This window comes from Caldibacillus sp. 210928-DFI.2.18 (assembly GCF_020554505.1).
Taxonomy (GTDB): domain Bacteria; phylum Bacillota; class Bacilli; order Bacillales; family Caldibacillaceae; genus Caldifermentibacillus; species Caldifermentibacillus hisashii.
The window spans coordinates 1-49,485 of the sequence record NZ_JAJCHL010000015.1 but is presented as its reverse complement, the minus strand read 5'-3'; the positions used below and the strand labels follow the sequence as shown (position 1 = coordinate 49,485).

Below are 49,485 nucleotides of genomic sequence, written 5' to 3'. Positions count from 1 at the left end.
TTGCGGGGCGCTCCAGTTTGTACGTCGCTAAGCGGGCGCTCTGCGCTTTTCTTAACTTTCAGATACGATATTATCTGGTTGTTCTTGGTTCAGCGGAACGTTCTACTTCTCCATTTGACATGAACAAGAGACCAAGATTAATTAACCCGGCAATACCAACAAGGCTGTAAACAATACGAGAAATTAACGAAGATTGTCCGCCAAAGATTGCGGCCACCAAGTCAAATTGAAATAAACCGATTAGCCCCCAGTTGATTGCTCCGATAATGGTTAACAATAGTGCGATTCGCTGTAAACCGCTCATAATTATCCCTCCAATAGTAAAAAATCATTTCATTAATAGAATGGTGAAAAAATAGAAAATCTATGCATGTGAAGTAAAAAAAACTTAATATAACTTGGTAAAACTTTATATTATAATGGAAAATAAGGAGGCGATTGATATGAGAAATTTTACATATTATAATCCGACAAAGTTAATATTCGGTCGGGGAACAGTAGAAAAACTACGAGATGAAGTCCCGAAATATGGAAAAAAAGTGCTGCTTGTATACGGCGGCGGCAGCATTAAGAAAAATGGTCTTTATGATCAAGTTGTCGGCATACTGAATGATATCAACGCGGAAATTTATGAAGTGAGCGGTGTTGAACCGAATCCAAGAATCTCAACGGTTCGAAGAGGAGTCGATATTTGTAAAAAAGAAGGGATTGAATTTCTTTTAGCCGTTGGTGGTGGCAGTGTCATCGATTGTACAAAAGCGATTGCGGCAGGCAGCAAATATAACGGTGATGCGTGGGACCTTGTTATTAAAAAAGCGCCTGTATCAGATGCCCTACCTTTTGGAACAATACTAACATTAGCGGCAACAGGATCAGAAATGAATTCCGGATCCGTAATCACAAATTGGGAGACAAAAGAAAAGTACGGCTGGGGTTCGCCACTTGTCTTTCCAAAATTTTCAATCCTAGATCCGGTTAATACATTCACTGTTCCGAAAAATCAAACCATTTACGGTGTTGTGGATATGATGGCCCACACATTTGAACATTATTTCCACCTAGATGAAAATACGCCATTGCAAGACCGGATGTGTGAGTCACTTTTACAAACAGTGATGGAAACAGCACCAAAATTGCTCAAAGATTTGGAAAACTACGAGTACAGGGAAACGATTTTGTACTGTGGAACGATGGCGTTAAACGGGATGCTGCAAATGGGCTTCCGCGGTGACTGGGCAACGCATAATCTCGAACATGCCGTATCAGCTGTCTATGATATTCCACATGGTGGGGGATTAGCGATTCTTTTCCCGAACTGGATGAAGCATAATTTACACGTAAAACCGGAACGCTTCAAACAACTGGCCGTACGCGTATTTGGGGTCGATCCAACCGGAAAATCCGATGAACAAGTCGGACTTGAAGGGATTGAAAAATTACGAGAATTTTGGAATAGCATCGGTGCTCCAAGCCGCCTGTCCGACTATGGCATTGACGACAGCAAAATTGACCTGCTTGTGAACCGGGCTATGAAAAACGGGGAATATGGCAATTTCACGAGATTAAATGCAGAAGATACAGAAGCAATTTATCGGGCAAGCTTATAAATTTGACAATTCTTTAACAATACATACCGTTTTTCTTCCAAAGCTTGCCAATTCCATCTTCATTCGCTAGAGTAAAATAGAATAAGAAGTTACAGGAGGTTAGTTCTGACATGACACATATTCAATTTGATTATTCAAAAGCGTTATCGTTTTTTAAACCACATGAATTAACGCAAATGAAAGATTTAGTAAAAGTTTCACACCATGCCTTACATGAAGGAACCGGTGCCGGCAACGATTTTCGCGGCTGGATTGATCTGCCGGTTAACTATGATAAAGAAGAATTTGCCCGGATATTAAAAGCAGCAGAAAAAATTAAAAACGACTCCGATGTATTGATCGTTATCGGAATAGGCGGTTCTTATCTCGGCGCCCGTGCAGCCATTGAAATGTTGAATCATAGTTTTTACAATGCTATGCCAAAAGAAAAACGCGGTGGTACTCCGCAAGTAATTTTTGCCGGAAACAATATCAGTTCCAGTTATTTAACGGATGTGATTGATTTACTTGAGGGGAAAGACTGGTCCATCAATGTGATTTCAAAATCCGGTACAACGACGGAACCGGCTATTGCTTTCCGGATCTTTCGTAAACTTTTACAAGAAAAATACGGAGTGGATGAAGCACGAAAAAGGATCTATGCAACAACAGACCGGGCTCGTGGCGCTTTGAAAACTTTAGCTACGGAAGAAGGCTATGAAACCTTTGTTGTACCGGATGATATTGGTGGGAGATACTCAGTATTGACTGCGGTCGGACTTCTGCCTATCGCCGTAAGTGGCGTCAATATTGAAGAGATGATGAAGGGAGCAGCCAAAGCACGTGAAGATTTTGCCAGCTCGGAATTGGAAGAAAACCTGGCTTATCAATACGCTGCCGTCCGTAATATTTTATATAATAAAGGCAAAACCATTGAAATGCTCATTAATTATGAACCGGGTTTACAATATTTCGCTGAATGGTGGAAACAACTATTTGGTGAAAGTGAAGGAAAAGACCAAAAAGGAATTTATCCTTCTTCGGCAAACTTTTCAACGGACTTGCACTCTTTAGGTCAATATGTGCAAGAAGGCCGTCGCGACATATTTGAAACAGTCATTAAAGTGGACAAACCTCGCCATGAATTGGTGATTGAAGCTGAAGACAACGATTTGGACGGTTTAAACTACTTGGCCGGAAAAACAGTTGATTTTGTCAACACCAAAGCTTTTGAAGGAACGATTTTGGCCCACACAGACGGAAATGTACCAAACTTAGTTGTGACAATTCCGCAAATGGATGCCTACACATTCGGTTACTTAGTCTACTTCTTTGAAAAGGCTTGTGCTATAAGTGGTTACTTACTTGGTGTCAACCCATTCGACCAACCGGGTGTTGAAGCATACAAAGTCAACATGTTCGCTTTACTTGGCAAACCGGGCTTTGAAGAAAAGAAAGCTGAATTGGAAAAACGTTTGCAGTCGTAATATATAGACTGGTAAGATGGTTGCCTAATTATCTGTGTCAACATGTCGATATTATTGGGAAAACCGGATGCGATAAATCAATGTATTCGGTTTTCATTTTTTTAGGTAAAATATTGGCGTGGCTCCTTAAAAAATACAAGAATTTTGGGTACGGATACAATTATGTTATGATAAAATAATAAGTACGTGTTCACAATAAGGAGAAAGCGCATCCTTGGAATATCGGATGCAAGCTTACGAAGTTTCTTTAAACTTTTTGAACATTCTCTAAACAATAAAAACACTTGTGATTTAAAGGAAGGATTTCTATGTTTAAAAAATTTTTCAGCAAGAATACAACCATACCGAAAACGATAGAGTTAAAAGCATATGCTTCAGGTACTATCGTGAAATTAGAAGATGTACCTGACCCCGTTTTTTCAGAAAAAATGATGGGGGATGGAATTGCGATTGAACCAATAGAAGGAAAAATCGTATCGCCTGTGGATGGAAAAATAATTCAAGTTTTCCCGACAAAACATGCAATAGGCATTAAAACCAATAATGGTGTTGAAATTTTAATTCACATCGGCTTGGAAACAGTTGCTATGAATGGTGAAGGATTTAATGCCCATGTTAGCCAGGGAGAAAAAGTAAAAGTTGGCGATGTTCTTGTAACATTTGACCTGGAGTTGGTTAAGGAAAAGGCAAAAAGTACAATCATTCCAATTATCATAACAAATACGGATAAAATGGAGAAAATTGAAAAACCGATTTTATCCGGAAAAGTGCAAGCAGCGGATCAAGTTATCCTAACGGCATCCGTATTAAATTCTTAACTGAAAAATCGATTTTTCTTTAAACAAAAGGGCTTTCTTGATACAGAAGGCCCTATTTTAATCTTTTAAAATCCCCGTAAGCTAAGCCCCCAAGTTTAAGGGTTTAAGATAGATTGGGGGTGCCCCATGTGTCGGGGATAACGACTTCCCCTTACCAATGTTGGACGTGTCAATTCCGAAAAAATTATTGCTGACGAACAATTACCAACAATTGATCGCTCGGTAACAATACTGTTTCTTTTGCAGGAGCGATTTCTGTTTTTTCTCCCCTTTTAAAACCAAGAAGAATTTTTCGTTCCTCTAGGCAAATGTTAACTGCAGATTCAAACGTATGTCCACTTAAACTTTTATCTTCAATAAAAGTTAGTTCTACCCCGTGGTACGTGTCGAGTAAATTTAAAATAGCATCCGATATGCCGTGAGAAAGCATGGTATGATTCATAACTGCACTTACTATTTTATTTGATTGGATGATTTCATCGGCACCGGCTCTTTTTGCATTAATCACTTGTTCATCGGTCAAAATTTCTGCAATGCAATAAATTTGCGGGACCAACCCTTTAATGGCCACAATAGATAATATCGTATTCATATCCGAACTGTATTCCGACATTGTTGGGTTGGCTGTGATTAAGATAAGACTCGCTTCTTTCACATTCGCTTGGTGCAAGATCGTATCAGACGTTGCGCTTCCTTTTATAAAAAGGACATTTGTTCCCTTTGCAAACGGACTTTCTTTTAAGGTGGAATCAATCAAAACGATCGATTGATTCGGATGATTTTTTTTATAGGATTGAATAATTTCCCGTGACCTCTCATTCCAACCAACAATAATAAAATGATGTTTCCAATGGACTTGAGCTGTTCCCTTTATTACGGCATTTTCTTTTTTAACAGTGGTTGAAGCAATGGCAGCAAAGTAAGAAGCAACGAGTCCGGCACCGGAAAAAATTAGTAGCATGGCAATGATTCGACCTTTCACTGTTCCGGGTACAAAATCACCATATCCAACAGTCGAAGTTGTAACGATTGCCCACCAAATCCCGTCAAAAATGGAGGGGAAATTATCCGGCTCAATAAAATGAATGATCGTACCAAAGGCAATTAATATAAAAATCACGATAAATAATAACCGAACAACATACGGAAAACGTAAAAACCAATGGAAAATGTGCAAATTCATATACGTCTCCTCTTGTTGAAATATATAATATCCATTATCGCCCTTGTCAAAAAAGTTTATTCTATATGTTGGTTTTAAAAAATTTTTGTTGACGATAAGCCTAATTTAGGAATATGATTTATCAAAAAAAATGTAAAAGAAAGGGTGTCTCATCTGGCATGTTCAAAAAGAAGGTTAAAAGTTTGCGGTTACTAACCTCTGAGTACCGGAGCATTTCTTTTTCATAAGCAAGACAAAAACTATTTTTCCTGACTTTTTGAATCTGCTCGAAAGAAAACCTACTTAATCAACTTTAAGGAAAGCATGGAGGGTTAATTAATGGAAGTCATTGATCTTCATTGTGATGCATTAATGAAATTATCAGAAGCAAAAGGAACATTATCCTTTCGAAATAGTAGTGAATTGGATACAAATTTAACTAGACTACAAAAAGGGAAGATAAAAATTCAAGCTTTTGCGATTTTTATTGAGCCGAATTTGGAGTCTGATCAAAAATTCCAGGAAGCATTAGATCAGATTGATTACTTCTATGAAGAGGTACTTAGAAAAAATTCGGAAATGAAACATTTAAAATCTTGGTCTGACTTTAATCATTTACAGGATGGGGAAATCGGTGCTTTTTTAACGTTGGAAGGGGTTGATGCAATCGGTAATGACTTGAAAAAGCTGCGAACTTTATTCCAATTAGGTGTTATGTCGGTTGGTTTAACATGGAATAATGCCAATTTAGCTGCAGATGGTGCCGGGGAACCGCGGGGCAGGGGTTTGACATTGTTTGGAAAAGAAATTGTTCATCTTAATAATGAAAGGAAAGTATTTACCGATGTGTCTCATTTATCAGAGCGAGGGTTTTGGGATGTAATGGAGTTGGCAGATTACCCGATTGCCAGCCATTCCAATGCAAAAGCACTATGCGACCACCCGCGGAACTTGTCAGATGAACAGGCAAGAGCGATGTTTGAAAAAGGCGGTCTTATCCATGTCGTTTACAACCCGCCATTTATTACAGAAAATGGCAAAGCGAGTATTGATGATTTGATAAAACATATTGATCATTTTTGTTCATTAGGCGGGGTCAAACATATTGGTCTCGGATCCGACTTTGACGGAATTTTTCATAAAGTAAAAGGTTTGGAAAATACGGGGATGACACAGAACCTGATTTTAAAGCTGCTCAAGTACTATAAAGAAGAGGAAGTCCGTGGCTTTGCCTATCAAAACTTTTTGGATCATCTTCCTATTGTTTAACCCTAAGAAATTTATAGACGATAGATGATTATCTGCCGGAGAAATTAATCCTGATCCGAGAAGAATTGCCTGATTTTGTTGGGGAGACAAATTCTCTTTGACGATTTTGCGGATATTAAGGAGGCCACTGAAAAAGTGCTAAATAATAATAGGATTACTTGCTTAACACCATATTTGAACGTATTTTTGTGATCTATCCTACTATATATGAGCAAGTGAACTTATTCGAAATGTTTTTCAGTGGCCTCGTTACAAAGGGGTCTATTGGTAAAGAGGTTTTCTACTCTGTCACTTTTGCGTTCTCGAATGCTTATTTTGTTGAGGTAAACGTTTTTATACTTAAGTGTTTATAGAGGCGCCTCTTCTTCAGAAATATTTCGTTTTCAAACACTTATTTTGTTGAAGAGACGTCTCTTACTGCCACTTTTTCAGATTCAAATACTGTCTCTTGTTTGGATTCAAATGCTTATTTTGGACATGAGACGATTTTTTTGACATATAAATTCATATTTTCAGACTATTCTTTGTCCATAAAAATAGCCAATGGCTTCATTGGGTTTGACCTTGATTTTTTATTGATATAACTGATCACTCTCTCCTGCTGTCGGGTTCTCATGTTGACTCATGTATTGCTGGAATTGCGGGATATCTTCCGGTACAACTTGATACATAGCGCCTATCTTAAGCGTCATCGTTGAATCTGCCGGTTCCAATGGGTAGTAACCTTTCTTTGCCATGTACTGCCAAACATCATAGGCATGGGAGCAACTCATCATAAAAGCAGTTTGGCAAAACGACCGAATTTCCGGATTCGCCATTTCCATTGCCGACCAAGCATATTCTCGTCCGGCTCGTTTTAAGGTTAACAGGTAGGCAGTTACCATTTCCCGGTCATTAAAATTCTCCACGACCGTTCTCGGCTGAACCGGTGGATACATGCTTAAATTTGAACTCGTTAAGTCTTCAAGTGTTGTGTTTTCTTTAAGTAACGGCAACTCCTTATGGGCACCCGTCGCTTGATTTAGAAACTCCACCTTCATATTATAATCCCTGATATGTAGCGGAAAATGACGTTCCAATATGGCTTTCAATTCGGGATCTTGGACATGTTGAAGCATGTAAGCCATATTGGTTATCGAATTCACACAGCTCATCGTTAGTTCATTCAAATCGTGTAATTCATGTGCAGCCAGTTTCACAAAATTTCCTCCTCGAAAAGATTTTTACATCCCTATCTTGAGTCAACAAAAAATTTCTGCACAAATTAATTTTCTAATTGAAGTGGGAAATCTTGGAATCAGCTAAATTTGGCTTCAATATGATGTGGAATAACCACTGTGCGACATCTAACCGCTATAGCCGCTTGTCTCAATTAGGCTCCAATACGATCCAATGCGATGGGGCATAACCGAAAAATATAAAGGTAAGTATGTGTACTGTCCGGAAACAATCAAGGGCGGAATATTAGGTTTAATGTAAAAACATACTGAAGATGATTTTAAGGAACACTATACTTGGAGGTGATCATGTGTCCAAAAGAAAAGCAGATCCATCAACAATTGGTTTAAATTCACCGGAAACGGAAGGGCAAGGAACAACGTCGAGGGAAACAGGAAGGAAAAAGGCGGACTCCTCAAGAAAAAAAGCAAAGCGGTATTAGTACAGCTATAAAAGAAGATGGCAAATTGGCGCTCATGTCATCTTCTTTTAAAGTATATATAAACAAAAATAGGTTTTCCGAGAACAGTCACAATCAACTCTATTTCGTAAACTTATACTACAAAGTTAAGCTCATACAATGGATTAAGTAATCCGTTTTTTAAAACAACTTGGATTTTCAATAATTAGTTATTTCTATAATAACATTGCAAAAAAGTTATGTAATATTGCAAATATCTCTGTGTATATAAGTAGGTTTTTTTGATAGGAAATAATGACTAAAATTTTTACTTAGAAAAATTTGATATTAATAAGTAAATTGGGAAGTGCTTATAATTTAAACAATTCTCGTAGAGTCATGTCAGGACCAAGGTATCGATTGAACAAAAAAGAAAAATTTAAATATATCTTTAGGATATTAAAAAAGTCCTAGAAAAAAAACAATACTTTGGTAATATTAAAATAATTATAAAATTATGGTATTATTCATATAGTTAGTAAGATTAACTAACTTAAAAAATATTTTCTCACTTTGATTAGTAAATGCTACAAGGGAGGGATTAATGATTGCTTTTATAAAAAATGAAAGGGGTTATTTGAATGAGAAGAGTCTTCAAACAAATTTTGGCTGTGGTTATTATTCTAGCTACAGTATCACCAATTTATGTTAATGGGATGGCTGAGACCAATGAAAAACATGATTTAGAGCTTTGGAATGCATTAAAACCGCTAAGCACAACAGTGATCTTCCTAAACACCGGAGCACATCCGGATGACGAAAGAAGTGATTTTCTTGCATATCTTTCTAGGGGGCTTGGTGTAAAAACAGCAAGCCTAATCGCCAATCGAGGTGAGGGCGGACAGAATGAAATTGGAAGTGAACTTGGGAATGCACTGGGAATTATTCGTTCCAATGAGATGATTGAGGCAGCAAAAATTACTGGAGTAAAAGCCTATCATCTCAGTAAGGAACCGTCTGATGCAATCTATGATTTTGGTTTTTCAAAGTCACCGGATGAAACACTAGAAAAATGGGGAGAAGAAATAACTTACGAACGTTTGATTCGTTTTATCCGTACATATAAGCCGGATATCGTCATGCCATCGTTCCGTAATGTTGACAGCCAGCACGGTCATCATCGAGCAATCTCTATTCTTTCTCAAAAGGCATTTAGCGATGCAGCAGATCCAAACGTATTTCCAGAGCATTTCATTGAAGGATTGACACCTTGGCAAATTAAGAAAGTATATTTACCAGCTGATTCTTTTTCAGATGTAACAAAAACAGAATCAATTGAAATTGGTATGATTAATCCAATTTATGGGATGACTTATCCACAACTTGGCGAACAATCAAGATTTATGCATAAAAGTCAAGGGATGGGGAGTGAAATACCAGCTGAACCACGGCAATTTAAAATCGAGTTAGTCAATGCAATCGAATCGGCAAATAATCCGGACTTATTTAAAGGTATCCCGTATAATTTTACTGAATGGGCTATCATCGTACCAAAGGGTAATTTACAAGTTCAATTAAAAAACTTCCAAAAACGGCTGGATAGGATGGTTGAACTGTATCCGAATCGTGAAAAAATTTTTCCTGAAGCACAAAAAGCTTTAAAAGACGTGGAAAGATTAATTAATAAAACAGAAAAATCCAAATTTGATAATGGTTTAAAAACGGATTTACTTTATAAACTTGAAACTAAACAAGAACAATTAGAAGAACTAAGCTTTATTAGTTCCAATTTAGAAGTGAAGACTGAAATTTCTTCCAATGTATTAACCCGTGGTGAAACAGCGAAGGTTAAGATAACTTTGACTAACCATGGAAGAGAGATACTTAATCATGTGGAAGCCTTATTATTGGTACCCACGGATTGGAAAAATGTTAAAAAGCAAAGTTTTACAAAATTAAAACCGAACGAGACAAAAATCTTCACATATGAAATACAAGTTCCTAAAGATGAAGAGTATTTCAATCCCTATGCTGAATCAATCATCCAAAGTAAAGTAATCTACAAGCAAAATGGTTTTCAAACAGAAAAAGTTTTTGGATTGGATGAAACGATTGCAGTAGTGCCAGATTTGAGCATTGCTGTCAACCCGCAAAATATTGTTGTTAACACAGCGGATGTACAAGAGTCCATTCCAGTTACTGTAAAAGTAAAAAGTTACTTTGAAGGTGAGAAAAATGCAACTGTGAAACTAAATCTTCCGCAAGGGTGGAAAACTAATCCTGTCCAGAAAGAGGTAACTTTGCAGGAGAGAAACGATGAAAAAGAAGTAACATTCAATTTAAAGCCCCCAGCTGATCTCAAAGAAGGTAATTTCACCATTGAAGCAATAGCTGTGGCTGACGGTAAAACTTTTACTACAACAGTACAAGAAATTTCTTATGATCATATAAAGCATTCTTATTATTTGTATCCGACAAGGATTGATGGCGTTGCTTTTGAATTATTAAAACCTGAAAATCTGAAAATAGGTTACGTTGAAAGTGGCTTTGATAAAGTTGCTGACTATTTAACAAATGCAGGCTTTGATGTGTCAAAACTGTCAGAGAAAGATTTGACAACAGGAGATCTGTCTCAATATGATACGATCATAACAGGAATTCGAGCTTATTTATCACGAGATGACCTATTAGAGAATAATGAAAAGTTATTCGAGTATGTAAAAAATGGCGGTCACCTAGTTGTTCAATATCATAAACCGGAAGACAAATGGAATAGTGAGAAGAGTGCACCATATCCACTTGAAATTGGAACTCCTTCCATTCGTTATCGAGTAACTGATGAAAATGCAACTGTTACTGTAAAAAAACCGGATCATAAATTATTTAACTATCCGAACAAAATTACTGAAGGCGATTGGGAAAATTGGGTTCAAGAACGCGGTCTGTATTTCCCAATGAAGTGGGATGAAAAATATGAAACATTTATCAGCATGGCGGATCCAAATGAAAAACCGTTTGAAAGTGGTATTTTAATGGCCAAATACGGTAATGGAACCTATTTATATACGAATTTAGTATTTTACCGGCAAATGGAAAACCAAGTACCTGGTGCTTACCGTATCTTTACAAATTTAATTAGCTACGGGGTGGAGTAATTAAATATGAGTAACCCGAAAGTATTATGTTAGTTACTTTCGGGTACTCATCCTTGTAACACCTTTCACCTACATTAAGTATACTTTTAAAAAAATGGGACAATTATAAAAATGTTTTTTAAAAGAGATTGACTAATTCCAGTATTTAAAATATAATTCTATATAGTTAGTTAAAATTACTAACAAACATTAACTAAGAAGGAAAAATTTTAAATATAAATATATAATTTTTTATATTTGTTCAGAATATTACATAATTTTAATTTATTTGGAGGATTTTTCGTGAATAAACCGAGAAAAGCCAGTCGCCAGTTAGTAAAATCCTTAAACAGGGAGTTAGTCATTAATGAATTGAAGGAATTCCCGAAACAGTCCAGAGCTGATCTTTCCAAGCGGACGAAATTAAGTAAACCGGCTGTTTCTGAAATTGTTAAGGAGTTGATTGAAGAAGGTTTGGTTATCGAAATAGGACTAGGTCCGTCTAGTGGCGGGAAAAAACCGATACTTCTTGAATATAATTCGAAAGCCAATTATGTACTAGGTGTGCTGGTTGAGGATGATAAAATTTTCATTACTGTGGGGGACATGAATGGTGAGCTGGTAGATATAACACAATTGACATTCACACCGCCGACAGAGGGTTCAATGATTGTTAGCCTAATCGAAAATGGGGTTCGAAAAATATTAAACTCGCAGAAAATCAAGATTGACAAGGTTTTAGGAATGACAGTAGGAATTTCCGGCATTTCGGTTGATCCAAATCAAAAAATTGATTATTCCCCTTCTATTGATTGGGGAGATATCAACTTGAAAGATATGCTATCTAAAAAGCTTGATATGCAGATTATAATAGAAAATGATGTCAACTTAATGACTATCGGTGAATATTATAAAGGTTCAGGTTTTAACATACCAAATCTTGTTTATTTGTTTATTGGTAATGGGATTGGTAGCGGTATCATTATTAATGGTCAATTTTATAAGGGAAGTCATACTGCTGCAGGGGAAATTGGCTACATGTTTATCGGTAATGAAAGTAATTTTCGACAGAATATGGGGATTTTTGAAGCAACCTATGGTCGGTTTGGAATTAGTGAGATGTTAAAACAAGAATATCTTGAATTTAAACAGGACGATTCACTCATACAAGTTATGCAAGCTCATGACCATAATTTAAAGATTAAAGAAATTTTGAATGAAGTTATAAAAGAGTGGGCTAAAGCAGCAGTGAATATCATAAGTATTCTTGACCCAGAGATGGTCATTTTATCCGGGGAGTTAGCATACATGAATGAGGAATCTTTCAATCTTTTTAAATCAATTGTAGAAAATTATGTTCCGAAACTGCCGGATCTGAAAATTACAAAACTCGGTTCTAAGGCTGGTTTATACGGTGCTGTTCATTTAGCATTGAATCATTTCAAACAACCGGCTTTAAACATAAATTAGCGAACAATAAATAGGAGGGGTCAATTTGAAAAGAACAGGTGTATTAAGTCTTATTATCATTTTTATGCTGCTTGTTTTGACAGCGTGTAGTGGTGGAAATGAAACAAGCAAAACGGACACAAATAAAGGGGAAAAAACTGGTGGAAATAAGTCGCCATCCGGTAACCTTGTCATCTACACTGCACGTGATCAAACCGTTGTTGACAAAGTGAAGGCAATGTTCAATGAAAAATATCCTGATATTCAAGTGGATGTATTGACAATGGGTGCACAAGAAATTTTAGAACGGGTCCGTGCTGAAAAATCGAATCCCCAGGCAGATTTTTGGTGGGGTGGAACACAGTCAGCCTTTATGCAAGCTGCTAATGAAGATTTACTAGAAACATATAAACCTAGTTTTGATAGTGCAATAAAACCGGAGCATAAAGATGCTGAAGGTCGCTGGTATGGGGAAATGCTTCTTGCAGAAGTATTTATGATTAACAGTGATGTATTATCTAAAAAAGAAGCACCACAGGATTGGGATGATTTACTCGATCCAAAATGGAAGGACAAAATTATCATTCGTGGGGTATTGCCTTCGGGTACAATGCGTACGATTTATTCGGCCATGATTTATCGTCAAGATCCAAAAGATCCTGAAAAGGGTTATGAATGGTTAAGAAAATTGGATGCTAATACGAAAGAATATACCCAAGATCCGACAAACCTTTACTTAAAATTGGCACGTCAAGAAGGTGTTGTCTCTCTATGGAATCTTCAAGATATTTTAATTCAAAAATATTCAAACAACCAACCATTTGACTATGTATTCCCATCAAGTGGGGCACCAATTCTTGTGGATGCAGTTGGTCTCGTGAAAGGTAGTAAGAACCAAGAAAATGCTAAGCTTTTCTATGAATTCTTATTTGATCCGGAAACTATTGCTCAACTGTCAAAAGATTTATATCAAATTCCATCCCGTACAGATATTGATCCTGCTTCTATGCCAGATTGGTATAAGGAGTTAGAGTTAAAAGAATTACCGCTTGATTGGAAAGTAATGGCTGAAAAAGAAATGGAATGGATGCAATATTGGGATGAAAACATTAAAGGTCAAAATTAATTTAATACAGGCAGGGTGACATTGGTTCACCCTGTTCTACATTTCTGTGAGGTGTTATTTTTGAAAAGCGTTAGTCTAGAAAATATTTCGAAAATATTTGGGAATGCAGTTGGTGTGGACGGCATTAACATTGATATCCAATCTGGTGAGTTTTTTACATTTCTGGGGCCGAGTGGATGTGGAAAAACAACAACACTGCGAATGATTGCTGGCTTTTATTACCCGACAAACGGAAAAATTTATTTTGATCACCAGGATGTTACTTTTTTACAGCCAAATAAACGAAATATTGGTATGGTTTTTCAAAATTATGCATTGTTTCCACATATGACAGTTTTTGAAAACATAGCATTTGGTTTAGAAGTGAGAAAGCTATCGAAGTCAGTCATAAAAGAAAAAGTAGAAAAGGTGCAAAAACTTGTCCATCTTGATGGTTATGGTTCCAGAAAAATTACTGAATTATCTGGGGGGCAGCAACAACGAGTTGCACTTGCCAGAGCAATTGTCATTGAACCAGATATATTACTTCTTGATGAGCCGCTGTCCAATCTCGATGCAAAACTTCGAGAAGACACACGAGTAGAAATCAAGCGTCTTCAAGTCGAACTTGGTATTACGACAATTTATGTAACCCATGACCAACATGAGGCAATGGCAATGTCTGATCGAATTATGGTTATGAATAAAAGGAAAATTCAACAAATAGGAACCCCACAGGAAATTTATAATAAACCAGCTAATCCATTCGTTGCTTCGTTTATTGGTGAATCAAACATTTTAGAAGGAAAAGTAAAAGCCGTTAACGGAAATGATGTTGAAGTAGAGCTTTCTGATGGTATTTTGTTACATGGCAATAAAATGAACGCTGCACCAAATACCAATTTTACACTAGGAAAAATAATTAAATTATCGATTCGTCCAGAAATAATCTTGGAAGGCGATGGACCAAACAAAATGACAGGTGAAATCCAGTTAGTTGAGTTTTCTGGTGTGAGTATCAACTATATTGTCAAGGTTGGTCCTAATGAAATTAGCATGATGATTATTAATAAAGGTTCCAATATTTTACAACGTGGGGAAAATTTGACATTCCATATACCAGAAAATGGAATTTACTTTTTAGGTGAAGAGTGGTGAGAACATGAGAACCAATCAGATGAATAAACTAAGTACTTGGACAAGATTAACTCAATCAAAATACTTTGTCTATGTTTTAATTTCTCCATTGTTTTTAATCTTATTAGCTTATGTCATTTATCCATTATATAAAACATTTATGCAAAGTGTTGTTGGTGAAAATGGATTTACAATGGAAAATTATGCTAGATTCTTCAATCCGGAAAGTAATGCTAATATGGAAGCTTTGTTCAATAGTGTCTATATTTCTATTATCAGCGTGATTACCTGTGCAGTTGTTGGGGTTACAATGGCATTTCTTTTGGAACGTTATGATTTTCCTGGCAGAAAAATTTTATCCATACTTGTACTCGTTCCGATGGCGTTGCCACCACTTATTGGATCATTGTCATTTACATTCTTGTACGGGGAAAGCGGCATCTTTCCAAGGGCATTCCAAGCACTGTTCAAGTTGGATGAAGTCCCATTTGCTCTAAGCGGGATTCCTGGCGTGATCATTGTGCATACGTTTACGATGTACACCTACTTTTATTTAACTGCATCCGCAGCTATTAAGGATTTAGATCCATCTCTTGAAGAAGCTGCAACTAGTTTGGGGGCTAGTCGCTTTCGAATTTGGTTGAAAATTATTTTGCCGATGTTGACTCCGGCGATGGTTGCTTCTTCATTACTCGTATTCATGATTTCAATGGCGTCTTACACTGCACCGCTTATGTTTGGAGTTGAACGGACAATGACGATGCAAATCTATCTTTCCCGGACAAATGGAAACTTAGATATGGCAGCGACACAATCTACTATTCTATCGGTTGTTTCCATTTTGTTTCTAATTATAATGCGTTGGTACCAAAATAGAAGGAACTATCAGAATCAAAGCAAGGGGATAGGGGTACATCGGACAGAGGTCCGTTCAGCCTTTATGAAATATTTCTCAATGTTCTTGTCAATGATTGGTGTCATTATTTTGATGTTGCCGATATTGGTTATAGCATTGATTTCGTTTTCAGTTGACGGAGAATGGACGGTTCAAATTATCCCAACTACATACACCTTACAACATTACATTGATCTATTTACTGATTCTGAAACTTGGAGACCCATTTGGAATAGTATCAAGATGAGTACAGTTGCGGTTATTGGAAATATCATATTCGGTGTTGCAGCAGCTTATGCAATGGTTCGGTTAAACTTCAAAGGAAAAACCTTGATGGATATACTAATTATGGTACCGTGGGCCTTGCCTGGTACGGTTGTGGCCGTGAATTTAATTGCTGCTTTTAGTGAACCGACTGCATTTAGTTTTAATCAAGTATTAATTGGGACATTTTGGATTTTACCACTCGCCTATTTTGTTCGACAATTACCTCTTGTTTTCCGTTCAACTTCTGCAAGTCTTGTCCAGATGGATAAATCTATAGAAGAGGCGGCGAGAAGCTTAGGTGCAAACTGGTGGTATTCATTTAGAAAAATTATCTTACCAATTACGATGTCGGGTATCTTAGCTGGAACATTATTAGCATTTGTTCAAGGGTTAGGTGAATTCGTTGCATCGATTCTCATTTATAGTGTTTCAACGATGCCGATGTCCGTTGCTATATTTCAAAAAATGTATGCCTTCCAATTTGGGACTGCTTGTGCATACGGGGTATTACAAATCGTTCTTATTATAATCGTGTTGGCTGTATCAAGAAAATTGGAAGGGAAACTTGTAAATAGCCCAGTATAAGTAAATTTGAGGGAATTCATAAATATATTTAAAAATTGTAAAAAATCTCTATGTTTACTAAATATGTAAATGAAAGGACTGCTTCCATTGAAAGAATCACATCTTCATCAAATTATGGAACGGGAAGGAACTAAATTTCCTTCACAAACTTATAAAGACATTGTTTTACAACCAGCATTCGACAATGCAAAAAAACAATTTATTAAGCCGATGATTGAAATCCATCTTGCTCATTTGATTATGCTAGTGGAGGAAGGAATTATTCAAAAAGCAGAGGCTGTGGAAATTGTCAAGGCAATCAAAAAGATAGACGTGAATGAAATTGAAAAGGTACCTTATGATCCTTCTTTTGAAGATTTATTTTTTCAGATTGAACATTTTTTAATTGAAGAAGCAGGAGAAATTGCCGGTAACCTTCACATTGCAAGAAGCCGAAATGATATGGGAATCGCCATTTATCGGATAACTCTTCGGCAAAAATTATTAAAATTGATTGAAATTGCAACAAAATTTCGTGATTCTCTAATTGCATTGACTGATGAATATATTGATACAATTATGATTGGTTACACCCATACTCAACAGGCTCAACCAACAACTCTTGCTCATTATTTCAATGCGATGACTGATTTATTAACAAGGGATATTACTAGATTTCATGCAGCATATGAACGATTAAACCGAAGTACCATGGGAGCAGCTGCATTGACAACCTCAGGATTTCCAGTTAACAGGAAGCGAATGCAGGAGTTACTTGGGTTTGAAGGAATGATTGATAATTCATGGGATGCTGTGGCTGGAGCCGATTATATAGGAGAGATCGCTTCTGTTATTCAATTGGCCGCAATTAATCTTGGTCGATCAATCCAAGATTTTCTACTATGGGGTACACAGGAATTTGGTGCAATCAAATTATCTGCCCCTTATGTACAAATTAGTTCAATTATGCCGCAAAAACGCAATCCTGTTTCAATTGAACATATGCGTGCTCTTTTATCAAGTGTTGCTGGAAACGCACAAACCGTTTTAACAATGATGCATAACACCCCATTCGGGGATATTGTAGATACAGAAGATGATATGCAACCATATATGTGGAAAGCAATTGAAGCATTACAAAACAATTATCAACTGTTATCCAGTGTTCTTTTGACTATGGAGGTCGATAAAGAAAAACTTTTGAAAAGAGCAAAGGAGAGTTTTGCTAATGTAACAGAATTGGCTGATACATTGGTGAGAACAAATCATCTTTCATTCCGGAAGGCTCATGAAATTGTAAGTGCGACGGTTAGGGACTTAAGCGCCCAGAAGAAAGAATCAATCCAAGATTTTACATTGTCTTTATTAAATAAACATGCTGAAAAAATAATTGGTCGCAAATTAAATTTAACAGAGGAAGAATTTATCCAGGCGCTCAGTCCAGAACACTTTGTTAAAATTAGAACAGTAGAAGGTGGGCCTAGCCGAGAAAGAATGGAAAAAACTATCAAAGAAAGACATGAAGAACAAAAATTATTAGAAAAATGGCTAGATGAAAAATATGCTACTCTTAAAAAAGCACACGAGTTGGTTGAAAATATCGTAACTGAATGGACGAAAGCAAATGGTTGAAAATGTTACAAATAAATTCCCGCTGCTAGCAATTGATGGTGGCGGGACAAAGACAATTGCAGTAATAGTAGATAGTTCAGGAAATATAATAAGTAAAGCCAAAACAGAAGGATCGAATTATCATGTTGTTGGAGAGGAGAGGACATTTCATTCTCTCTATACTGTGATTCAGGAGACGATTAACTGTCTTCGGTCAGACAAGATCGATAATATCAATAAATTCCACTGTGCGGTTTTTGCACTGGCAGGACTAGATACAGAAAAAGACCAATTACTTGTTGAAGGAACTGTCATGAAAGTTATTGAAACATTGAAATTAAATATCGACAAAGTTATAGTTGAAAATGATGGTTATGCGACCCTGTTGGGTGCGACAAAAAATTTACCTGGGGCACTTCTTATATCGGGAACAGGATCTATTTCCTTTGCGCATGATGGAAATGGGAAAATTGTCCGCGCTGGTGGTTGGGGCTACCAGGTTGGTGATGAAGGGAGTGGATACTGGATTGGCAAGGAAGCAATTCGATCCGTTTTTCGGATGTTTGATGGAAGGGAAAAACAAACCATTTTAGCTGAAAAAATATTACATTCCCTTCAATTTAGTGATATTGAACAACTCTACAATTGGGTTTATAAAGAAACCGATTCTGTTGATCAAGTAAGCCGATTAGCTAAAGTCGTGGAAAAAGCATGTCAGGAAGGTGATCCGGTTAGTAAAAAGATACTGGATCAAGCAGTTACTGAATTATATGACCTTCTTCATACTGTATTATTACGATCCAATATTATTGAGACTCCATTTACTTTGGTGTTACAAGGCGGTGTTTTGAAAAATATTGGATATATAAGAGAACGGCTGATAAATAGAATAGGAGAGAAGATTCCACAAGCCGGGATTTTCTTGTCACAGGTTGACCCGATTGATTTAATTATTGAGCGAGGATTATTAGCGTTAAATCAAAAATAAATATATTTTGGAAAAGTCCTAAATTATAAGACTAGAAAATATAGATGAATAAAATGGCGATACAAAATCACCACAAATGATTTCGTATTGCCTTTTTGTTCATAAAAATTTCATATAAATATGTGTTTTATCAAGTTAAATTAATTTAAAACTCTCTATCAGATTATTGAACGAAAATATTATAGTTCAGGTATGACCCGAACATTAGCTAAACCAAACTAACTTAATGCAAGTAAATTTTTATAATTTTTAAAAACAGGGAATAATTTTGATGTAACTAATTTCTCGATAAATCCAAAAGAGGCTACCCAAACATAAGAACTTATTACCCTAAATGCAACAAGTATATAGATAAAATTCTATATCCCGTTCAATTAGAGGACGGTAGGCACTTGTTGGATAACCTCTATTCATTTATTTTTTATTTTTCCAATAAAGCCAAAGCTTCTCGATTAAAAGCAGGCAAATCATCCGGTGTACGGCTTGTGACCAATTGATTGCAGCAAACTACAACTTCTTCGTCAACAAATTTTGCACCAGCATATTCTAAATCGACTTGAATCGATTTATATCCGGTCACTTTCCGTCCTTCTAATGCTTTTGCAGTAATTAGTAATTGTGGTCCATGACAAATCGCAAATACCGGTTTTTTCGCATCCATAAATGCTTTCGCAAATTGAACGAAGCGGTCGTCGGCACGTAGAAGGTCAGGGGAGAAGCCGCCCGGAATCAAGAGTGCATCAAAGTCCTCAGGTTTTACGTCATCGATGGAAGCATCAACCGGAACTTTTTCCCCATGTTTTCCGACAACGGTTTTACCTTTTTCTGTTTCAATAACCGTTAACTCATGGCCGGCTTCTTTAAACGCTTGAGCCGGGGATGTATATTCAATATCCTCAAATTCATCAGTAAGAACTACAGCAATTTTTTTACTCATTAATATCACCCCATGCCAATTTTTTTTATAATAAATAGTATTTCCCTTCAGCTGTTTCCCATACAAAGCCAAAAGGAAAAATTCGACGAGGAATGTTCATAATAGAACAATCTGCCTTACACTACTGTAGTATAAACACTTGTGATAAAAATTTCAAACAAAGCAACTTATTGAATTGGGGGAGGGTTTGGAAGTTTGACAGTTGACAACCAAAAAAATTAGTAAATGCCTTAATACGACTTTCCTAAACATGGCAAATTAAAAGATAAAATATATTGTAAGGGTTTTTAAAAAACGTACAAATTACAAAGAAATTAAATTATGTTATAAATTTATTAAAAATAAAAATTGACAAGGCCAAGAGTAACAGTTTGCTTACTCCAGCGGCCATAAGTCATCATTAAAGCGTTCTTTACCATATCCAGCTATTGTCCAAATTAATAATGCATCTTTTCTTTTCCCTCCTGTTTCTTTAATTGTTCGAACTAAATCTTCAATACGAACGACTTGAATAGGAGATGAAAAGTTCTCATTAATGAATGATTGTTGACCCGTTTCATCTGAAAGAAAGTAGGGAATATTTACTGTCTGGGCAAACGCAATCGACACGATTTCTCCCCAATGATTTCCATTTTCTCTTGTATTTTTTACTCGTCTCAACTTTTCAATTGTATTTTCGTAAATGGTTAATGCTAGCTTCCCCATCTTAGCTATTGTCTCTTCATTAACAATTTCTGCACGACTTTTTTGAATTAGGGCATCAATCTGATTCTTTGCTCCTCTTGGCGATAATACCTCATTTTCATATACATACTCATGAATCAGTAGCTTACCAATATAATTTGGCAGTATATCTTCTAGTATATTGTACTTCTTTATTCTCCCAACCTTAATAGCAAAGTCTGCATCTAGTATGGCAACTGGCCAAATGTATGTGTTTGAATTATTCATCTAATTCCTCTAACAGTTTATCTATTTCATCTTCTGTTGGGAGGTTATTTGGTAAATCGATGTCAAAATCCTCAGGTTTTTTATTAATGAGAGATAATAGATTTTTCAATCTTTTGGGGGATATAAGTCCTTCTTGATAGAGATCACATGCATCTTTGGCTAAACCTTCATAATGAATAATTGGTCTTTCAACCTTTGGACTGTCTAATTGCAATTTTTTACGAATTAATTCAACGTTTGGTTCTTTCCATAATTGTTCCATTAGAGTTTTGTCGATAAATTTTATTTCAAAAAGTCTCCGAACCATCGTTTTATATGGAACTTGGAAAACATGAGACAATTCAACAACTTGATTAGCGGTAATAGCATTTTTTTGGATATCTAAAAATAACAATTCCTGTTCTAATACGTGTTTTGGAACTAATAGCATGGCTGCAAATAAATTCGCCCGTAATTCTCGTATATTGTCTGTTTCGTCATTTAATATTTTACTCTCTAACATTTGGGGATTTATAAGGTATTCTTTATCAAACCAAATATGATATAGTTCATGGGCGGCTGCAAAATTCTGTTTATCTGTAGGTATTTGACTATTTATATAAACAAATAAACGACCCTTTTTTTGACAGACAAATGCACACAATTCTTCATCTGAAAATGGGGATTGCAAGAGGATGGCTTCTTTTCTAATTATACTAAAAACCTCTTTACCAAGTATCCTTGAAGTTTTATGAAGTTCATTCAATTTTCCATTTGCCTTCAATTCAATTTCTTCCATCTCTGGTTCTGTTAAAAATGAAATCTTAGTCACGGTCGATGCTCCTTGTTTTTTTTAGTTCTTCCAATTCAATCATTTCATCCATGACGTAGTCTAAATATTGAAGGTGATGCCTTATTTTTGCATTCTCTGTTTGATTCATCATAAATAGTATGGGATCTTCAATGACATTCGTTTCTGATTCATGGTGAACTAGTTCATCGACAGAAATATTCATGACATCTGCAATCTTTTTTATTTCCTCAATATTTGTGGCCTTTTGTCCTTTAACAATCTTGCTCATTACTTGTTTGGAAACACCAATTCGTTCAGCAAATTCTGTTTGACTTATTTGATGTTTTTCAATGTAATGAATTATTTTTTCTCCAATTTCCTCAAAAATTGTTTTCATTCTACATTCCTCCCTAAACTATATGATATCCAATTTTTCATATTCAAGTCAACAATTTGTTTACTTCATGTAAATATTTGTATTCTAACTGTTTACTAAGAGGTCTGATTTCAAATGTTTTGGGAAGATATGGTAAAGTGGTCAATAGAAAGAGTGACATGAACAAACAAACAGAACGATAAATCTTAGCCCATTGGAGAACTAAATAAATATGGTTCGTAACACTATATAAATGATAATGACCCGATTTAGGGAATTAGAAAAGACTGTCCAGAAGTTAAGCAGTTCAATCAATGTAAAAAATAATAGCTATCGAACACGAATTAGCAATAAAACTAGCAGAAAAAACAACGCTTGGGCAATTTTCCAAGCGTTGTTATGTTCGAAACAGATATTATCTAAAGTGTTTTTCAATAATTAATTTCGCTCTATCATCAAGATTAGAAGGTAAGTGTGATGTGGTGAGAAGTATTTTAAATCAATACTTTCTCCATCAGCCATCGACAATTCACCATAAACTTCTTCGGCTAGGTAAACGCATATAACGTTATACACTTCATTACCATTAGGATACTTAAAGTAAAGCTCTTTTCCCGATAACACATCAATGAATTTAAATTTTCTTGCTTTTAACCCTGTTTCATCAAGTAATTCCCGTTTGGTAGTTTCCTCCAAACTTTCGCCTAGTTCCATTGCCCCGCCTAGAAGTCCCCATTCTTCTGTGTCTGAACGGTGTTGGAACAATATCTCTTGTTTATCATTTATAACAATTATAGTTGAGCCAACTAGTATAAATGGTCTGGATCCTATAAGTTGTCTTATTTCTTTTATGTATTCCGCCATAACTCCCACCCTTTAAAAAGATTTTTATATTTCACCTAATATTAACATCCATGCTTGTCAACATTATATCTTTACCCATCTTTATGAAGAAATCACACTCACAAAACTGGCGGAAATTGTAGCGATGAATCCGAGTTATCTTTCCACATTGTTTAAGAAAGAGGTGGGAATGTCGATTAGTGAATATGTTCAATCTGCAAAGGTGAATGAGGCAAAAAATTTATTATCCTATACATCTTACTCCATGTCTGACATTGCCAGTCTATTAAATTTTTACGATCAAAGCCATTTTATTAGAGTTTTTAAAAAATATACAGGGGTTACACCGAAGCAATTTAAAAATGAGGTTAAATAGTTGAGAAAGAATTGGAGCACAATGAGTGATTCTACTTTGATTAATCTTGGATTGACTTTAAATGTTTCTACATAAAGTTCTACGGTTTTATCAATTGATGTTCCGAAAATCTCTGTAAATATAAGAGTGCTATTTTTATGTTTTATAAATTATCGTACTTTTAGATAAATATCCAATAATCATTATAATTAACATATTATACTAATATTTTAATGGGTGGTATAATTCTGAACAATGGACGATATCAAAATATTGTAAAGGTGGGTGAAAGTGAATGAAGGCGATTAAATCAATTGTTATTTGGGGTTTGATTTCTGCACTGGGGGCGGTGAGTTTTGGTATTTTAGCCTTAAACAGAGGGGAATCAATTAACTCCATCTGGTTGATCACCGCTGCGATTTGCGTTTATGCGATTGGCTATCGTTTTTACAGTAAATTTATGGCAAAACGGGTCTTTGAACTGGATGATAATCGCAAAACGCATAGTGAAATTAATAATGATGGGAAGGACTTTGTACCGACAAACAAAGTTGTTTTGTTCGGCCATCACTTTGCAGCCATCGCCGGTGCAGGACCGCTTGTCGGACCTATATTAGCAGCACAAATGGGCTATCTTCCGGGAACCCTTTGGATCGTTGTAGGGGTTGTTCTGGCGGGAGCTGTTCAAGATTTTATTATTCTTTTTGCTTCGACACGACGCAATGGGAAATCCCTCGGTGAAATGATTAAAGATGAAATGGGAAAAGTAACCGGAATTATTGCCATGGTTGGTATTTTAGGTATCATGATTATCTTGCTTGCCGTACTTGGCCTTGTTGTTGTTAAAGCGTTAGTTGGTAGTCCATGGGGATTATTTACGGTTGCCTCAACGATTCCGATTGCGATTTTAATGGGGATTTATATGCGATTCGTCAGACCGGGGCGAATTGGTGAAGCCACTGCATTAGGTATTATTCTTTTAATTTTATCACTTGTATTTGGTAGATATATCGGTCAACATCCGGAACTTTCGGCCATATTCAATTTAAGCGGAGAAACGATTGCCATTTTGATGATTATTTACGGGTTTGTGGCAGCCGTTTTACCGGTTTGGTTGCTGCTTGCTCCGCGGGATTATTTAAGTACATTTTTAAAAATTGGAACGATTGTCGGTTTGGCGATTGGAATTTTTATTGCCATGCCACATCTGCAAATGCCTGCTGTAACTGAATTTATCAACGGTACAGGTCCGGTTTTCTCAGGCAATTTATTTCCGTTTTTATTTATCACCATTGCCTGCGGTGCCGTATCCGGTTTCCATGCCTTAATTTCTTCCGGTACAACACCGAAAATGATTGAACGGGAATCTCATGCGCGTCCAATTGGTTATGGTGCCATGTTGACAGAATCATTCGTTGCGGTTATGGCGATGATTGCAGCTTGTGTACTGACACCGGGTATTTATTTTGCAATTAATAGCCCGGCTGCGGTTATTGGTACCGATGTGACGGCCGCAGCAACAACAATCTCAGAGTGGGGTTACACCATTACACCGGATATGTTAACTGAAATTAGTAATCATATTGAAGAAGAATCCATTCTATCCCGTACAGGTGGTGCACCAACGTTTGCGATTGGAATGGCAACAATTTTCTCCCAAGTAATCGGCGGGAAAGCATTAATGGCATTCTGGTACCATTTTGCCATTTTATTTGAAGCATTGTTTATTTTGACCACAATTGATGCAGGGACACGGGTTTGCCGTTTTATGATTCAAGAAGTTATCGGTACCGTATATAAACCTTTCGCCAATACCGAAGCATGGTTACCGAATATTACTGCAACCGCATTGAGTGTAGCTGCTTGGGGATATTTCTTATATCAAGGAGTAGTTGACCCACTTGGCGGAATTAACACTCTATGGCCGCTATTCGGCATTTCGAACCAAATGCTCGCAGGTATTGCCTTAATCTTTGGTACAACGGTTCTCTTTAAAATGGGTAAGAAAAAATATACATGGGTTACACTGATCCCGACAGTTTTGTTACTTGTTGTTACATTGACAGCCGGTTGGTAAAAGCTTTTCCATTCGAATCCGGCAATCGGTTTTTTATCTCATGCAAACAAGTTTCAAGAGGCATATAATAACGGGGAAGTGTTAGCACCGGCAAAAGACTTAGGTGAAATGCGACAAATTTTGTTTAACGATTATATTGATGCAGCCCTTTGCGCCATCTTTATGCTTGTTGTTATTATGGTGTTTATTTCTGCCATTCGGATTTGGATTAAAATACTGAAAAATCAAAGACTGGAACTTCATGAAAGTTCGTATATTCCTAGAGAAAATATCAATGCGGGGGCATAACAAAATGGAATGGATTAAGAAAGTATTAAGATACCGGAAACAATTTTTTAGTTTGTTAGTCGGTGTTCCTTGTTACGAAACGTATGTCGAGCATATGGAAAAACATCATCCGGGCGAACCAATAAAGTCTCGGAAGGAATTTTTCTGCGAAGCCCAAGATGAGCGCTACAATGCAAAAGGCGGAAAAGTTTCGAGATGTTGTTAATTCTATAAAATAGCGAAAAATGCAAACAGCTCCGTTCAAATGGTGAATGGGGCTGTTTATTTTATTAATAGAAGAATCAATACAAATCCGAAGTCTTTCGAAATTCAAAAACCAATCTTCAAAAATTAAAATAAACCCTATTATATCTAGGGTTTTTGGTAGTGGAGCATAGCGGGTTCGAACCGCTGACCTCTTCGCTGCCAGCGAAGCGCTCTCCCAGCTGAGCTAATGCCCCATATTCTTTTTTTATAACGCTGACAAAAATTATTATATAACCAATAAAAATATTTTGCAAGGATATTTTTATCATCAACTTCTAAAAATAAATAGTCATCAAACTGAAAGAGGGCGGGATTAAATTTTTGTAAGGATATTAAAAGAACTAGTTATAAATAAATAATCGGGGTTTGAAGGAATCGGCTAGCACTGGTCTTACGGAAAAAAGGAATCACAGTGCACAAAAAGCCCAGTTCTCATGAACAAAACATAACAAAAGTATTCATAAGAACGTTCAGGCTTTTAACGGATAGTTGGTAGTTTTAGTTTAGTTATCCACATTACCGAAGATAGGAGGCACAAATACATTTTTATGTGCTTTTTAAAGGGTAATAAGTTTAGCTTATCGGTTAACCTCATTTATTTATGACAGGAGTGCAAATACGTTTTCATAGGTATTTAACTCACCGCAAAAATCCGATTAATTTCTTTTTCTGCGTCCTCATCTGTCAAAAGCAAAATTGAATCATGCGGCTCAATGAACGTTTCTCCTCGGGGAATGATGACCTCCTCATCCCGTAAAATCGCAATCAAGACGCATTTCGGGGGTATCCCCAAATCTTTAATTGGTTTTGCAACTGCACTAGACCCTTCATGTACAGCGACTTTCGCAATTGAGTAGTTGCCGCGGTTTAACTTCATTAAAGTAGACAAATTTTCCATATCCATTTCATCGACGACCATATGGGCCATAATATTCGATTGATTAATCGCAACGTCGACGCCCATCGAATGCGTATAAAGCCACTCATTACGCGGATGGTTGACACGGGCGACAACACGGCGCACCCCAAATTCAAACTTTGCAATGGTGGAAGCGACAAGATTTACTTCATCACGACCGGTAACAGCCACCAAAACATCAGCTGACTTAATTCCAGCTTCCTCTAGCGTATTTGGGTCTGTTCCGCTTCCCCCAATAACTACCTCACTGGAAAAATCCTCAATTAACTTGTCGATCAAATGTTCACGTATTTCAATTATTTTTATTTGAATACCATTTTCTTCCAGGAGTTTTCCGACATAAGAACCAACTTGCCCGCCACCGATGATAATCACATTCATATTTCTCACCCCTTATTTTAATCCGAGCATCATTTTTAATTTATTTTTAGCAGTCACAACAACAGCGATATACAGAACATCATGCGCCTGTAAAATGGTTCCCGACACAGGGATGATAGATTGATTTCCCCTACTGATCGTCACAATCATAATTTCGCCCATACTCATCAGTTCTTTTACGGTATGACCGATGAGAAGTGGGGGAGTTTCTACCCGAATTATCTCCACCTGACCATTATCAGGGGACCATACAGTATCCAGTTGATTATAGCTTAATAATTCCGTAACTCTTTGAATTCCCCAGGAAACAGGAGAAATTGTTTGAATACCGAAACTTTGATAAATATCCGCTTTCCTTGGATCGTATAGTAAAGCAATCACTTGAGGAACCCGATATTGATTTTTTACAATCCGGGCCAATAGCGCATTTGTTTCATCATCATTCGTACAAGCAACAAGCGCATCCACTTGATCAATTCGTAAAGCTTCTAAAATCTTTCTATCAATTCCAAAACCGACAACTTTTACACCGGAAAAATCAGGAGGTAATTTTTTAAAAGCCTCTTTATCCTTATCAATGATCGTTACATCATGTCCCCTTAATTGAAGATTCATCGCCAAACTTGCTCCCATATGACCACAACCAACAATGATATCCCGCATTTTCCTTCACTCCATTTCTATTCATTTATGAGTTTGCACTATTCTCCTCGAAATTGCTTTGCGAATTTCTTCAATGGCTAAAATAATAGGCGGAATGCAGATTAAGAAAGTCCAGCTTTGTACCCCGATTGGCGCTGTACCAAAGACTTTTTGTAATAAAGGCACATGCATAATGACCAGTAACAAAATGACCTCAAGAATAATCCCTGCATTAATCGTTACATTTTTTAGAAAACCGATTTTAAATACGGATTCATTTTCTGTACGACAGTTCATAACCGCACCAATTTGGCAAAAAACAATTGCAGCCAGTGTCATTGTTGTAGCAGCGATATAAGTTGCGCTTCCTTCCTCAGCCAAATTCCCTAACGAAAAACCATTGATGGAATTGACAAAGAAATAGGCAGAAAGAGAAACAATGGATTCTAAAATACCGTACCAAAAGAATGCTTTAATCAAAATGGTTCGATTTAATAAAGGTTCTTTCAAGTTTCTTGGTGGCTTGTTCATAATGCCGGCTTCCGGTTTTTCAGAGCCAAGACCAAGCGCCGGGATTAAATCGGTACCAAGATCAATAAATAAAATTTGCATGATGGTGAGCGGCAGTGGAATCGCTCCTTTTGATAACAAAAACGCCATTGATGGTGCAGCTTCCGGGACATTACTATTCAAAATATAAAGTAAAAATTTACGAATATTGTTGTAGGCAGCTCGTCCTTGTTCAACCGCATGGACAATGGAAGCAAAATTATCATCAGTCAAAATCATGTCGGCGGCTTCTTTGGCAACATCCGTTCCTGTGATTCCCATTGCTACACCAATATCGGCTTTTTTCAATGCCGGCGCATCATTAACACCATCACCGGTAACCGCAACGACTTCACCAAGTTGTTGGAGATTATCGACGACTCGATATTTTTGTTCCGGCGCAACCCGTGCAAAAATGACTTCATCCTTTAAGGCATTTTTAAGTTGGTCATCAGACATTCCTTCTAGTTCGAGTCCGGAAATAACGCGAAGGTGATCGCCTGTCACAATGCCGATCCGCTTTGCAATACTTTCGGCAGTGAGTCCATAGTCACCGGTTATCATAACAATGCGAATACCTGCTTGATGACATTTTTGCACAGCTTCTTTGACTTCCGGACGCGGAGGATCAGCCATGACAACTAATCCGATAAACGTCATTTTTTGTTCGATGATTTCAGGTGTATAAGCACTTAAAGATGTCGGGATATCTTGGTTGTCTTGACCTAAATATCGGACGGCAACAGCCAAAACCCGTAAACCTTGACGTGCATAGTTATCGTTTGCTGTCATAGCCTTTTTTTCATATCATCGGTTATTGGCTGGATTTGACCGTTAATCAGAACATTTTCACAAAGCTCAATTAACTCTTTCGGTGCCCCTTTTGTGTAGGCAACCCGATTTTTTCCGTGAATCGGTTTATTTAATTGATGAATGGTCGTCATTCGTTTTCTTCTCGAGTCAAAGTGGAGTTCACGGATGCGCGGTTGTTCGTTTTGTATGTTTTCAAGTTTTAAACCCGCTTTTTCAGCAACGACGCCTAAACAGGCTTCGGTCGGGTCACCGAGTACAGTGTAGCGTGGATTTTTTTCATCGGGTGGCAAAATTCGCGCATTGCTGCAGAGGCTGGCAGCAGTCAAGAGAAGATTAATATCAGGATTCGTCTTGGATGTAATCTTATGGTCTCCGTCGATAATTTCCCCTTTTGGTGCATAGCCGGTTCCGGTGACTTCCAGCTCTTTATCCGGGAGCCAGAGATGGTTTACAGTCATCTCGTTTTGCGTTAATGTACCGGTTTTATCCGTACAAATGACTGTAGTACAGCCTAGTGTTTCGACAGAGGAGAGGTTTTTTACAAGTGCATTTTTCTTTACCATTCTTTGTACACCACGAGCTAAAGCAAGGGTGACTGTTGGCAAAAGTCCTTCCGGGATAAAAGCAACAATCATTCCTAATGCAAAGATGAACGACTCTGCTACAGGGTCTTTGACGAAGAAAACAGCAAGAACAAAGAAAATAAAACCGAATGTCAGTGCAATGATGGAGATTTGTTTAGTTAGTCGATTTAATTCTTTTTGCAGCGGGCTCTGTTCATCTGTGACGTTTTGGGTTAGCCCGGCAATTTTGCCAAGTTCAGTGTCCATCCCTGTTTTGAAAACGACCGCTTTTCCCGAACCGCTGGAGACAGTACTTCCCGTGAAAATAAGATTAGCTATTTCAAGATTCGTCAAATCATTTCGGTGAATAGCATCGGAAAATTTTCGCACCGGATTTGATTCTCCTGTTAGCGCAGATTGGTTCACTTACAGATCACTTGCTTCAATAAGACGGGCATCAGCAGAAATTTTTTCGCCTTCTGTAATGAGCATCACATCACCGGGAACGAGCTCATCGGTCAAGATTTGTACTTCTTTCCCGTCACGGATCACTCTGGCATAGGAAGCGAGCATACTTTTTAATGCTTCTGTTGCTTTACTTGCCTTATATTCTTGAATGAAGCTAAAAATTCCGTTAATAATATTGACGCACCAAACAGCGACTCCGAGTTCGGGCATTTTGGCAACGAAGGCAATACCGCCACTAATCCAGAGAAGAATTGCCATCATGCTGATAAAGTTTGATAAAAATTGTAAATATAGCGGTCTCCCTTGTTTTTCTTTAATTGTATTTTTACCGAATTGTTGTAAGCGTTCTTTGGCTTCTTCGGATGATAAACCGTCTTGATTTGTTTTTAATTGGTCGTAAACTTGTTTTGCGGCAACTTGATAAATGATTTGATTTATAGTTTTAAAATCATCTTCTGTAGCCATTTGACCTTCCCCCAATAATAAATTGAATATTGTAATCTTTTATATCTTGAGTGTACAACTTGATATGGATTGCGTCTATAGTGTTTACAAAAATTTACAAAAAGTTCTTATTTTGAAGGGTAGGAAAGAAAAGGTTCGGAATTCGCCAGTCTAGGGAATTTTTAAAATTATAGGAAATTGAGGTATTTAATAGTAGGTGGACGTTCAACAGTCCCCCTAGAATTGCCAGTCCATCCCCGTAATTCAACAGCAAAATCAAGAAATTCAACAGTAAAAGGGGTGAAATTCAACAAAAGAAGGCGAGAATTCATCAGTAGTACCTGCTAATTCACCAGTAAAAAAGAGTAAATCACCAACAGGGTATGCGTATTCACCAGTTCCCCCCACATATTCAACAGTAAAATCGAAAAATTCGCCGGTCCTGCTAGAATACTAGAAATTCCGCAAAAAATCCCAACTGAATTGACAAAATTTCGCGTCGGTTTTCTATTGACCATCCCCCGTTTCATTGATAATATGACTATATTCATTAGAAAATTTAAGCGATGAATTTTGTGGGTAACACTACAAAAGGAGCAACTTCTGGAGAGACCGGGTATCCCGGCGCCGACGGATTCACAATCTCAGGCAAAAGGACAGAAGAGTAACAATCTGTTTCTATGTTATTCTGTCTTGAGATTGGAAATATCCAATCTTATTTTTTATAAACATGAGGTGACAAAAATGGAGAAAAAACGCGCAGTAGTCAGTGTTATTGGAAAAGATCAGATCGGAATTATTGCCAATGTTACGACGATTCTTTCCAATCATAAAATTAACATTCTGGATATTAGCCAAACCATCCTTCAAGGGTTTTTTACAATGATGATGATTGTCGATATGACGGGAGCTAATTTGGAGGACTTGCAAAAAGAGATGGATGAACTTGCAGAAAAACTAAATCTAAAAATCAATATCCAACTGGAAGATATTTTCCAAGCTATGCATCGAATTTAATTGATTGTTGTAAAGGAGTCCATAAAAATGAGTATTACATATAATGAAATGATGGAAACAATTCGCATGGTTCAATTGGAAAATCTTGATATTCGAACAGTCACAATGGGCATCAGTCTGAAAAATTGTGCTGATTCCGATTTTTCTAAAATGAATCAACGAATCTATAATAAAATCACTACCCATGCACAGCATTTGAAAAAAACTGCTGAGGAAGTAGAGAAAGAGTATGGTATCCCAATCATTAACAAGCGAATCTCGATTACACCGATTGCGGAAATATTAGGTGATGCGACAAAGGAACAAGCAATTGAAATAGCCAAAACGCTTGATAAAGCAGCGAAAGAATTGGGTATCGATTTTATCGGTGGTTTTTCCGCACTTGTCCATAAAGGAATGACAAAAGCAGATCAAACATTAATTGAAGCGATTCCGGAAAGTTTAAGTGTCACCGAACGAGTTTGTGCCTCCGTTTCGATCGGTACAACCAAATCCGGTATCAATATGGATGCTGTTCGGAAAATGGGTGAGGTCATCAAAGAAGCAGCGGAAAGGACAAAGGGTCAAAATGGACTTGCTTGTGCAAAATTGGTTGTTTTTTGTAATCCGGTTGAAGACAATCCATTTATGGCAGGCGCATTTCATGGAAACGGAGAAGGGGAAGTCGTTTTAAATGTTGGGGTTAGTGGACCGGGGGTTGTGTTGAATGCATTAAAGCGGCACCCGGAAGCTGATTTAGGTGAAGTATCTGAAGTCATAAAAAAGACTGCTTTTAAAATTACCCGGGCCGGTGAGTTTATTGGTCGTGTAGTTGCTAAGCGTCTCGGTGTTCCGTTTGGGATTATGGATTTATCACTGGCACCAACCAATGCGATGAATGACAGTGTGGCGGAAATTCTAGAGGAAATGGGGCTCGAACGGGTTGGGACACATGGAACAATTGCCGCTTTAGCTTTAATGAACGATGCCGTGAAAAAAGGTGGAACCATGGCCAGCTCCTATGTCGGCGGCTTGAGTGGGGCGTTTATTCCGGTTAGTGAAGATAACGGAATGATTCGCGGAGTCGTGGACAATGCGCTCAGTCTATCAAAATTGGAAGCGATGACTTGTGTTTGTTCGGTGGGGCTTGATATGATTGCTGTTCCCGGGGATGTTCCGGCTACAACAATATCCGCAATTATTGCCGACGAAGCAGCCATTGGAATGATTAATAAGAAAACAACTGCAGTCCGAATTATTCCTGTTCCCGGTAAAAGTGAGGGGGACATGATTGAGTTTGGCGGTTTACTTGGTCGAGCCCCGGTCATGGCGGTAAACGGGTATGGTTCGGAAAAATTTATTCGGCGTGGTGGAAGAATCCCCGCACCGATTCAAGCGTTGACGAACTAAGTTAATAAAAAATGACGTATGGACAAAACATATGTCATTTTTTATTATGTTTTTCCTATTAGCTAGCAAAAAACTCGCCAATATTCTGGCGAGTTTTCAACGTAATGTAAGCTAATTTTGTTTAAAATCAGAATGAAAAAGGAACAACCTGAAATCGAATATTTTTAATCAGGATACTCTCTTTTATGAATTTATCGCGATACTTTCACTGCCGACATGATTCATGGCGGCGAGCTTTTGAATATGCGACATTTCATCAAGATCGATATTTCCTCCACTAACAATCAGTCCACAATGTTTCGATTTAAAATGATGATGATAGGCGAATAAGGCGGCAATGGATGCGGCACCTGCTCCTTCAATTAACGTTTTCCCTCGTTCCAACATATAAAGGATGCTGGCAGCAATTTGTTCATCCGTTACGGTCACCACATCATCTACATATTTCATTATAATCGGCAATGTACTTTTTCCCGGTTGTTTTACGGCGATCCCTTCTGCAATCGTTGAGACGCGGTCCCAATTTGTAGGTTTTTTCTTTTGAAAACTGTCATAGACCGGAGCAGCTCCATTCGCTTGAACCCCAATCACCTTAATATGGGGATTGATTGTTTTTACTGCTACTGCGATACCACTGATCAATCCACCGCCACCAATAGGAACGAAGATTGTATCAATTCTATCCTCTTGTCTTAGTAACTCAAGTGCAATTGTCCCTTGACCGGCCATGACATCATAGTCATCAAAAGGATGAATATAGGCTGCACCGGTTTCCTTTTGCAACTCAAGGGAAGCCTCATATGCCTCTTGGAAACTTTCACCCGTCAAAACTACTTTTGCACCATAGTTTCGCGTCGCATCAATCTTAGCGTGCGGAGTGTGTACCGGCATAAAGATTGTTGCCGTTGTTCCTGCTTTCTTGGCTGCATGAGCTACTCCTTGAGCATGATTGCCGGCAGAAGCGGTAATGACCCCTTTCTTAAGCTCCTCCCGTTTTAATTGCATAATTTTGTAGGTGGCACCCCGTATTTTAAATGCACCTGTTTTTTGTTGGTTTTCCATTTTAAAATATACCTTTTTCCCAACAATCCGATTGGTTGTTTCCGAAGTAAATATTGGTGTGCGGTGAACGAACGGAGATAAGGCGTTCATCGCAGAATAAATTTTCTTTTCAGTTAGAAAACAATCCCCAATTTCCTCACACTCCCTTATAAAAAAACATAACGACGTTTTGCGCGGGACTATCAGTTTCAAAATCTATTAAATCTGTTCCCTAATCAAATATGAATAATAAGTTCACAGACTGATTTTTATTAACTCATAGCCCCGCTTTTCATTTTACTTAGTTACAGCCACTTTTTTTGTTTCTTGATCTTTTACAGACTGTTTAATAAACGGCATTAATGCACGTAGCTCTTGACCAACTTTTTCAATTGGGTGGTTCAACTCTTGTGCGTTAATCGCATTGAATTGTGGACGATTGACTTGGTTTTCCAAAATCCAACTCTTTGCAAAAGCACCGGATTGAATATCAGCTAAAATTTCCTTCATCCGTTCTTTTGTTTCGGCGGTAACTACACGCGGTCCGGATACAAAATCGCCCCATTGTGCGGTGTCTGAAATGGAATACCGCATATTGGATAGGCCACCTTCATACAATAAATCCACAATCAATTTCATTTCGTGTAAACATTCGAAATAGGCGGCTTCCGGTTGATATCCTGCTTCCACCAGTACTTCAAAACCGGTTTTAATCAAGCTTGTGAGACCACCACAAAGGACGGCTTGCTCACCAAAGAGATCGGTTTCGGTTTCTTCCTTGAATGTCGTTTCCAACACACCGGCACGGGCAGCACCGATTCCTTTCGCATAGCTTAATGCTAAATCTTTTGCCTGACCGGTAGCATCTTGGTACACCGCGTAAAGAGCTGGAACACCGGCACCTTCCTCATACGTTCTGCGGACAAGATGTCCCGGGCCTTTTGGTGCAACCATGAATACATCAACATCATCAGGGGGTACGATTTGACCAAAATGAATGTTGAAACCATGTGCAAAAGCAATGGCTGCTCCTGATTTTAGGTTAGGTTTAATACTTTCTTTGTATACTTTTGCTTGGGTTTCATCCGGCATTAAAATCATGACAACATCTGCAACACTTACCGCGTCAGCAACAGGCAACACCGTAAAGCCGTCTTCCCTGGCACGTGCGGCAGATTTTCCTTCACGTAACCCGATCACAACTTCATAACCGCTGTCACGCAAATTTTGTGCATGGGCATGGCCTTGTGAGCCATAGCCGACGACGGTAACTTTTTTTCCTGTTAGTACGTCTCTTTGGATATCTTCATCATGTAAAACTTTTACCATAATTATTCCCTCCAAAAATTAGTTATATTTTTCCAGTTTTTATTAGTGATAGACAGAAAGTGAATTCATCAAAACTTATCCAAGCCCTACTTTCGAAATTTGCTTTTCTTTAGATAGAAGTAAATTCGTCAAAACCTAAGCGAGCTATACTTTCGAAATGGGCATTTGCTTTTCTTTAGATAGAAAGTGAATTCATCTCCGTTACTTGCGGTTGATTTCCCCGTAAAAATGCGGTGATGCCTGTTCTTGTCAATTCTTTAATTCCATAGGATTTCAATAATTCAATTAAAGCGTCAATTTTATCCGGTTTCCCTGTTACTTGAATAATCAAACTGTCTTTGCTCACATCAATAATTGAGGCGCGGAAAGGTGCAATGACACTTTGAATTTCTGCATGTTGCTGACGAGAGCCTGCGACGCGAATTAAAGCCAATTCACGAACAACATGAGCCTTTTCGGTAATGTCGGTTACTTTAATAACATCAATTTGTTTATTTAATTGTTTTGTTAACTGTTCAAATTTCAGCGGGTCGGCCACATCGATAACAAAGGTCATTTTTGAAATACCGTCTTTTTCTGAGCCGCCTACCGTAATACTTTCAATATTAAATTGGCGTTTTGTCAACATTCCGGTAATTCGATTAAGAACACCGCTTCGGTTTTGGACGGTTGCTGTAATAATCCGTCTCATTTTGTCACCCCCACCATTTGATGTAGGCCGGCTCCCGGTGCAACCATCGGATACACACACTCATTTTGAGGGACTCTACAGTCAATGAGAACCGGTCCGTTATAATGAATGGCTTTTTCCAACAGCTGAACGGCATTTTCGTGATTATCAATAACTACGCCCTTGATATCATAACTTTCAGCAAGTTTAATAAAGTCCGGGTTAAATGTAAGTATAGATTCTGAGTATCTTTCTTCATAAAAAATTTCTTGCCACTGTCTAACCATACCGAGCGCAGCATTGTTAACAATAATAACTTTAACTGGAAGGTTTCTTTCCCTTATAACAGCAAGCTCTTGACAGGTCATTTGAAAACCGGCATCACCGACGATTGCAATAACGAGTTCGTCCGGTCTTGCAATTTGTGCCCCAATCGCAGCCGGAAGACCGAATCCCATTGTACCGAGACCTCCTGAAGTTACCCAACAATTTGGTTTATTAAAATGAAAGTATTGAGCTGCCCACATTTGGTGTTGACCGACATCTGTTGTGACAATCGCCTCGCCATTAGTAATTTTATATATTTGTTCAATAAACCATTGAGGTGACACGAATTCTTTTGGCTTTTCATACCATAACGGTTTTTCAGTTTTATAGACAGCTAGTTTCTGATTCCATTCATTATGCGATGAAACTTCAAGCTCACATTTTAACAGTGCTTTTAGTGCTTCTTTGGCATCACACACGATCGGGATATGGGTTTCGACATTTTTACTTATTTCGGCCGGATCAATGTCAATATGTGCAACTTTGGCATGAGGCGCAAAATAATTCAAATTCCCGGTGAGCCGATCATCAAAACGTGCGCCAAAATTAATTAATAAATCACATTCAGATATGGCCATGTTTGCAGCATAAGTTCCATGCATACCGGCCATGCCAAGGAACAGTTCATGATCACCGGGAAAGCTTCCCAATCCAAGTAATGTATTAGTGATAGGCAATTGGTATTTTTCAGTAAATTGTTTCAGCTCTTCTGTCGCATTGGCAAACAATACTCCGGCACCTGCCAATACAAGCGGTCTTTTGGCTGTTTTTAGCGCTTCAACTAATTTTGTAATTTGCAGTGGATTCGGCATAAAATTTGGTTGATAACCGGGCAGATTGATTTCAGAAACGTACGTATAGTTGCCACTAACATACCCCGTTGCGATATTTTTAGGAATATCGATAACAACCGGACCGGGTCTTCCTGTTGATGCAATATGAAAAGCTTCCCTAACGATTGACGGTAAATCTTCCAAATCGTTCACTTGATAATTATATTTTGTAATTGGTGTTGTAATTCCAATAACATCTGCTTCTTGAAATGCGTCAGTACCAATTACATTTTTTGCAACTTGACCTGTAAAAATAACAAGCGGGATTGAGTCGATCATGGCATCGGTAATTCCTGTTACTAAGTTGGTCGCACCAGGGCCGGATGTAGCAAACACAACTCCTGGTTTTCCTGTAACCCGGGCATATCCTTCCGCCGCATGAATGGCTCCTTGCTCATGTCTCGTTAAAATGTGTTTGAAAGGTGCTTTTTTACGATAAAAAGCATCGTAAATAGGTAATACCGCCCCCCCAGGGTACCCAAAAATCGTATCCACTTTTTCATTGATCAGTGTATCGACTAAAAGGTCAGCACCAGTTATTTGGTCAACTTGCATATCCTCTTCATTCTTTACCTTAAGACTCACGAAAGAAACCTCCCCTTTGAATAAATTGAGTATTTTGGTAAGAAATTTAGAAAGTATAAAAAAAGCTCTTTCCCCCCCTAAACCTACATCAAGCAGAATTTTTGGGGAGAAAAGAGATCTCTTTCCTCTGTACCACCCAAGTTCATAGTACCCTCGCGAATACTACCTCATGAAGCATAGAGCTTCTTTTGATAACAGGTGCAAACGAAGCACCCGGCCGATCCTACTTGGAAATTCTGTTCAAACCGGCACTCCGGGATGATCCAGGAACAAAATGTATGACCGGGCTTTCACCATCCCCGACTCGCTGCAAATACATGATTTTTGCTCCCCGTTCCCGTCATCGTGTTAAAAATATCTTAAATGATATAGAACACTTTATTAAATTTATGCTGCACTGCGTTAAAAAAGATTGTTTTGCCGTTAATAATAAAATATTTTTCTGAAAGGGTCAATAGGATATTTGTTAATATTTTATAAATTTATAAAAGATGAGTAAAATAAATATTTCAAATGAGTCGGCTAATTAAAATTAGATAGACTGCTTAAAAATAAAAAACCCTTTTCAACCCAGAACAATTATGACATGTTTGGGAAGAAAAGAGTTGCTTTCCTTGGTACCACCCAACTTCATAGCATCCTCACAGATACTACCTCATGAAGCATGGAGCTTCTTTTGATAACAGGTACTGATCGTTCGTACCCGGCCAAACTTACTATGGTTAACCCTGTTCAGTCCGGCACTCCGGGATGATCAGGAAACAAACTGTGTAACCGGGCTTTCACCATCCCCGATTCGCTGCTTACACATTGGTTTTGCTTCCCCGTTCCCGTCATCGCTTTAAAAATTTATATAATAATTGTATAAATTATCAATTAATTTAACCGTTATTTTAAAAAATAGTTTATTTGAATTTCGCGCATAAGTCAAGTGTTTTTAAAAATTTTTCCAAAAAATATCTTTTGATAACAGTATTGAAAAAATAAAAATTTATACTATAATGATTAATTAAACTATAAAAGCGGGTGATTACATTGAATCAATTGGCGAAAGTCAGTAATTTTGCCGGCAATACATTTGCTGTTTGGATCATTTTATTTGCACTATTAAGTTACTTTATTCCGGAAGGCTTTACTTGGATAGCCCCTCATATTCCGTTATTGCTGGGCATCATTATGTTTGGAATGGGATTAACATTATCTGTTGATGATTTTAAGGCTGTTTTCCAAGCACCGAAAAGTGTCATTATCGCTGCTGTTAGTCAATATACGATTATGCCGTTAGTGGCCTTTGCACTAGCCATTTTACTCAAGTTGCCACCGGAATTAGCTGCGGGTGTTATTCTTGTCGGTTGTGCACCGGGTGGGACTGCATCGAATGTTATGGCTTATTTGGCTAAAGGAAATGCGGCGTTATCTGTTTGTGCGACAGCAGTATCCACATTGATGGCTCCTATAATGACTCCGTTTTTAACATGGTTATTAGCGAAGCAATGGATGGAAGTTTCGTTCTGGAGTATGTTTGTTTCTGTTGTACAAGTTGTGTTGTTACCGATTGTCTTAGGGGTTTTAGTTCATTATCTATTTCCCAAACAAGTGGAAAAGAGTACGGCTGTGTTGCCGTTAATTTCGGTTATCGGAATTGTTGGAGTCGCCTCGGCAGTTGTGGCAGTAAATAAAGATAATCTATTATCAAATGGATTGCTCATTTTCATTGTTGTTGTTTTACACAATTGTCTCGGTTTATTGCTTGGTTTCTGGTTAGCGAAACTTTTCAAGCTGGATTATCCGAGCCAAAAAACGATCTCAATTGAAGTAGGTATGCAAAACTCCGGACTGGCCACTACATTGGCAATGACTTATTTTTCACCGCTAGCGGCAGTACCGAGTGTTATTTTCAGTGTCTGGCATAATATCTCAGGTCCGCTGTTGGCAACATTTTGGAGCAGGAAAGCAGCTGACTCGGAAACAATTGGATTAGGAATGGACCTGTCGAAGTAGACAAAAACAATAACTTGCAAGAACAGATTGAATGGTTTAATTAAATGAGCTTTGTCATGATTTTTTAGATAATTATTTTTAAAAAGATTTATATAAAATTTTTATAAAAACCTCTTGCTCTTTTAAATAAAATGTTTTATGATAAATGACAATATTAGTTGATGACGAAATTTTAAAAATAGATGAAAGCAATGAAGGGATTATGGAACAATGGGCATGTATTCACAGAGATCCGGGGGCGGTGGAAGCCCGGAAATACATATTGTTCCAGTCTCATCCCTGAGTGCGGAACTGAACGGATGATTCATCTCATTAAGTTTCGCCGGGTGTAACTCTAACACCTGTTACCAAAACGAGGCTTCATGCTTCACGAGATAGTATCTGCGAGGATGCTATGAACTTGGGTGGTACCGAGGAAAGGCTCTTTTCTCCCCAACATGAATCGAAATATAGATTTGTGTGGGAGAAGAGAGCCTTTTTTTATAAATAATCATCGGTTTGAGGTTACCGGCAAGAAGGAAAAGTCTCCAGTCAGATTATGGCGATACTGTTTATGTGTTATGAAAAATCAAGCAAAAAATTTTAAAGAAGGGATGGATGGGTATGACGATGATAAAAATTTTCGATACGACTTTGAGGGATGGAGAACAATCACCGGGTGTAAACTTGAATCAACTGGAAAAATTAGAGATTGCCAGACAACTTGAAAGGCTTCGTGTCGACCGAATTGAAGCCGGGTTTCCGGCCTCGTCCAAAGGTGATTTTGAGGCTGTAAAAGCGATTGCCCAAACAATTAAAAACTCCTCGGTGATTGGGCTTTCCAGAGCGGTTCAATCCGATATTGAAGCGGCTTGGGAGGCATTGCGAGTTGCTGAAGAACCTTGTTTGCATCTGTTTTTAGCCACATCACCTATTCATATGAAATACAAATTAAAAATGACACCGGAACAAGTCATTGAAACTTCGGTGAACATGGTGAAATATGCAAAGAAAAAATTTCCGTTTATTGAATGGTCAGCAGAAGATGCGTCACGCTCTGATTTGGACTTTTTAGCAAGAATCATTGAAAAAGTCATTGAAGCAGGAGCCAATGTGATTAATTTACCGGATACGGTCGGTTACACAACGCCTGAAGAGTATGGAAAAATGTTCCGGTATATTCGGGAACATGTGCCGAATATCGATCAAGTGGCGCTTTCATGTCATTGTCACGATGATTTAGGCATGGCTGTAGCAAATTCCTTGGCTGCGATTGAAAACGGGGTAACCCAAGTAGAAGGGACCATTAACGGGATCGGCGAACGGGCCGGAAATGCAGCATTGGAAGAAATCGTAATTGCCCTTAAGATTCGTTCTGACTTTTACCCGTATGAAACGAACTTGAAGCTCGATGAATTGAAGCGGACCAGTGATTTAGTCGCAAAACTAACCGGCATGGTCGTACAACCGAATAAAGCGGTTATTGGCCGAAACGCCTATGCTCACGAGTCAGGGATTCATCAAGATGGCGTTCTGAAAAATGCTCAAACCTATGAAATTATTACACCGGAATTGGTTGGCGTTCATTCCAATAATCTTGTCCTTGGAAAACATTCCGGCAGACATGCATTTAAAGAAAAAGTAGTAGAGCTAGGCTTTACACTTTCTGAGGAAAAACTAAATCAAGCATTCGAACAATTCAAACAGTTAACTGATCATAAAAAAGAAGTGACCGATGAAGATTTGTTCACAATTTTGATGGAAATCCAAACCAATGCGAACACAGTCCAAAAATATCAATTAGAAATGATCCAAGTCCAATATGGTTCAGCCAATATTCCAACAGCAACCGTATCCGTTAAAACGCCGGAAGATAAAATCGTGCAAACGGCATGTACAGGAAATGGCAGTGTGGAAGCTTTATATAAAACCATAGCGGCCTTGATTACAGAAGAAACAAATCTTTTAGACTATCAAATCAGTTCGATTGGCGGGGGAAAAGATGCACTTGCAGAAGCCTATGTTCAGGTAAAGGTAAACGGTGAAATTATGAACGGACGTGGTACGGCTTCTGACGTATTGGAAGCTTCAGCACATGCCTACATTAATGCGGTCAATAAGTATTTAATTAAACAAAGCTCAGTTGTCAAAGAGCCGACTGCGATTAAATAGTAGACTCGATAAAAATTCAACCTATTTTGCTAAGAAAAGTCAGGTGAAAACTATGGAAAAACGTATTATTCTCCTTCCCGGTGATGGCATTGGAAAGGAAATTTTAGAGGCGGCAGTAAAAGTTCTTCATGTAGTGGAAGAAAAATTTAATCATCGTTTTGTATATGAAACACATGCCATTGGTGGTAATGCAATTGATCGGTTCGGAGTTCCTTTGACGGATGAAACGGTTAATGCTTGTAAAAATGCCGATGCGGTTCTGTTAGGGGCAGTTGGCGGGCCAAAATGGGATAACGTGCCCGCTGACATTCGGCCGGAAAAAGGACTGTTAAAAATTAGAAAGGAACTGGGTCTATTTGCCAATCTCCGCCCAATTAAAGCTTTTGCTTCATTGCTCCATGCATCCCCGTTAAAAGAACATATAATTAAGGACAGTGATATTTTAATTGTCCGTGAATTAACGAGCGGGATTTATTTCGGCAAACCGAGTGAACGCCGCGAAAACGGGAAAGTCGTTGTCGATACGTTATATTATGAACGGTATGAGATAGAAAGAATTGTAGATAAGGCATTCCAATTTGCCCGGATGCGGAAGAAGAAACTTACCTCTGTTGATAAAGCAAATGTGCTGGAATCAAGCAGGGTTTGGCGGGAAATTGTCAATGAAAAAAGCAGTTTATATCCAGATGTAGAAGTAGAACATCTTTTGGTAGACGCCGCCAGTATGAAATTAATAACCAACCCAAGCCAGTTCGATGTTCTTGTAACGGAAAATATGTTTGGCGATATTTTAAGTGATGAGGCATCGGTTTTGACCGGATCATTAGGCATGCTTCCTTCTGCCAGTATCCGATCCGATCAGTTCGGTTTGTATGAGCCGATTCATGGATCGGCACCCGACATTGCCGGTAAAGGAATAGCGAATCCGATTGGGATGATTTTATCTGCGGCATTAATGCTCCGGTTCTCTTTTGTTATGGAAGAAGAAGCTAGTGCGATTGAAGCAGCAGTCAATGAAACATTATCAGATGGTTATCATACCGCTGATTTACAAATAGAAAAAGGAACAAAACTCAGTACAAACGAAATAACGGAAGTCATTACAGAAAAATTACAATCAACAATTACCGGGAAAAAGTTTAGTAATGTATGACTCTGTTCATTGGATAGGTCATCGGAAGCACTAGGACCGGTAACCACCGGGAAAAAGTTAGTAATGTTTGACTATGCATTATTTTTCCTTGATAATGATTTGATTTTGCAGGAGGTTTAAACATGGGAAAACCGAAAACGATTATTGAAAAAATATGGGAAAATCATGTTGTTCACAGAGAGGAAGGAAAACCGGATTTACTATATATTGATCTGCATCTTGTTCATGAGGTTACATCACCACAAGCTTTTGAAGGGTTGCGGATGAATAATCGAAAAGTACGGCGACCGGATCTAACTTTTGCGACGATGGATCATAATGTTCCGACAGCAAATCGGGAAATTGTCCGCGATCCAATCTCGAAAAAACAAATGGAAACATTGAAGGAAAATTGTGAAGAGTTCGGAATCCGGTTGGCGGATATGTTTCATCCGGACCAAGGAATTGTTCATGTAATCGGACCTCAACTCGGGTTAACACAACCAGGTAAAACAATTGTTTGCGGTGATAGTCATACATCGACGCATGGTGCATTTGGTGCATTGGCCTTTGGGATCGGAACAAGTGAAGTCGAGCATGTACTTGCTACTCAAACGATTTGGCAACAACGACCAAAAACAATGAATGTCCATGTTGTTGGAGAGCTAGGTCCCGGTGTAACTGCGAAAGATTTAATTTTGGCCATCATTGCTAAATTTGGGGTAAGTTTTGGCCAAGGCTATGTTGTTGAATATACAGGGGAGGCCGTTCGAAAACTTTCGATGGAAGGCCGGATGACGATTTGCAATATGTCTATTGAGGGCGGGGCTCGAGCCGGGTTAATTAGTCCCGATGAGAAAACGGTCGAATTTTTAAAAGGAAAAAGATACGTGCCAAAAGGGGAACAGTTTGAAGAGATTGCTGAAAATTGGTTGTCGCTGGCTACTGATCCGGGAGCGACTTATGATAAAACGTTAACGATTAATGCGGAAGAAATCGAACCGCAAGTCACTTGGGGGACAAATCCAAGTATGTGCGTGCCGGTTAGCGGTTCGACACCTGTGATAAGTGATGTTGAAAATAAAGGGGAGATCCGCCGCGCGTTAGAATATATGGGATTGGAAGAAAATCAACCAATTTCTTCTATTGATATAGATCATGTGTTCATCGGCTCTTGCACCAATTCCCGCTTAAGTGATTTACGGAAAGCGGCAGAAATTGTCCGTGGCCGAAAAGTTCATCCGAATATTAAACGGGCCATTGTTGTTCCGGGCTCTTTTCTCGTAAAGATGGAAGCGGAAAAGGAAGGACTGGATCAAATTTTTAAGGACGCCGGATTTGAATGGCGGGATGCCGGTTGCAGTATGTGTTTAGGGATGAACGAAGATATTGTACCACCCGGTGGCAGATGTGCATCAACCTCAAATCGGAATTTTGAAGGAAGGCAAGGGAATGGTGCCCGCACCCATCTGGTCAGTCCGGAAATGGCGGCCGCTGCGGCAATTACCGGTCATTTTATCGATGTCCGGAAATTTCAACAAGTCCTTCAGTAATCGGTTATGGACGGTAAATTGTATAGTTGAAATCGTCTATAAAAGATTTAGCATGAACCTGTAAGTCTGTCCAATGAACCATCTTTGGCACATAATCATGCAGGAACATGAATAAAACTATCGCTAATCAGACGGTTTAAACATGTAATGCACTATTTATAAATTTTAGCATTACGGCGGACAGACGCATTACATCTTTCAAAGGAGGTATAAATAATGGAAGCTATTCAATATCATAAAGGACTCGTTTACCCGTTAAATCGGGAAAATGTTGATACCGACCAAATTATCCCGAAGCAATTTTTGAAAGCCATTGAACGGACGGGGTTTGGAAAATTTTTATTCTATAACTGGCGATACAATGATGATGGGAGTCTTCGGCAAGATTTTACAATGAATGATGAGAAATACAACGATGCCAGCATTATTTTGGCAGGAAAAAATTTCGGCTGCGGTTCTTCGCGTGAACATGCAGCTTGGGCTCTTCTTGATTACGGATTCCGAGTTGTGATTGCCCCGAGTTTTGCCGATATTTTTTATAATAATGCGTTAAAAAATGGTATCTTGCCAATTATGCTTGAGCAATCTATTATTCAAGATTGGATGAAAAAGGCCGAACGGGATTCATTTACACTGGCTGTTGACCTTAAAGCACAAACAATTACTGACGGTGATCAAGTTATTGCGTTTGACATTCCCGCCTATCATAAGGAAAAATTAGTAAATGGTTGGGATGATATTGACTTAACTTTATTACTTAAAGATAAAATTGAAGCATATGAACAGAGTAGACAACTCGTTTGAAATGCCAATATTTTTGGTGAAAAATGCAAGCCGCTTATCTTGAAATAGGCCTTGCATTTTTTGCGGTTATTAGAAACAAATCATGCCGCAAAAAACCTCAAAAACAATATTTGTATCATAATCAGTATGCCGATTTTTTAAAAAATTTCCTCCGATGTACCAACGACAGAATTCTTAACCCTTTTTTTTAGTTCTTACATATAAATAAATTAGGAAGTCTTTAATTTTATACCCGGTCTTTGTGTCTTTCATCTTGGGACTGACTATCAAGGAAAAGGAATTGTTACATTTCCTAATTATATTTGTGATAAAAATTGTGAAATCCCGGCGAGTATAGTCATGTTTTCGACTGGATTCGGGTACAATTTTCAAATTCTAAAAAAATTGGAGAGGTGAAAAATTTGGTTAAAATTTTTATCGATCCGGGACATGGTGGTTCGGACCCCGGTGCAGTTGGTAATGGCATCATTGAAAAAAATATTACTTTACAAATTGCGAATCAAATTCAACAAATTTTATTGAATGAATACCAAAATGTTTCTGTAAGAATGAGTAGAACAACAGACCAAACCGTTAGCCTAAATGCCAGGACATCTGCCGCAAACAGCTGGGGAGCTGATTTTTATTTGTCCGTTCATATAAATTCCGGTGGCGGAACCGGTTTTGAAAGTTATGTATATCCGAATGTAGATGCATTAACGAAAAGCTACCAGGATGCCATTCATGAAGAAGTGTTAAAACAAACAGATTATCGTGACCGGGGACAAAAGCAGGCAAATTTTCACGTGTTAAGAGAATCAAATATGCCGGCACTGCTAACTGAAAATGGTTTTGTCGACAATGTTACGGATGCAAATAAATTGAAGGATCCTGCATATATTAATCGGATTGCACGGGGACATGTGAACGGCTTAGCGAGGGCATTTAGATTACCAAGGAAAACCGGTGCACCTGTAAACCCGATCCCGTCCTCACCACCTTCATCGGCAAACCAAAATACCTTATATAAAGTTCAAATCGGTGCTTTCTCAAAGCGGGAGAATGCTGAAGCTTTAGCGGAGAGAGCGAGAAATGCAGGGTTTCAAGTATATATTGTACATGATTCATGACATGGAGCAAGATTTCATACATGTAATAAGTTATTGAAATGACTCGAGCATATAAATAATAGAAGGAATGGTTATTTTTTACACATGAAAAGTTATGAATGGCATAAACGAAAATAGGGGAATGTTGCCTATAACCGATTTTACAAAAGGCAACACTCCCATTTTTTTGACTCGGGACATGTGAAAAATCTTTTATACTATGGTGCAACTTATCGAGTAAAGAATTTTTTAGTGAAGACTTTCAATTTCCACTTGTTTAACGCCTTCCATATTGGAGATCAGTTCATATAAATTCGTTAGTTTCAATTTGTAGTTAACTCCAATATTCAATTGAATCAAATGCCCGCCATCTTTTAAATCCCGAATACGGATATGATAAACAGAAATTTTTTTATTTTGAATGGTATCAATGATGGTTTTAACATATTTATTTTCATGAACAATGATATCTAACTTCATTTCTTTTTCCCTTAACTGCTTCGGTCCGATCCAAGTCATAATGGAAGGAATTAATTCAACACTAATCATAATGAAAACAACACCAGCAATCGCTTCAAAATAAAATCCGGCTCCAACGGCAATTCCGATTCCGGCAGCTCCCCATATGATGGCCGCAGTCGTTAATCCGGATATACTGTCATTTCCCCTTCTTAAAATCGCACCAGCTCCTAAAAAACCGATCCCGGATACAATTTGTGCAGCCAGTCTGAGCGGATCCATTGTTATGTTAACTCCCTGTTGTGCACTAGTAGCCCGATAGGCAGATTCAATCGACACAATGGTTAATAAACAGGAAACAATCGAAATGACTAGTGATGTTTTTAAGCCAATTGGTTTCCGTTTAATCTCTCGCTCTAAACCAATGATTAATCCAAGAATAGCTGTAACTCCTAATTTCACCAATACTTCCCAATGAATATATTCGAGCAATCTTATCCCTTCTTACAATCTAGTAATTTTTTTATTATCATCTATACTATATAATGCTATTATACGAAACATTTATATGAAAGTAATAAATAAAACATAATTATGAAGAAAATAGGGAGAACAAGTATGGAAAAACCAAAAGTAAACCCATATATATTTGTCATTATTGGAGTATTATCCGTATCAACGTCGGCCATTTTTGTTAAATTTTCAACAGCCCCTTCAGGTGTTATTGCGTTTTATCGATTGTTTTTCACCGTGCTAATAATGTTGCCAATATATCTTATAAAATACGTTAAAGAGCTAAGAAATATGACAAAAAAGGACTACATATTATCAACCATAGCCGGTGTTTTTCTTGCGTTTCATTTCATTCTTTGGTTTGAATCTTTGGACTATACTTCAGTTGCGAGTTCTACTGTATTAGTAACATTACAACCATTATTTTCATTTTTTGGAACGTATTTGCTTTTTAAGGACCCAATATCAGCAAAAACAATTTTTAGTGCTGTTGTCGCAATTTCTGGAAGTGTTATGATTAGTTGGGGAGATTTTTATTTAAATGAAAAAGCATTGATTGGTGACATATTGGCACTTATAGCCTGTGCATTGATTACTGCCTATTTGTTAATTAGTCAAGCGGTTCGAAAAAGAATTTCTGTGGTATCCTATACATTTGTTGTTTATTTTATGAGCACTGTAGCACTTTTACTATATGTAATGATAAAGAAGGAACCGCTCTACCCATATCCAACAACAGATTGGATTTATTTTTTGTTATTGGCGATATTTCCAAATTTGCTTGGTCATTCATTATTCAACTTAGCACTAAAATGGGTAAGTACGAATATTATATCGATGGCTATTTTATTTGAACCGGTTGGAGCGGCCATATTGGCTTATATACTAATTGGTGAAAAACTTATCTGGACACAATGGGTAGGTGGATTCATTGTGATAAGTGGATTAATCATTTTTTCATTAGGCTCTGCTAAAAGTAAAAGTAACCAAATGTAAATAATGCTCTTACTTAGCCCTTTTACTGATTGAAGCAAATTGAAAGCACGAAAAATTTTTACAACCATGAAAAAACCATTTTCATCCTCTGTGGTGCAGCTTGGCGATACATGGGTGACTATCATGTATTTGAAAGGATTATGGAAGCAGAAACCTCCAATATTCGATTTTGCCAATAAAGAATTTGTGGTTTTCGAAAAACACAAGTGGGTCATCTTTGGAATCCTTCTTATTTAATGTAAGAGAGATTTAAGCTCACCAATAAATTTTGAAGGTAATTGTAAAAATGAACGTCTATAATGTGACAAAATGCAATGGAAGGAATATATCGTATCTAATTCGTAAAAAAAAATTAGATTTTAGTGTATGCTGAGACTTTTATTTATAATAGGATTATGTCAGGCAAGGAAGTAAACTACTTTAAGAGTAAAAAAGTAATTTCAAAATAATTCTAGGTTAATTCTAACACTAACACTAACATTAACTCTAAAAAATAATTTTAGAATAATTTATTGACATATAGATTTGTCGGTGATATAATAAATCTTGTCGTTAAGAAAGTAGTTGATTTCAAAATCAATTGACTTTCGGATTGAGTGATGATAATATAGATGAGTCACTTTAGAATGTCGGCTTACAAAAGTTTTTTGTTAGTATCTTAAAAGTTGCTTTTCTAATCTTTTTGCTTTTGTAAAAAAGCAGTTGACAAATTGAAGGAAATTGGTTAGAATAAGTAAGTCGATTTTGGTTTTGAACCTTGAAAACTGAACAAGACAAAGCGTTTTAAAAAACCATTTAAGTCAGTTTTAATTTTGAGCAATCAACTCTTTTTTTGGAGAGTTTGATCCTGGCTCAGGACGAACGCTGGCGGCGTGCCTAATAC

General features: G+C 37.7%; 37 protein-coding genes, 1 tRNA gene, 3 pseudogenes and 1 riboswitch. Of the genes and pseudogenes, 24 read left to right on the top strand and 17 right to left on the bottom strand.

Annotated features, from left to right (window positions below):
• Positions 1 to 70: 70 nt before the first annotated feature.
• Positions 71 to 304, bottom strand: a complete 234-nt coding sequence (locus LIZ98_RS05430; protein WP_034772028.1) for a DUF378 domain-containing protein — start codon at positions 302 to 304, stop codon at positions 71 to 73.
• A gap of 139 nt (positions 305 to 443) precedes the next feature.
• Between LIZ98_RS05430 and LIZ98_RS05425 the strand changes: the two genes are divergently transcribed.
• From LIZ98_RS05425 to LIZ98_RS05415, 3 genes are all read left to right on the top strand, one after another.
• Entirely contained in the window at positions 444 to 1,607 is a 1,164-nt protein-coding gene (locus LIZ98_RS05425) for an iron-containing alcohol dehydrogenase (RefSeq protein ID WP_227091595.1), read from the top strand.
• 110 nt (positions 1,608 to 1,717) lie between these two features.
• Positions 1,718 to 3,073 carry a glucose-6-phosphate isomerase gene (locus LIZ98_RS05420; protein WP_034772024.1) on the top strand — a complete coding sequence of 452 codons (1,356 nt, stop codon included), beginning with the start codon at positions 1,718 to 1,720 and terminating at the stop codon, positions 3,071 to 3,073.
• A 308-nt stretch (positions 3,074 to 3,381) separates the two neighbouring features.
• The gene (locus LIZ98_RS05415) at positions 3,382 to 3,891 is read left to right on the top strand and encodes a PTS sugar transporter subunit IIA (RefSeq protein WP_108898529.1); all 510 of its coding nucleotides are present in this window, start codon (positions 3,382 to 3,384) and stop codon (positions 3,889 to 3,891) included.
• A 184-nt stretch (positions 3,892 to 4,075) separates the two neighbouring features.
• Here LIZ98_RS05415 and LIZ98_RS05410 read toward each other — a convergent pair whose 3' ends face one another.
• Positions 4,076 to 5,074, bottom strand: a complete 999-nt coding sequence (locus LIZ98_RS05410) for a potassium channel family protein (RefSeq protein ID WP_227139148.1) — start codon at positions 5,072 to 5,074, stop codon at positions 4,076 to 4,078.
• 318 nt (positions 5,075 to 5,392) lie between these two features.
• Between LIZ98_RS05410 and LIZ98_RS05405 the strand changes: the two genes are divergently transcribed.
• Entirely contained in the window at positions 5,393 to 6,322 is a 930-nt protein-coding gene (locus LIZ98_RS05405; protein WP_041847902.1) for a dipeptidase, read from the top strand.
• Positions 6,323 to 6,894: 572 nt separating this feature from the next.
• Here the strand turns inward: LIZ98_RS05405 and LIZ98_RS05400 are convergent.
• Positions 6,895 to 7,521 carry a spore coat protein gene (locus LIZ98_RS05400; RefSeq protein ID WP_216407536.1) on the bottom strand — a complete coding sequence of 209 codons (627 nt, stop codon included), beginning with the start codon at positions 7,519 to 7,521 and terminating at the stop codon, positions 6,895 to 6,897.
• Between the two features lie 329 nt (positions 7,522 to 7,850).
• On the opposite strand from LIZ98_RS05400, the gene LIZ98_RS05395 reads away from it, so the two are divergent.
• From LIZ98_RS05395 to LIZ98_RS05360, 8 genes are all read left to right on the top strand, one after another.
• Complete coding sequence (locus LIZ98_RS05395; protein WP_082035185.1) at positions 7,851 to 7,982, top strand: YuzL family protein; 132 nt, start codon at positions 7,851 to 7,853, stop codon at positions 7,980 to 7,982.
• Between the two features lie 599 nt (positions 7,983 to 8,581).
• Positions 8,582 to 11,095: a PIG-L family deacetylase gene (locus LIZ98_RS05390; protein WP_227139149.1), complete on the top strand. Its 2,514-nt coding sequence runs from the start codon at positions 8,582 to 8,584 to the stop codon at positions 11,093 to 11,095.
• Between the two features lie 282 nt (positions 11,096 to 11,377).
• Positions 11,378 to 12,544 carry an ROK family transcriptional regulator gene (locus tag LIZ98_RS05385; protein WP_041901980.1) on the top strand — a complete coding sequence of 389 codons (1,167 nt, stop codon included), beginning with the start codon at positions 11,378 to 11,380 and terminating at the stop codon, positions 12,542 to 12,544.
• A 64-nt stretch (positions 12,545 to 12,608) separates the two neighbouring features.
• Complete coding sequence (locus LIZ98_RS05380) at positions 12,609 to 13,649, top strand: extracellular solute-binding protein (RefSeq protein ID WP_375293568.1); 1,041 nt, start codon at positions 12,609 to 12,611, stop codon at positions 13,647 to 13,649.
• A 60-nt stretch (positions 13,650 to 13,709) separates the two neighbouring features.
• Complete coding sequence (locus tag LIZ98_RS05375; protein WP_227139151.1) at positions 13,710 to 14,786, top strand: ABC transporter ATP-binding protein; 1,077 nt, start codon at positions 13,710 to 13,712, stop codon at positions 14,784 to 14,786.
• 4 nt (positions 14,787 to 14,790) lie between these two features.
• Entirely contained in the window at positions 14,791 to 16,512 is a 1,722-nt protein-coding gene (locus LIZ98_RS05370) for an ABC transporter permease (RefSeq protein WP_043988437.1), read from the top strand.
• Positions 16,513 to 16,581: 69 nt separating this feature from the next.
• Positions 16,582 to 18,123: an argininosuccinate lyase gene (argH, locus tag LIZ98_RS05365; protein ID WP_043988439.1), complete on the top strand. Its 1,542-nt coding sequence runs from the start codon at positions 16,582 to 16,584 to the stop codon at positions 18,121 to 18,123.
• On the top strand, positions 18,116 to 19,090 hold the full coding sequence (locus tag LIZ98_RS05360; protein WP_108898524.1) for an N-acetylglucosamine kinase: 975 nt from the start codon (positions 18,116 to 18,118) through the stop codon (positions 19,088 to 19,090). The genes argH and LIZ98_RS05360 overlap by 8 nt, the downstream gene beginning before the upstream one ends.
• Before the next feature lie 421 nt (positions 19,091 to 19,511).
• Here LIZ98_RS05360 and LIZ98_RS05355 read toward each other — a convergent pair whose 3' ends face one another.
• From LIZ98_RS05355 to LIZ98_RS05335, 5 genes are all read right to left on the bottom strand, one after another.
• On the bottom strand, positions 19,512 to 20,027 hold the full coding sequence (locus LIZ98_RS05355) for a type 1 glutamine amidotransferase domain-containing protein (RefSeq protein WP_041845257.1): 516 nt from the start codon (positions 20,025 to 20,027) through the stop codon (positions 19,512 to 19,514).
• Between the two features lie 375 nt (positions 20,028 to 20,402).
• A complete protein-coding gene (locus LIZ98_RS05350) occupies positions 20,403 to 20,978 on the bottom strand; it encodes a PIN domain-containing protein (protein WP_041847905.1) in 576 nt (191 codons plus the stop codon).
• Positions 20,971 to 21,756: an ImmA/IrrE family metallo-endopeptidase gene (locus LIZ98_RS05345; RefSeq protein WP_152617983.1), complete on the bottom strand. Its 786-nt coding sequence runs from the start codon at positions 21,754 to 21,756 to the stop codon at positions 20,971 to 20,973. Before LIZ98_RS05345 ends, LIZ98_RS05350 begins: the two co-directional genes overlap by 8 nt.
• 25 nt (positions 21,757 to 21,781) lie before the next feature.
• Positions 21,782 to 22,147, bottom strand: a complete 366-nt coding sequence (locus LIZ98_RS05340; RefSeq protein WP_052480297.1) for a helix-turn-helix domain-containing protein — start codon at positions 22,145 to 22,147, stop codon at positions 21,782 to 21,784.
• A gap of 417 nt (positions 22,148 to 22,564) precedes the next feature.
• Positions 22,565 to 22,990: an NUDIX hydrolase gene (locus LIZ98_RS05335; RefSeq protein WP_227139152.1), complete on the bottom strand. Its 426-nt coding sequence runs from the start codon at positions 22,988 to 22,990 to the stop codon at positions 22,565 to 22,567.
• Between the two features lie 46 nt (positions 22,991 to 23,036).
• Here LIZ98_RS05335 and LIZ98_RS05330 point away from each other — a divergent pair.
• The 3 genes and pseudogenes from LIZ98_RS05330 to LIZ98_RS05320 form a co-directional block, all read left to right on the top strand.
• Positions 23,037 to 23,345: pseudogene (locus LIZ98_RS05330) on the top strand (helix-turn-helix domain-containing protein); the annotation flags it as partial.
• 274 nt (positions 23,346 to 23,619) lie between these two features.
• Positions 23,620 to 25,689 (top strand): annotated as a pseudogene (locus LIZ98_RS05325) (carbon starvation CstA family protein).
• A gap of 4 nt (positions 25,690 to 25,693) precedes the next feature.
• Positions 25,694 to 25,894 (top strand): YbdD/YjiX family protein, encoded by a 201-nt coding sequence (locus LIZ98_RS05320; protein ID WP_034771975.1) that lies wholly within the window; start codon positions 25,694 to 25,696, stop codon positions 25,892 to 25,894.
• 162 nt (positions 25,895 to 26,056) lie between these two features.
• Here LIZ98_RS05320 and LIZ98_RS05315 read toward each other — a convergent pair.
• From LIZ98_RS05315 to LIZ98_RS18265, 4 genes and pseudogenes are all read right to left on the bottom strand, one after another.
• Positions 26,057 to 26,129 (bottom strand) — tRNA-Ala (locus tag LIZ98_RS05315).
• Between the two features lie 440 nt (positions 26,130 to 26,569).
• Complete coding sequence (locus LIZ98_RS05310; protein ID WP_227139153.1) at positions 26,570 to 27,235, bottom strand: NAD-binding protein; 666 nt, start codon at positions 27,233 to 27,235, stop codon at positions 26,570 to 26,572.
• 12 nt (positions 27,236 to 27,247) lie between these two features.
• Positions 27,248 to 27,898, bottom strand: coding sequence for a potassium channel family protein (locus LIZ98_RS05305; RefSeq protein ID WP_108898520.1), 651 nt, complete (start codon positions 27,896 to 27,898; stop codon positions 27,248 to 27,250).
• Positions 27,899 to 27,919: 21 nt separating this feature from the next.
• Positions 27,920 to 30,634, bottom strand: a pseudogene (locus LIZ98_RS18265) (cation-translocating P-type ATPase).
• A 673-nt stretch (positions 30,635 to 31,307) separates the two neighbouring features.
• Positions 31,308 to 31,384: riboswitch (glycine riboswitch) on the top strand.
• A 74-nt stretch (positions 31,385 to 31,458) separates the two neighbouring features.
• Between LIZ98_RS18265 and LIZ98_RS05285 the strand changes: the two are divergent.
• Both LIZ98_RS05285 and LIZ98_RS05280 read left to right on the top strand, forming a co-directional pair.
• Positions 31,459 to 31,731: an ACT domain-containing protein gene (locus LIZ98_RS05285; protein WP_034771967.1), complete on the top strand. Its 273-nt coding sequence runs from the start codon at positions 31,459 to 31,461 to the stop codon at positions 31,729 to 31,731.
• A gap of 27 nt (positions 31,732 to 31,758) precedes the next feature.
• Positions 31,759 to 33,120 (top strand): PFL family protein, encoded by a 1,362-nt coding sequence (locus LIZ98_RS05280; RefSeq protein WP_227139155.1) that lies wholly within the window; start codon positions 31,759 to 31,761, stop codon positions 33,118 to 33,120.
• A gap of 183 nt (positions 33,121 to 33,303) precedes the next feature.
• On the opposite strand, the gene ilvA is transcribed toward LIZ98_RS05280, so the two are convergent.
• The 4 genes from ilvA to ilvB form a co-directional block, all read right to left on the bottom strand.
• Positions 33,304 to 34,272: a threonine ammonia-lyase gene (gene ilvA / locus LIZ98_RS05275; RefSeq protein ID WP_081912370.1), complete on the bottom strand. Its 969-nt coding sequence runs from the start codon at positions 34,270 to 34,272 to the stop codon at positions 33,304 to 33,306.
• A gap of 186 nt (positions 34,273 to 34,458) precedes the next feature.
• Positions 34,459 to 35,490 carry a ketol-acid reductoisomerase gene (ilvC, locus tag LIZ98_RS05270; protein WP_227139156.1) on the bottom strand — a complete coding sequence of 344 codons (1,032 nt, stop codon included), beginning with the start codon at positions 35,488 to 35,490 and terminating at the stop codon, positions 34,459 to 34,461.
• A 175-nt stretch (positions 35,491 to 35,665) separates the two neighbouring features.
• The gene (gene ilvN / locus LIZ98_RS05265; RefSeq protein WP_034771961.1) at positions 35,666 to 36,181 is read right to left on the bottom strand and encodes an acetolactate synthase small subunit; all 516 of its coding nucleotides are present in this window, start codon (positions 36,179 to 36,181) and stop codon (positions 35,666 to 35,668) included.
• A complete protein-coding gene (gene ilvB / locus LIZ98_RS05260) occupies positions 36,178 to 37,875 on the bottom strand; it encodes an acetolactate synthase large subunit (protein ID WP_227092573.1) in 1,698 nt (565 codons plus the stop codon). Before ilvB ends, ilvN begins: the two co-directional genes overlap by 4 nt.
• 1,065 nt (positions 37,876 to 38,940) lie before the next feature.
• On the opposite strand from ilvB, the gene LIZ98_RS05255 reads away from it, so the two are divergent.
• The 6 genes from LIZ98_RS05255 to LIZ98_RS05230 all read left to right on the top strand — a co-directional run bounded on the left by LIZ98_RS05255 (position 38,941) and on the right by LIZ98_RS05230 (position 46,655).
• Entirely contained in the window at positions 38,941 to 39,906 is a 966-nt protein-coding gene (locus LIZ98_RS05255) for a bile acid:sodium symporter family protein (protein WP_227139157.1), read from the top strand.
• 603 nt (positions 39,907 to 40,509) lie between these two features.
• Positions 40,510 to 42,057 (top strand): 2-isopropylmalate synthase, encoded by a 1,548-nt coding sequence (locus LIZ98_RS05250; RefSeq protein ID WP_227139158.1) that lies wholly within the window; start codon positions 40,510 to 40,512, stop codon positions 42,055 to 42,057.
• Between the two features lie 52 nt (positions 42,058 to 42,109).
• Complete coding sequence (gene leuB, locus LIZ98_RS05245; protein WP_227139159.1) at positions 42,110 to 43,210, top strand: 3-isopropylmalate dehydrogenase; 1,101 nt, start codon at positions 42,110 to 42,112, stop codon at positions 43,208 to 43,210.
• Between the two features lie 122 nt (positions 43,211 to 43,332).
• The gene (gene leuC, locus LIZ98_RS05240; protein WP_227139160.1) at positions 43,333 to 44,742 is read left to right on the top strand and encodes a 3-isopropylmalate dehydratase large subunit; all 1,410 of its coding nucleotides are present in this window, start codon (positions 43,333 to 43,335) and stop codon (positions 44,740 to 44,742) included.
• A gap of 216 nt (positions 44,743 to 44,958) precedes the next feature.
• Positions 44,959 to 45,546 carry a 3-isopropylmalate dehydratase small subunit gene (leuD, locus tag LIZ98_RS05235; RefSeq protein WP_227139161.1) on the top strand — a complete coding sequence of 196 codons (588 nt, stop codon included), beginning with the start codon at positions 44,959 to 44,961 and terminating at the stop codon, positions 45,544 to 45,546.
• A 401-nt stretch (positions 45,547 to 45,947) separates the two neighbouring features.
• Positions 45,948 to 46,655 carry an N-acetylmuramoyl-L-alanine amidase gene (locus LIZ98_RS05230; protein WP_227139162.1) on the top strand — a complete coding sequence of 236 codons (708 nt, stop codon included), beginning with the start codon at positions 45,948 to 45,950 and terminating at the stop codon, positions 46,653 to 46,655.
• A 228-nt stretch (positions 46,656 to 46,883) separates the two neighbouring features.
• Here the strand turns inward: LIZ98_RS05230 and LIZ98_RS05225 are convergent, their stop codons facing one another.
• Positions 46,884 to 47,585, bottom strand: a complete 702-nt coding sequence (locus tag LIZ98_RS05225; protein WP_081912369.1) for an MgtC/SapB family protein — start codon at positions 47,583 to 47,585, stop codon at positions 46,884 to 46,886.
• A gap of 126 nt (positions 47,586 to 47,711) precedes the next feature.
• On the opposite strand from LIZ98_RS05225, the gene LIZ98_RS05220 reads away from it, so the two are divergent.
• On the top strand, positions 47,712 to 48,602 hold the full coding sequence (locus LIZ98_RS05220) for a DMT family transporter (protein ID WP_227139163.1): 891 nt from the start codon (positions 47,712 to 47,714) through the stop codon (positions 48,600 to 48,602).
• Positions 48,603 to 49,485 lie beyond the last annotated feature (883 nt).

Coding starts and splice junctions, on each gene's coding strand:
- LIZ98_RS05310 (WP_227139153.1), bottom strand. CDS start 27,235: ATGAATGTGATTATCATCGGTGGCGGGCAAGTTGGTTCTTATGTCGGA.
- LIZ98_RS05285 (WP_034771967.1), top strand. CDS start 31,459: ATGGAGAAAAAACGCGCAGTAGTCAGTGTTATTGGAAAAGATCAGATC.
- LIZ98_RS05380 (WP_375293568.1), top strand. CDS start 12,609: ATGCTGCTTGTTTTGACAGCGTGTAGTGGTGGAAATGAAACAAGCAAA.
- LIZ98_RS05305 (WP_108898520.1), bottom strand. CDS start 27,898: ATGCGGGATATCATTGTTGGTTGTGGTCATATGGGAGCAAGTTTGGCG.
- LIZ98_RS05345 (WP_152617983.1), bottom strand. CDS start 21,756: ATGGAAGAAATTGAATTGAAGGCAAATGGAAAATTGAATGAACTTCAT.
- leuD (WP_227139161.1), top strand. CDS start 44,959: ATGGAAGCTATTCAATATCATAAAGGACTCGTTTACCCGTTAAATCGG.
- ilvA (WP_081912370.1), bottom strand. CDS start 34,272: ATGAACGCCTTATCTCCGTTCGTTCACCGCACACCAATATTTACTTCG.
- LIZ98_RS05340 (WP_052480297.1), bottom strand. CDS start 22,147: ATGAAAACAATTTTTGAGGAAATTGGAGAAAAAATAATTCATTACATT.
- LIZ98_RS05390 (WP_227139149.1), top strand. CDS start 8,582: ATGAGAAGAGTCTTCAAACAAATTTTGGCTGTGGTTATTATTCTAGCT.
- ilvN (WP_034771961.1), bottom strand. CDS start 36,181: ATGAGACGGATTATTACAGCAACCGTCCAAAACCGAAGCGGTGTTCTT.
- LIZ98_RS05250 (WP_227139158.1), top strand. CDS start 40,510: ATGACGATGATAAAAATTTTCGATACGACTTTGAGGGATGGAGAACAA.
- LIZ98_RS05370 (WP_043988437.1), top strand. CDS start 14,791: ATGAGAACCAATCAGATGAATAAACTAAGTACTTGGACAAGATTAACT.
- argH (WP_043988439.1), top strand. CDS start 16,582: ATGAAAGGACTGCTTCCATTGAAAGAATCACATCTTCATCAAATTATG.
- LIZ98_RS05410 (WP_227139148.1), bottom strand. CDS start 5,074: ATGAATTTGCACATTTTCCATTGGTTTTTACGTTTTCCGTATGTTGTT.
- LIZ98_RS05355 (WP_041845257.1), bottom strand. CDS start 20,027: ATGAGTAAAAAAATTGCTGTAGTTCTTACTGATGAATTTGAGGATATT.
- LIZ98_RS05430 (WP_034772028.1), bottom strand. CDS start 304: ATGAGCGGTTTACAGCGAATCGCACTATTGTTAACCATTATCGGAGCA.
- ilvB (WP_227092573.1), bottom strand. CDS start 37,875: ATGCAAGTTGACCAAATAACTGGTGCTGACCTTTTAGTCGATACACTG.
- LIZ98_RS05420 (WP_034772024.1), top strand. CDS start 1,718: ATGACACATATTCAATTTGATTATTCAAAAGCGTTATCGTTTTTTAAA.
- LIZ98_RS05350 (WP_041847905.1), bottom strand. CDS start 20,978: ATGAATAATTCAAACACATACATTTGGCCAGTTGCCATACTAGATGCA.
- LIZ98_RS05335 (WP_227139152.1), bottom strand. CDS start 22,990: ATGGCGGAATACATAAAAGAAATAAGACAACTTATAGGATCCAGACCA.
- LIZ98_RS05220 (WP_227139163.1), top strand. CDS start 47,712: ATGGAAAAACCAAAAGTAAACCCATATATATTTGTCATTATTGGAGTA.
- LIZ98_RS05360 (WP_108898524.1), top strand. CDS start 18,116: ATGGTTGAAAATGTTACAAATAAATTCCCGCTGCTAGCAATTGATGGT.
- LIZ98_RS05415 (WP_108898529.1), top strand. CDS start 3,382: ATGTTTAAAAAATTTTTCAGCAAGAATACAACCATACCGAAAACGATA.
- LIZ98_RS05320 (WP_034771975.1), top strand. CDS start 25,694: ATGGAATGGATTAAGAAAGTATTAAGATACCGGAAACAATTTTTTAGT.
- leuC (WP_227139160.1), top strand. CDS start 43,333: ATGGGAAAACCGAAAACGATTATTGAAAAAATATGGGAAAATCATGTT.
- leuB (WP_227139159.1), top strand. CDS start 42,110: ATGGAAAAACGTATTATTCTCCTTCCCGGTGATGGCATTGGAAAGGAA.
- LIZ98_RS05280 (WP_227139155.1), top strand. CDS start 31,759: ATGAGTATTACATATAATGAAATGATGGAAACAATTCGCATGGTTCAA.
- ilvC (WP_227139156.1), bottom strand. CDS start 35,490: ATGGTAAAAGTTTTACATGATGAAGATATCCAAAGAGACGTACTAACA.
- LIZ98_RS05405 (WP_041847902.1), top strand. CDS start 5,393: ATGGAAGTCATTGATCTTCATTGTGATGCATTAATGAAATTATCAGAA.
- LIZ98_RS05425 (WP_227091595.1), top strand. CDS start 444: ATGAGAAATTTTACATATTATAATCCGACAAAGTTAATATTCGGTCGG.